Source organism: Clostridium sp. AF21-20LB (genome assembly GCF_003478795.1).
Lineage (GTDB): Bacteria > Bacillota > Clostridia > Lachnospirales > Lachnospiraceae > Otoolea > Otoolea fessa.
Genome location: NZ_QUGD01000008.1, coordinates 1 through 57671 on the forward strand (window position 1 = coordinate 1; position 57671 = coordinate 57671).

Annotated in this window: 45 protein-coding genes, 10 pseudogenes and 2 riboswitches (1 of these 57 running past the window's edge); of the genes and pseudogenes, 35 read left to right on the forward strand and 20 right to left on the reverse strand. The window is 43.1% G+C overall.

Features of this window, described 5'->3' with window-relative positions; translation table 11 throughout:
* Window positions 1–193 precede the first annotated feature (193 nt).
* The 8 genes from DWX76_RS06000 (at window position 194) to DWX76_RS06030 (ending at window position 7294) form a co-directional block, all read left to right on the forward strand.
* Window positions 194–652 carry a hypothetical protein gene (locus DWX76_RS06000; protein ID WP_147353838.1) on the forward strand — a complete coding sequence of 153 codons (459 nt, stop codon included), beginning with the start codon at window positions 194–196 and terminating at the stop codon, window positions 650–652.
* A gap of 575 nt (window positions 653–1227) precedes the next feature.
* The gene (locus DWX76_RS06005; protein WP_118570297.1) at window positions 1228–3351 is read left to right on the forward strand and encodes a penicillin-binding transpeptidase domain-containing protein; all 2124 of its coding nucleotides are present in this window, start codon (window positions 1228–1230) and stop codon (window positions 3349–3351) included.
* 88 nt (window positions 3352–3439) lie between these two features.
* On the forward strand, window positions 3440–3787 hold the full coding sequence (locus DWX76_RS14275) for a DUF6070 family protein (protein ID WP_270234414.1): 348 nt from the start codon (window positions 3440–3442) through the stop codon (window positions 3785–3787).
* 4 nt (window positions 3788–3791) lie between these two features.
* Window positions 3792–3995, forward strand: coding sequence for a hypothetical protein (locus DWX76_RS14935; protein WP_412693994.1), 204 nt, complete (start codon window positions 3792–3794; stop codon window positions 3993–3995).
* A gap of 40 nt (window positions 3996–4035) precedes the next feature.
* A complete protein-coding gene (locus DWX76_RS06015) occupies window positions 4036–5058 on the forward strand; it encodes a DUF6070 family protein (protein WP_412693995.1) in 1023 nt (340 codons plus the stop codon).
* 59 nt (window positions 5059–5117) lie between these two features.
* Window positions 5118–5558: a hypothetical protein gene (locus DWX76_RS06020; RefSeq protein ID WP_118570298.1), complete on the forward strand. Its 441-nt coding sequence runs from the start codon at window positions 5118–5120 to the stop codon at window positions 5556–5558.
* Between the two features lie 16 nt (window positions 5559–5574).
* A complete protein-coding gene (locus DWX76_RS06025) occupies window positions 5575–6801 on the forward strand; it encodes a hypothetical protein (RefSeq protein WP_118570299.1) in 1227 nt (408 codons plus the stop codon).
* 52 nt (window positions 6802–6853) lie between these two features.
* Entirely contained in the window at window positions 6854–7294 is a 441-nt protein-coding gene (locus tag DWX76_RS06030; protein ID WP_107001154.1) for a hypothetical protein, read from the forward strand.
* A 96-nt stretch (window positions 7295–7390) separates the two neighbouring features.
* Here DWX76_RS06030 and DWX76_RS06035 read toward each other — a convergent pair whose 3' ends face one another.
* From DWX76_RS06035 to DWX76_RS06045, 3 genes are all read right to left on the reverse strand, one after another.
* Complete coding sequence (locus DWX76_RS06035) at window positions 7391–9187, reverse strand: BlaR1 family beta-lactam sensor/signal transducer (protein WP_118570300.1); 1797 nt, start codon at window positions 9185–9187, stop codon at window positions 7391–7393.
* 1 nt (window position 9188) lies between these two features.
* The gene (locus DWX76_RS06040) at window positions 9189–9575 is read right to left on the reverse strand and encodes a BlaI/MecI/CopY family transcriptional regulator (protein WP_107001152.1); all 387 of its coding nucleotides are present in this window, start codon (window positions 9573–9575) and stop codon (window positions 9189–9191) included.
* Between the two features lie 191 nt (window positions 9576–9766).
* Complete coding sequence (locus DWX76_RS06045) at window positions 9767–10027, reverse strand: helix-turn-helix transcriptional regulator (RefSeq protein WP_118492192.1); 261 nt, start codon at window positions 10025–10027, stop codon at window positions 9767–9769.
* Window positions 10028–10055: 28 nt separating this feature from the next.
* Between DWX76_RS06045 and DWX76_RS06050 the strand changes: the two are divergent.
* Window positions 10056–10406 (forward strand): annotated as a pseudogene (locus DWX76_RS06050) (terminase TerL endonuclease subunit); the annotation flags it as partial.
* Window position 10407: 1 nt separating this feature from the next.
* Here the strand turns inward: DWX76_RS06050 and DWX76_RS06055 are convergent.
* The gene (locus DWX76_RS06055; protein WP_118570301.1) at window positions 10408–10929 is read right to left on the reverse strand and encodes a type III toxin-antitoxin system ToxN/AbiQ family toxin; all 522 of its coding nucleotides are present in this window, start codon (window positions 10927–10929) and stop codon (window positions 10408–10410) included.
* A 385-nt stretch (window positions 10930–11314) separates the two neighbouring features.
* Between DWX76_RS06055 and DWX76_RS06060 the strand changes: the two are divergent.
* The 8 genes and pseudogenes from DWX76_RS06060 to DWX76_RS06095 all read left to right on the forward strand — a co-directional run.
* A pseudogene (locus tag DWX76_RS06060) lies at window positions 11315–11488 on the forward strand (PcfB family protein); the annotation flags it as partial.
* Window positions 11489–12020: 532 nt separating this feature from the next.
* Window positions 12021–12111, forward strand: a riboswitch (cyclic di-GMP riboswitch).
* Between the two features lie 434 nt (window positions 12112–12545).
* Complete coding sequence (locus tag DWX76_RS06065) at window positions 12546–15551, forward strand: response regulator (RefSeq protein WP_412693996.1); 3006 nt, start codon at window positions 12546–12548, stop codon at window positions 15549–15551.
* 153 nt (window positions 15552–15704) lie between these two features.
* Window positions 15705–16880: an ATP-binding protein gene (locus DWX76_RS06070; RefSeq protein ID WP_118570303.1), complete on the forward strand. Its 1176-nt coding sequence runs from the start codon at window positions 15705–15707 to the stop codon at window positions 16878–16880.
* A 16-nt stretch (window positions 16881–16896) separates the two neighbouring features.
* A pseudogene (locus DWX76_RS14285) lies at window positions 16897–17052 on the forward strand (23S rRNA (uracil(1939)-C(5))-methyltransferase RlmD); the annotation flags it as partial.
* Window positions 17053–17072: 20 nt separating this feature from the next.
* Window positions 17073–17761: pseudogene (locus DWX76_RS06080) on the forward strand (response regulator transcription factor).
* On the forward strand, window positions 17737–19002 hold the full coding sequence (locus DWX76_RS06085) for a sensor histidine kinase (RefSeq protein WP_118570305.1): 1266 nt from the start codon (window positions 17737–17739) through the stop codon (window positions 19000–19002). The pseudogene DWX76_RS06080 and the gene DWX76_RS06085 overlap by 25 nt, the downstream one beginning before the upstream one ends.
* 113 nt (window positions 19003–19115) lie before the next feature.
* Window positions 19116–19790: an ABC transporter ATP-binding protein gene (locus DWX76_RS06090; protein WP_005340169.1), complete on the forward strand. Its 675-nt coding sequence runs from the start codon at window positions 19116–19118 to the stop codon at window positions 19788–19790.
* Window positions 19787–22232 (forward strand): annotated as a pseudogene (locus tag DWX76_RS06095) (ABC transporter permease). Before DWX76_RS06090 ends, DWX76_RS06095 begins: the two are co-directional and overlap by 4 nt.
* A 410-nt stretch (window positions 22233–22642) precedes the next feature.
* Here DWX76_RS06095 and DWX76_RS06100 read toward each other — a convergent pair.
* The 6 genes and pseudogenes from DWX76_RS06100 to DWX76_RS06125 all read right to left on the reverse strand — a co-directional run.
* Window positions 22643–22906 (reverse strand): annotated as a pseudogene (locus DWX76_RS06100) (hypothetical protein); the annotation flags it as partial.
* 133 nt (window positions 22907–23039) lie between these two features.
* Window positions 23040–23555, reverse strand: a complete 516-nt coding sequence (locus tag DWX76_RS06105) for a GNAT family N-acetyltransferase (RefSeq protein ID WP_118570306.1) — start codon at window positions 23553–23555, stop codon at window positions 23040–23042.
* A 53-nt stretch (window positions 23556–23608) separates the two neighbouring features.
* Complete coding sequence (locus DWX76_RS06110; protein WP_107001132.1) at window positions 23609–24052, reverse strand: GNAT family N-acetyltransferase; 444 nt, start codon at window positions 24050–24052, stop codon at window positions 23609–23611.
* Between the two features lie 79 nt (window positions 24053–24131).
* Window positions 24132–24668, reverse strand: a complete 537-nt coding sequence (locus DWX76_RS06115; protein ID WP_118570307.1) for a TIGR00730 family Rossman fold protein — start codon at window positions 24666–24668, stop codon at window positions 24132–24134.
* A gap of 33 nt (window positions 24669–24701) precedes the next feature.
* Window positions 24702–24941 carry a type II toxin-antitoxin system YafQ family toxin gene (locus DWX76_RS06120; protein ID WP_207664893.1) on the reverse strand — a complete coding sequence of 80 codons (240 nt, stop codon included), beginning with the start codon at window positions 24939–24941 and terminating at the stop codon, window positions 24702–24704.
* Between the two features lie 37 nt (window positions 24942–24978).
* Window positions 24979–25251, reverse strand: a complete 273-nt coding sequence (locus DWX76_RS06125) for a type II toxin-antitoxin system RelB/DinJ family antitoxin (protein WP_118570308.1) — start codon at window positions 25249–25251, stop codon at window positions 24979–24981.
* A 304-nt stretch (window positions 25252–25555) separates the two neighbouring features.
* On the opposite strand from DWX76_RS06125, the pseudogene rhuM reads away from it, so the two are divergent.
* Window positions 25556–25765 (forward strand): annotated as a pseudogene (gene rhuM / locus DWX76_RS06130) (RhuM family protein); the annotation flags it as partial.
* A 44-nt stretch (window positions 25766–25809) separates the two neighbouring features.
* Here the strand turns inward: rhuM and DWX76_RS06135 are convergent.
* Both DWX76_RS06135 and DWX76_RS06140 read right to left on the reverse strand, forming a co-directional pair.
* A pseudogene (locus DWX76_RS06135) lies at window positions 25810–26780 on the reverse strand (alpha/beta hydrolase).
* Window positions 26781–26795: 15 nt separating this feature from the next.
* A complete protein-coding gene (locus DWX76_RS06140) occupies window positions 26796–27506 on the reverse strand; it encodes a flavodoxin (RefSeq protein ID WP_117795965.1) in 711 nt (236 codons plus the stop codon).
* A 119-nt stretch (window positions 27507–27625) separates the two neighbouring features.
* Here DWX76_RS06140 and DWX76_RS06145 point away from each other — a divergent pair, with 119 nt between their 5' ends.
* Window positions 27626–28066 carry a MerR family transcriptional regulator gene (locus DWX76_RS06145; RefSeq protein WP_118570309.1) on the forward strand — a complete coding sequence of 147 codons (441 nt, stop codon included), beginning with the start codon at window positions 27626–27628 and terminating at the stop codon, window positions 28064–28066.
* A gap of 373 nt (window positions 28067–28439) precedes the next feature.
* Here the strand turns inward: DWX76_RS06145 and DWX76_RS06150 are convergent, their stop codons facing one another.
* Window positions 28440–30362 carry an ATP-binding protein gene (locus DWX76_RS06150; RefSeq protein WP_118570310.1) on the reverse strand — a complete coding sequence of 641 codons (1923 nt, stop codon included), beginning with the start codon at window positions 30360–30362 and terminating at the stop codon, window positions 28440–28442.
* Window positions 30363–30962: 600 nt separating this feature from the next.
* Between DWX76_RS06150 and DWX76_RS06160 the strand changes: the two genes are divergently transcribed.
* The 5 genes from DWX76_RS06160 to DWX76_RS14940 all read left to right on the forward strand — a co-directional run bounded on the left by DWX76_RS06160 (window position 30963) and on the right by DWX76_RS14940 (window position 39022).
* Window positions 30963–31280, forward strand: coding sequence for a helix-turn-helix domain-containing protein (locus DWX76_RS06160; RefSeq protein WP_118570312.1), 318 nt, complete (start codon window positions 30963–30965; stop codon window positions 31278–31280).
* 134 nt (window positions 31281–31414) lie between these two features.
* A riboswitch (cyclic di-GMP riboswitch) is annotated at window positions 31415–31490 on the forward strand.
* A gap of 94 nt (window positions 31491–31584) precedes the next feature.
* Window positions 31585–33429: an ABC transporter substrate-binding protein gene (locus DWX76_RS06165; protein ID WP_118570313.1), complete on the forward strand. Its 1845-nt coding sequence runs from the start codon at window positions 31585–31587 to the stop codon at window positions 33427–33429.
* Between the two features lie 148 nt (window positions 33430–33577).
* Entirely contained in the window at window positions 33578–35740 is a 2163-nt protein-coding gene (locus tag DWX76_RS06170) for an ATP-binding protein (protein ID WP_243022470.1), read from the forward strand.
* 49 nt (window positions 35741–35789) lie between these two features.
* Window positions 35790–38618: a transporter substrate-binding domain-containing protein gene (locus DWX76_RS06175; RefSeq protein ID WP_118570314.1), complete on the forward strand. Its 2829-nt coding sequence runs from the start codon at window positions 35790–35792 to the stop codon at window positions 38616–38618.
* 188 nt (window positions 38619–38806) lie between these two features.
* Window positions 38807–39022 carry an Hpt domain-containing protein gene (locus DWX76_RS14940; RefSeq protein ID WP_412693997.1) on the forward strand — a complete coding sequence of 72 codons (216 nt, stop codon included), beginning with the start codon at window positions 38807–38809 and terminating at the stop codon, window positions 39020–39022.
* A 50-nt stretch (window positions 39023–39072) separates the two neighbouring features.
* Here the strand turns inward: DWX76_RS14940 and DWX76_RS13920 are convergent, their stop codons facing one another.
* The 7 genes and pseudogenes from DWX76_RS13920 to DWX76_RS06215 form a co-directional block, all read right to left on the reverse strand.
* The gene (locus DWX76_RS13920; RefSeq protein ID WP_182429744.1) at window positions 39073–39357 is read right to left on the reverse strand and encodes a hypothetical protein; all 285 of its coding nucleotides are present in this window, start codon (window positions 39355–39357) and stop codon (window positions 39073–39075) included.
* 205 nt (window positions 39358–39562) lie between these two features.
* Window positions 39563–39637: pseudogene (locus DWX76_RS14945) on the reverse strand (4Fe-4S binding protein); the annotation flags it as partial.
* Between the two features lie 12 nt (window positions 39638–39649).
* On the reverse strand, window positions 39650–39862 hold the full coding sequence (locus DWX76_RS06190; RefSeq protein ID WP_347502066.1) for a ferredoxin-thioredoxin reductase catalytic domain-containing protein: 213 nt from the start codon (window positions 39860–39862) through the stop codon (window positions 39650–39652).
* Window positions 39863–39982: 120 nt separating this feature from the next.
* A complete protein-coding gene (locus DWX76_RS06195; RefSeq protein ID WP_118570315.1) occupies window positions 39983–40357 on the reverse strand; it encodes a desulfoferrodoxin family protein in 375 nt (124 codons plus the stop codon).
* Window positions 40358–40378: 21 nt separating this feature from the next.
* A pseudogene (locus DWX76_RS06200) lies at window positions 40379–40800 on the reverse strand (rubrerythrin family protein); the annotation flags it as partial.
* 182 nt (window positions 40801–40982) lie between these two features.
* Entirely contained in the window at window positions 40983–41762 is a 780-nt protein-coding gene (locus tag DWX76_RS06205; protein ID WP_118570316.1) for a DUF134 domain-containing protein, read from the reverse strand.
* Between the two features lie 241 nt (window positions 41763–42003).
* Entirely contained in the window at window positions 42004–42903 is a 900-nt protein-coding gene (locus tag DWX76_RS06215) for a helix-turn-helix domain-containing protein (protein WP_118570318.1), read from the reverse strand.
* 117 nt (window positions 42904–43020) lie between these two features.
* On the opposite strand from DWX76_RS06215, the gene DWX76_RS06220 reads away from it, so the two are divergent.
* From DWX76_RS06220 to DWX76_RS06265, 11 genes are all read left to right on the forward strand, one after another.
* The gene (locus DWX76_RS06220; RefSeq protein WP_107001116.1) at window positions 43021–44199 is read left to right on the forward strand and encodes an MFS transporter; all 1179 of its coding nucleotides are present in this window, start codon (window positions 43021–43023) and stop codon (window positions 44197–44199) included.
* A 262-nt stretch (window positions 44200–44461) separates the two neighbouring features.
* Window positions 44462–46414: an oleate hydratase gene (locus DWX76_RS06225; RefSeq protein ID WP_118570340.1), complete on the forward strand. Its 1953-nt coding sequence runs from the start codon at window positions 44462–44464 to the stop codon at window positions 46412–46414.
* Window positions 46415–46818: 404 nt separating this feature from the next.
* Window positions 46819–47781, forward strand: coding sequence for a hypothetical protein (locus DWX76_RS14295; RefSeq protein WP_243022471.1), 963 nt, complete (start codon window positions 46819–46821; stop codon window positions 47779–47781).
* A gap of 217 nt (window positions 47782–47998) precedes the next feature.
* Window positions 47999–49936, forward strand: coding sequence for an HAD-IC family P-type ATPase (locus DWX76_RS06235; RefSeq protein WP_243022472.1), 1938 nt, complete (start codon window positions 47999–48001; stop codon window positions 49934–49936).
* Entirely contained in the window at window positions 49891–50613 is a 723-nt protein-coding gene (locus DWX76_RS14300) for a cation transporting ATPase C-terminal domain-containing protein (RefSeq protein ID WP_243022473.1), read from the forward strand. Before DWX76_RS06235 ends, DWX76_RS14300 begins: the two co-directional genes overlap by 46 nt.
* Before the next feature lie 283 nt (window positions 50614–50896).
* Window positions 50897–53473, forward strand: a complete 2577-nt coding sequence (locus tag DWX76_RS06240; protein ID WP_243022474.1) for a transglycosylase domain-containing protein — start codon at window positions 50897–50899, stop codon at window positions 53471–53473.
* Between the two features lie 384 nt (window positions 53474–53857).
* The gene (locus tag DWX76_RS06245) at window positions 53858–54937 is read left to right on the forward strand and encodes a Gfo/Idh/MocA family protein (protein ID WP_107001112.1); all 1080 of its coding nucleotides are present in this window, start codon (window positions 53858–53860) and stop codon (window positions 54935–54937) included.
* A 16-nt stretch (window positions 54938–54953) separates the two neighbouring features.
* Window positions 54954–55670 (forward strand): hypothetical protein, encoded by a 717-nt coding sequence (locus DWX76_RS06250; RefSeq protein WP_107001111.1) that lies wholly within the window; start codon window positions 54954–54956, stop codon window positions 55668–55670.
* Window positions 55671–55738: 68 nt separating this feature from the next.
* The gene (locus DWX76_RS06255; protein ID WP_118467181.1) at window positions 55739–56248 is read left to right on the forward strand and encodes a TRAP transporter small permease; all 510 of its coding nucleotides are present in this window, start codon (window positions 55739–55741) and stop codon (window positions 56246–56248) included.
* Between the two features lie 16 nt (window positions 56249–56264).
* The gene (locus DWX76_RS06260; RefSeq protein ID WP_107001109.1) at window positions 56265–57545 is read left to right on the forward strand and encodes a TRAP transporter large permease; all 1281 of its coding nucleotides are present in this window, start codon (window positions 56265–56267) and stop codon (window positions 57543–57545) included.
* A 30-nt stretch (window positions 57546–57575) separates the two neighbouring features.
* A protein-coding gene (locus DWX76_RS06265; RefSeq protein WP_182429743.1) for a TRAP transporter substrate-binding protein crosses the window boundary here: on the forward strand, window positions 57576–57671 show its start. Its footprint extends 963 nt past the window's final position; 96 of the gene's 1059 nt are visible here — the first part of the coding sequence; it begins with the start codon at window positions 57576–57578; its stop codon lies beyond the right edge, outside the window.

The following is a 57671-nucleotide window of genomic DNA, read 5'->3' on the forward strand; positions in this document are numbered from 1 at the left end:
GATAGAATCAGTATAGGAAAAGATTTTGAAGTTGATGTAGAGTCTTTTTGAAGAATTATTGCCTGGGAAAATTGTCAGCAGTTATGCAACGGGTAATCGTGATATTGAAAATTCTTTCATAATGTTTAGAGTTTGTGACGTAATCAAGGATATCCAATATTTCCCGGTTTTTTCAGAGACAATTGGAAGGAAAATGCTTAAGAGTTGGAATAAACCAGTACCAAAGAAGCGAAGTATCTTCATAGAAGATAACAATGGTGTAGGAAGAGGTAATGGTGGAACTGGAAATGGGAATAAAAACAATGTAGAAAATTCTAAATTAAGAAGTTTGATTTTGTTTGCACGTTCATTAATGATTTTACATATTAATGATCCGCAACCAATGAATGGAATGCTAAAAGAAATATATGAAAAATTAGAATTACATCCATATTGGAATGTGAGAAATTATGAGGTCAAAGCTGTAAATACTGCGATAGGAAGTTTTTTACGGAAAGATATTAATGTTCAAAATGAAAATTTTCAAAACTTGCAGGACTATATACTTTATTTGCAAACAAATGTAACTGGAAGGCGTTTAAGAAATACTAATTTCGATACGTTACGAAATATTATGGGAACAGAATACCCGGCAGAACAAGTATATTTTTGAGTTAAAAAATATGTGAAGAAATATCAAAAAAGTAAAACACTACCCCAATCCTGAATATACATTGCATACTTTCGCTATGCAGTATAAAATCAGAGTTCAGGGGAATATTGAAACCGTCTGTCTGCTTTCAAGGAAACCTTGATTTTCTGCGGTTTGTGGGATATTAAGGAGCGAAAATGGATGTGTGTTTTGTAGCCTTATGAATGAATCATTTGAATATCGTAGCAGAGGGGGGTTTTGAGACTCTGCTGAATAATAGGCTTTTGCTAAAAGGTATCACTTTTGCGAAAATGTATGATATCTCCCGGCAGGAGCCTTTTTGTATAAAGATAACTTGACTTATAAATCTTACTGATGTAATATTTACACAAGTGCAGCAGGATTGCGGACGAAATTTTTTTGTTGCGAAATCTTACGCATGTAATAAAAAGAGAGGAGGAATGCATAGTACGATATACCCAGCAAAGAGAAATTTTTTTATTTTAAAATCTTACGAATGTAATATTTTGAAGATATAACGTACATTGAAAATAGAATATGACCATATCAGCAAAGCAAAATGAATGGAGGTCAATATGAAGAAAGGAAAAAGCAGAAACAAGCGAAAGAAAACAAGAAGCAGGCTCCTATGGATTGCGATTGCTGTTATAGGAATAGCTGCGGTAATTTCTGCAGTATGCGTGGCAGGAATGTTGGCAACAAAGGAAAATGCCTGGAGGACACCGGAAGAACTTCTGGTGGAGTACATGGATCATATTCCAAAACAGGAGTATGAAGAAATGTATGCGATGCTACATATTGAGGCATCGGGGAATGTCAGTCAGGAGGATTTTGTAACTCGAAATTCAGCTATTTATGAAGGTATAGAAGTCCAGAATATGGCTGTTCAGATTATTGCATATGATGAGGAGCAAATGGCGGTAACCTACCAGACTTCTTTTGATACAGTTGCAGGAACTATCAGCTTTGAGAATGAAGCACTCTTCCTAAAGGGCGAAGATGGATATAAGTTGGTTTGGGATGATTCCATGATTTTTCCGAATCTGACTTCTACAGATAAAGTAAGAGTTTCCACTACACAGGCAGTAAGAGGAGAAATTCTGGATAGGAAAGGACGTGTCCTTGCAGGAAAAGGTATAGCTTCTTCGGTTGGAATCGTTCCGGGCAAGGTGGAAAACAGAGAGGAAGCAATTGCACAGATTGCAGAACTGTTGGAAACAACTCCGGAAGCGATAGAAAAGATGCTGTCGGCACAGTGGGTAAAGGATGACTCCTTTGTGCCGATAAAAACCATTCCGAGGGTTGAAGAAATCGAGTTGATGAAGATTGAACCGGACGAAGAGGTGCTGAAAGAAAAGGAAAGACATGAAAAGCTACTGGAAATTCCCGGAGTGATGATATCTGATGTTGAAGTGCGTGAATACCCATTAGGAGAAGCGGCTGCACATTTGGTCGGGTATGTTCAAAGCGTTACTGCGGAAGATTTAGAGGAACATGCAGGAGAAGGCTATACAGCCAATAGTGTAATCGGCAGAAGCGGAATGGAGGGCTTGTTTGAGAGTGAACTGAAAGGCCAGAACGGTTGCAGGATTTACATTGTAAATTCGGAAGGCAAAGAGAAGGAGGAACTGGCTTGTATTCTGGTACAGCATGGGCAGGATATTCAGCTTACGATAGATGCCAATTTGCAGGTTTCCTTGTACGAACAGTTTAAGGAAGATAAAAGCTGCTCAGTGGCCATGAATCCTTATACCGGAGAGGTATTGGCCTTGGTCAGCACACCGTCCTATGACAATAACGATTTTATTATGGGATTGTCCAGTGAACAGTGGACTGCGCTTAATGAGGATGAGAATAAGCCAATGTATAATCGGTTCCGGCAAGTGTGGTGTCCGGGGTCTACATTCAAGCCAATTACCGCTGCAGTCGGCTTGGAATCAGGAGCAATCGATCCGATGGAAGATTACGGGAACGTAGGCTTAAGCTGGCAAAAGGATGCATCGTGGGGTTCTTATCATGTAACAACACTCCATGCATATGAACCAGTCATTTTAGAGAATGCCTTGATTTATTCCGATAATATTTATTTCGCAAAGGCAGCATTAAAGATTGGCTCAGAAGAGATGGAGAGTTCTTTGACCGGACTTGGTTTTAATGAGGAACTGCCATTTGAGATTAAGATGGCAGAGTCGCAGTATTCCAATACAGAGGGAATTGAAACTGAAATACAGTTAGCTGACAGCGGTTACGGACAAGGACAGGTTTTAGTGAATCCGTTACATATGGCTTGTATCTATTCTGCTTTCTGTAATGAGGGAAATGTCATAAAACCGTATTTGGTATATCAGAAAGACGCAGTAGCTGAGTATTGGATTCCAGGAGCCTTTTCTAATGAGACAGCAAGTCGTGTATTGGAAGGAACAAAGAAGGTTGTGAATGATTCTAATGGAACTGGATATGCAGCCCATCGGGATGACATTCTTTTAGCGGGAAAAACAGGTACGGCAGAAATCAAGGCATCGAAGGATGATGCTTCGGGTACGGAATTAGGATGGTTTGCAATTTTTACAGCAGAAGATACGGTAGAACGTCCTATATTGATTATCAGCATGGTAGAAGATGTAAAAGGAAGAGGAGGAAGTGGATATGTTGTTAAGAAAGACCGCCTGGTTCTGGAAGAGTGGTTTAGTAGTAATTAGTTTTTTACTGATGCATAGTGTTTCGGGGTGCAGCGATGCACCCCCGGAAGAAGATACAGTTTCGGAAACAGTAATTGATATTTAGGCTATTCCAGAAGAACCTCAGGAGAATGCAGAAGAAATTATAAACATCTGTATAGATCTTTATAAGAAGGCAGCAGAAGAAAACCAGATAGCTGATTTGGAAACGATTCGCAGTATTGTAAATTGCCTTGGAGAAAATGGATATCCGGCTGTTGACAGCAGAAATCAAGTTAACATGACTGAGGCAGAGCAGGTACTGGAATTTTGCGAAAAGGTGGATGCACAGGAAGAAGCAGAAATAACGATTCTTGAAGTCAGTTATTTTGGCGGATTTGTAAAATACGATTTGCACTCAAAAGACGGAAGTGTGGATGTGGTCAGAAGCTATTACAAGTATGAAAAGAAAGGATGATATTATGGCATTAAAAAGAAAAAGCATTCTACTGATCATGGTATTTCTGATTGGGTGTTTCGTGTGTGCCTGTGGAAAAGAAGATAGTGTTGCGGGAGAATCTCTTGTGGAAGATACGGAAGAAGTATCTTCCACGGAGAAAATAAAAAAATGCCGAGGAAGAGGCTGCAGTACAATGGGAAAAGGGCTACAATCTTCCGGTAGATGAACAGGAAAAGGAAGAAGCTGAGAGTGACTGTAAGAAGCTGATGGAACTTTATCTTGACATTTATGAAACAGCAGATAAAGGGATAGCATCTAATGTTGTTTTGGATGATCAAACGGTTCTTGAAATGCAGAAGAAGGTAAAGGACGCAGGATATCCAATTGCTACGATGGTAACGTATTCTAACATGGGGAATTATGAAAGTGTCGATAGTTTTCTTAAAGAATGTATGGAAGGGCAAAGCGGTTCTGTAGTAATTTATGAAATCCACAACGATGGTGGACTGGGCAGAATGAAATTCATTTTTGATGGAACGGATATGTATGTTGTAAGTGCAAGAGGAATCTGGAATGCTGACAACGAGCCGGGAATTTCGTACATTTCATATACGAGACTCAAGGAATGGAAATACACGGAAAAAGGATGGTTCTGCTATGAGTTGTGTGTGCCGGAGCCACCGGAAGTCAGTGAAATTGTGGATGGAAGCTGCCTGATTAGAATAAAACCTATGACAGAGGAACAGCGTGAAATGTCTGAACGTTGTGTTCGAGGTCTTGGATATCAGGGAAATAACCTTTTGTGTTCAAACTGGAATATAGAAAATCTGAATGAGTTGGATTATAACGGGATGTTTGAATATCTGTATGGAATGAAATATGGAGAAAAATTTAATTCCGAAGATTATCCAAATGGTATCCCAAAAGAAGAATTCGAAAGTCTGATTATGGAATATCTTCCGATAACAGCAGAGCAGATACGGGATTACGCAGTATTTGATGAGGAAAACCAGACCTATTATTGGGTGCGGCTTGGATGCTTTAATTATGCGCCTACCTTCTTTGGGACATCTCTGCCGGAGGTTGTCGACATCAAAGAAAATGAGGATGGGACGGTTACGTTAACGGTGGAGGCAGTTTGCGACATGGTCATTTGCGATGATGCAGTCATTACCCATGAACTTACGGTAAGATTTGCAGAGGATGGCAGTTTTCAGTATTTGGGGAATGAAATCCTAAATGACGGAATTATGCAGATACCCGATTACCAATACCGGATTAAAGAATGATTTGATGATAATGGTGTTCTATGATAATCTTACATGTGTAAGAAAAGAAAGGAGGACACATGAAAAAATTAAAATTAGTTGGAATATTGGTAGCAGTTGTATTGATAGGCGGAGTAATATCCATTTCATTCATAAATAATAACATTGCCTATAAAGTGGAAAAGGAATTATGTGAAACACCACTGCCAGAGAAAACGGAACTGATAGAGTCAATATCACGGGCAGGGAAGCTGACAGGTAACGGAAACGGGATGCAATATTTTGGTGCGATTCTAATTCAGAGCGAGTTGTCCTTGAAAGAACTGGATGATTACTATTCGGATCACAGAAGCAATGAATGGGAGTATCTTGTGGAAATTCAGGAAGGACAGTCTATTGATGTGATTGACAACGAAACTCTGAATTTTGGGAAAGAAATAAATGACGCCGGATATTACATTGTATATTCATGGGAAAGCGAAAATTCTCTATTGAAAGAACTGGATATACGAGGACATTAAAAAGGGGGCTATATCAATGAAAAAATTTATGCTATGTATTATGGGCTCGCTCATTGCACTGTTTGTAGTATTTTGGTGTTGCATTTCGTATACGGTAAATTACAAGAAGATAACTTGCGATACATCCGTTTCACCAGATAAAAAATATGAAGTGATACTTCAAGCTGTTGGAGAACCGGAATGGCCTTTTGGTTCAGCAAGTGGACGGTTAGTCCTTAAAGAAGGCGAAGATAAGATATCGCAAACAGATTTTGAATTGCACAATGACGGTGCAAGCATCAGTAGCAGCTGTTGGAAGGTTACCTGGCATGAGGATTATGTAGAAATAATTCTATCAGGTGAAGAGCAATTTGATGAACAAGTCATTTTATATTTCGATGGTATGAAAGAAATACAGCAATTGACAGATGTAGCAGATATTGAAGTAGAATATCCATCAGGAGAGAGATTAGATGAAAGCCGGGTTATAACTGAACAATCCTTTGATGTAGAATTGAATGATTGGGGTGAAGTACAGTTTGTATCTTATCTGCCGACTTATGAAACGCTCTGGGAAGATGTTTCATTTGTGCTGGCAAAAGACAATCAAATTATATATTATTTTCCGGAGTGTTATGAAAATAATAGTACAGAGAATGATAGTGTAGGAATGTTTGATAGTGTTGAAGCGGTTGGATTTCAGGATATAGATGGAGATGGTGCAAAGGATGTGATTGTCATCATAAACTATGTTACAGGAGCAGGACCGCAGGGAATGATGCCACGAAAGATCATTAGAATATTCAGTTCACAGGATAATGGTTTTGTCATTCAACACGATTTAATGGATGAATTAATGGAAAATATGAAAGAGGATGATATTTCTATTCCTGCGATCTGTGATTATGTGACATTAATGGAAACAAATGAAATATATGATGGATATCGTACTATATATCAACAATACTTCGCAGACGAAGGATGTGATTTTATGATATCATACGGTGCGAATGGAAATTCTAGAGTTATCTTAAATGAGAATGAGGAAATAATAGAATATCTTGTATATGACAGACTTTCGGAGAATGAAAAATGCGAATTATATGTTTTATACAGAAGTAAGAAAAACACAGATGGTTCATGGTATATCTCAGAGGCGGAGATCCTTGATATATTTGCATATAGTATGTCTACAAAAGATGTGGTCAGTAGTGGTAAAACATCATGGTCAGCGACTGGAAGTGAAGAGCATGAAATAAATTAAGATAAGCTTTTGATTTTAATTCGATTATCTACATGTGGTGTGAGGTGTTTTTATGAGAAAGTTTGTTAGAACGTATTCTCCATTTTTAGTATATTTTGTATGTGTGGCTTTGGCTTATTTTCTTTGTTTTTATTTATTTCCCAAATATAATGCGGCCTTAGCCTATTTGGGTTTTTTAATTATATATACATATATTGATATTGGGGTTTTTATTTTAGGTTTTTTTATGGGAAAAATCATTGTCAAACGCAGCATTGACATTAGCTTTTTGCTGTGCCTAATATATGCATTAATTTCTTTCGGGTTGATGCTCTTGATAGGTTCTCTGAAATACGTTTTTTATGATTATATGTATAGTAACTTTACGTTTACATTTTCAATCTTCATTGAATCATTAGGTGATAGAGATAGTTTGTTTGTTTCAATTGGGACATTTATATCTTTTTTTATTGGAGAAATTATAGAATACATCAATGATAAATCTAATTCTTGACGTATAGAACTGGATAATTGAAACGCTTTTATGCATAAAGTGAAAATAAAAAAATCGGGCAAAGGATTATACGACTATGACCTTTACCCGATTTCTTTATTTCCAGATATTCATGTCGGACAAGATAGACATGGTTATTTCAGTTGCGTTGCCTCCGGTAGCATCGCTGTCTGCACCAATGTTGGTAGCGAAAAAGTATGTATTATCTACAGTTTCGATATAGCCGATAAACCATCCGTTCACATCTTGGCCATCCACACGTCCGGTTCCGGTCTTTCCGTAGAATGTTCCGGCATCGGAAGAGGAAAGGCAGATGGCATCTTTTACTGCATTGATATTTTCAGGGGCGAAGCCAAGGCTGTTATTCTGCAGCCTGGTTAGAAGTTCGACCTGCTCTATTGGGGAAATCTTCAAGGAAGATTCCATCCAATAAGTGGAGAAATCACCACTTATATTTTCGTTTCCATACCCAATTTCCTCAATATAGTTGGAAATGTCAGCGGTTCCAAGCTGTTCGTCCACAGATTCAAAATACCAATTCACGGAGGAATTCATTGCAGACTGTAAAGTCTGATCCGCATTCCATGCTTCAAATGGATAGGTTTCGCCATTCCATGCAATGAACGAATTTTCCGGTGTAATGATCTCTTCTTCCAATCCGAACAGGGCATCATATATCTTGTAGGTGGAGTTTGGAGCAACTCGTAAGGTGGCATGCTCCATGTCGTGTATGCTCCATGCATCATTTTCTAAATCATATAAAACAAAGCTACCTTTGTATTCTCCGAAGTATGTGGAGAGGTCTACATAGGTAACATTCTCAGAAGAGGAGTCCCATTGGTAGTAGTTTTCGTCTGCTGCGTATGTAGAAATAAAAGGAGCAAAACCTAACAGGAGGACAGCAGTCAGTACAAATGCCGTCATACCTTTTAGCCTTTTTGTAAATGTTGGCTTCTCATAAGATGCGATATTGATAATTCTCCGCTTCATCTGCTCCATGTTTCCACCAAGGCTGGCAGCAAACGGAAAAGGAGTAAGTGAAACCTTCTCTGCAAAGTTAATCAATGTATTGCCATAATCTTCGTAAGCATCCTCTTCAAGCATCTTTAAAACAGAGGTGTCACAGGCAACCTCTCTGTCATTACGCATTTCTTTCAGAGCGTACCAAACAAGAGGATTGAACCAATATACCACTCCAGCAAGGTTCATCAGATAACTGGCAATAGCATCATGGTGCTTGTAATGCTGCAGTTCATGTAACAGCATATACCGCATATCGGATTCGTTATAATCAGAGATCAGATGAATCGGAAGATAAATACACGGTTTCAAAAGTCCAACAATAATCGGGGATTTCAAAAATGCGGTACTGTAGACAGGAATATCTCTGTGAATCCCTATCTCTTCTAAGCAGTGATGATACAGTCTGCGGACTTCCTTGTTCTGAAGGGGAAGTGCAGATTTCTCCAAGTTGCGTAAACGGAGAGAGGATTTGATTACCAATATAATCATTGCAAAAATGCCTACAATCCATATCCCTAACAATATGTATCCGGAAATGGATGGTGTCTCGCTATTTACAGAAAGTGCGAAGTCATTCATCCAGTCTGTATTTCCTGCTGGATTAATTCCCACAGCTTCTCCTATAGCGGTTGCGGTACCAGAAGCAGGAGAGCTTCTTAAGTTACCGAGCCACGAGAAAATTTGAGGAAATCCGATTAAACGGAACGGTATAAAGGGAAATGTCAGCAACCCAAGAAGCAGGAACCACAGATTATACTGCATACGGCTGGAAAGGTTGTCTTTGAATATCCGCTTGGCTATCAAAAGAATTCCGATGATACCGCTGATAAATACATTGCATATTAAAAAGCGTATCATAAAATCAGCCACGTTAATTGCCTCCTTTTTTTGACCTCTTTGAAAGAAGGGAGCGGAGGGTATCTATTTCTGTTTCAGACAGTCTGTCATTTTCTATATAGGCAGACAGCATGGCAGTGATATCTCCGTCATAGTATCGTTCCAGAAAAGAATTGCTTTCCTGGCCGATGTATTCGCTTTCCTTCACGACTGGGGTGTAAACAAACACTCGGCTCTGTTTTTCATAAGTCAGAGCGCCTTTGGTCACAAGGCGTTTGATTAAAGTCTGTATCGTTTTCGGACTCCAGCTTGTGGTCTGTAATAATTTATCTGTTATTTCATTTGTACTGATCGGCGCATGTTTCCATACGATTTTCATAACTTCAAATTCAGCTTCAGAAATCTGTGGTAAATCGCTCATTTCAAATCCCTTCTTAAATCTTACGGATGTAATAAATATATTATAGACGCTATTTATGTGATTGTCAATTTCAGAAAAAACAGATTGACTTGAAATCTTACTCTTGTAATAATTAAAACATTACAAGAGTAAGATTTAGAGATGACTACAAAAAGAAAAGAACCAGAATCACAACGGATTAGCTGGTTCCTTTACTCGTTTGAATTACCTCTTTTATGTATAAGTGCTAAGAGGTATTCAATTGCTGGAAGAATCTCGGCTGCCTCTTGCTCATCACATTCCTGTAGCATCAATAACAGTTTTTGTTTTTTCAACCCGTCCGTAGCAGTGTCAGGGTGAAAAATATGGTCTGCAGGAATGTGTAAATAAGCGATGATCTGGCACAATACTTCGAACTTGGGATTACCACGGTCGTTTTCAATATTTAGTATTGTACGCTCATCACAACCTATTTGTTCAGCTAATGCTGCTTGAGATAGATTCTATCCCGTGATTTATGGTGTATCCGATGAGGATGATTGGACGAGCGAAGCTACATGGTATAAAGCCAATCCTTTCCTTGGAGAAACTATCGATATTGAAAAGGTTCGAAATGCCTATATCAGTGCAAGGGAAAATGTTGCAGAAGAGAATATCTTCCGGCAGCTTCGATTAAACCAATGGGTAAAACAGTCCACACGTTGGATGCAGATGGATAAATGGGATGCGTGTGCATTTCTCGTAAATGAGGAGGAACTTATCGGAAGAACCTGCTATGGCGGTTTAGACCGTTCAAGTACATCAGATATCACGGCATTTGTACTTGTGTTTCCACTGAGAAATGATGAAGAGTTTATGTATCGGAATAAGAACTGCATTTTTCTTCCAACATTTTGAAGTCACAGCATCTTGCAGCAAGGGAAGAATCGGGCTTGGCAATGCATTTCTGATATAATTTCATGGCTTTATTTTGCAGAGTGTCCTGAACATTGTCGATTAAAGCTTTTTCTTTCTGGAGAAGGTAGACATAGTCTGTTTTTTCTTTTTCGTTACTGAAAGAACGGAAGCTTTCTACCTGATTATATTTTAACTGTGTAAGACAGTTATCAGGAACCGGAATCATATTATTGATATTTAATACCGCATAAAGATATCCGGTGGATTCATCCTGGAGTTTGTGGAAATCCAGACTGTTGGACATCTTCTGATGTTTTGGTTTTGCAGAGGAAATAGGGACATAGTAGTGGAAATCTCCGATAGTAAGAAGAATTCCCACATGGAGTTTCAAACGTTCCCCATATTCCACATATCCGACACGGGAATCAAACTGTGTCAGGTAATGGATGTATTTTTTATCGACAACGTACCAATCCATAAAGCCTCCTGAAAAGTAAAAAAGTGGGTGGATTACTCCACCCACTGCTGTTAACCGATTGTTTTAATTGGACAATCTAACCGCTTTTAAACGAGCATTTTAACTGGACGCTCTAACCGCTACACAGATATTTCTATCTGTGTTTTTATTATATGCAATTTACAGCAAAAAATCAATGCCTGTAATTGCTAAATTTTTATGAACTTTTTTCGATTTCTACAGGATTGATTTTATCACAGACAGGTACAAAAAGAAAGAGAGGGATCACTGATAAATCCACAGAAGTTCAGAATTTGAACTTCAAGAAGTCTAAGAATTTGATTAATTTCTGTTTGTAAATTTGAAATAGAACATAGACATAACAGCGTAAGGGCAGTTATAGACCGCAAGTGTTTTACAGAAGGCAATGAAGATGTATCTGGAGCATCAGAAGCATAAGAAGCCTTCCCATGGGAAAATCCCGGTAAAGAAGCTGGTCGGTCAGGGAGAGGGTGCAAAGTCCATTGAGGTTACGGATAGCAATATAAAATCCTTTGAGCGTGTCGCAAGGAAATACAATGCCAGACTGTGGAGACAGGGACAGAAGGAAACAGTAATGATCTATCATATCATCAACAAAGGAACATAAGAAGCCGGAAGAAGCTGGGAACGGATCAGGAGAAGACTGGAAAATATACGGGTGCTGGCTGTTTTACTATTGTTGCTGAGGCTGATGGTGTTGGAGCATCAATGAGGGGGCTGCTGAAAGCATATGAGAAAGAGCGGAATGAGTGGAGCTCGCTGGATTTTGTGACAAGAATATAATGGGTGAGTGATGAGGCTTTGCATTGCGAGTTGGTTCGTGGTGTGAAGCCTCTTTTGGGATCTAACATTTATTATCGAACAATAGGTTATGTTTAGTTAATGGAGAGAATAGCACTATAAATGATGAATGAGTTTCATATGAAAAAAATGTTAGGTTTTTAGGATTCATCGATTTAGATTTTTTATAAAGAGAAGTTCAAAAACAGAAGTAAAATATGTGTAGATTTTTCAAAAAAAAATTATTGACGTGCGGAAAACCGCGTGGTATGTTTTTTTGAAGAAAGAGATTATTTTAAAGGCAAACCTATTGAAAGGCAGGGTCGCAAAGCCAGAAGGGACTAAAGTCAGAAAGCTTGACCATGTCAGCCGGTTGTCACTGTTTCCATATCATCATAATATATGGAAAAGATGTTTGAACAGAAGAGATTCCGATACCTTTTATACTATATAGATGTGTGATTTAAAAAAAATATAGTAGGGACACTGGCAGATCTTGGCAAGTGTCCTTTTTGTATGCAAAAATGGGTAACAAAACTAGCAGGGACAGGTTTTCTGTATACAGATAAAAGCAGGATGAAGAAGGCATAAGACGGAGAGAGGACTTTTATAAAATGAAAAATTATGAAGACAAAATATATTCCTTAGGTGAGACTGTAACGGGACAGACACAGGCTATGTCACAGGTCATACAGAAAACACTGGAAAATAATGGCGGGGTAGGTATAATGACAGGATCTTATGACCAAAACCTGTCTATTTTGTCTGTGGATAATCTGCTGTTGCATAGTACAGGATATACATTCGATACTTTCATGGAACAGACAAAAGGTTCATTGAGAAACTTCTTTTATGACGCGGAAGATATACTGGAGCGAGACCGCTTTTTGCAGCTTCACGGAACAGGGGAAGCACAAATCATTGCAGCAAACGGTACAGTGAATAATGTACGGCTTTGTAAAGAGGACGCGACAGATGAGGCGGGCAGACAGATCTGGGTAATGTCCGTACAGGTCAACTGGGATCATGTAAATTTGGCACTGCTCAATGAGGCTATCTATTCCGGCTTCTGGTATTTTGACTGTGACGAAAACAGTGAGATTGTGAATGCAAACTGGAGTCATGAATTCCGAAAAATGCTTGGCTATCATGATACTCTGGACTTTCCGAATAAACTGGAATCCTGGTCAGATCTTCTGCACCCACAGGATAAAGAAAGAGTAATGGTGCAGCTTCAGGCGGTAATTAAGGATAAGACGAACCAGATAAAATACCAGGTAGAGTATCGTATGAGAATGAAGGATAATCAATACCAGTGGTTTCGGGCATCGGCGGAAGTAATACGCCGTCTGGATGGTTCTGCCAGCAGGATTGCCGGGATTTTTATTAACATTGATGGGGAGAAAAAAGAAATCATGCAGGCACAAAAATCTGCTGCTTTCCACCGGGCTTTTACGAAAGCAGATTTGTGCGAGTATTATGTGAATCTGGAAGCGAATACTTTTGATACCTTTAAGGTTGAACCGTCCCTGATGACCGTCTTTGAACAGAGTTATACATGGGATGAATTGATTCGGCATTTTGTGGATTCCTATGTTGTGGAGACAGATAAGAAGGCGGTATCCTCTTTTTACGACCGTGGTTATATTGCAGAAAGGCTGAAGGGTCTGGAAACCGAATTGGCTTTAGAGTGCCGTATCAATCTGAATGGAGAAGAACGATGGGTCCGCAATGTGGTCATACGTGGCGAAATAGAGGATTCAGAATATGCCATGATTTTTCTGCGTGATATCACAGAGGCAAAGGTAGAGAGCGCACGGCATCTGCAGATGGCAACGGATAATGCTTCCATGGAGCAGTTGATTCAGAGTATTGTGCGTCTGGTTGACCGCTTTGTTGTCTGTGATCTGGAAAATGACAGATATGAATTCTACAATCTGAATGGACAGATGATATATAAACCTCTGGGATTTTATCATGATTTTCAGATGCAGGTTCTTGAAAAATATAAGACACTGGAACCATTAGAAGCTATAGATATCCTGATAGCCCCGGATAATATTCGGAAGAAACTGAAAAGTGAAAATGATATTTATAAGTTTGAGTATTGCAGCCTGGATGAAAAGACTTATAAAATCGCTTCTTATATTCCCTTGGAATGGAAGAATGGAAAGCTGGAAAAGGTATTGCTGGCATCCATGGATGTGACACAGGAGAAGAAAGCAGAGATTGAATCCCGTCAGGCACTGAAAGAGGCTTACCGGTCCGCAGAAAATGCAAATCGTGCGAAAACAGAATTCCTTTCCAATATGTCCCATGATATCCGGACACCAATGAATGCGATTGTGGGTCTGACGGCAATCGCAGGAGCAAATGTTGAGAGCAAGGACAGAGTCATTGAATGCCTCGGCAAGATCACAGAATCAAGCCGCCATCTGCTGGGGCTGATCAATGAAGTATTGGATATGGCACGTATTGAAAGTGGAAAAATGACACTAGCACAGGAAGATTTCAATCTGTCAGAGCTGGTAGATAATCTTATTACACTTACGAAACCGGTGCTTGATGAACATAAACATAATTTTGATATACACATCAATCATATTGAACATGAGGCTGTCTGTGGTGACAGCTTGAGGATTCAGCAGGTATTTGTGAATCTGATGAGTAATGCGATCAAGTATACACCGGATGGTGGAAATATTACTTTTTCGATAGAGGAAAAACCCAATGGATTTTCAGAACTTGGATGCTATGAATTTACGATTGAGGATAATGGAATCGGTATGTCACCGGAATTCCAGAAAATCATGTTTGATCCGTTCAGCCGTGCAGATGACCACCGGACAACCAGAGTTCAGGGAACCGGTCTTGGAATGGCAATCAGCAGAAATATTGTGAACCTGATGAATGGCACTATTAAAGTGGACAGTACCTTGCACAAGGGAACTAAAATCACAGTAACAATTTATCTGGAGCTTCAGGAAAAAGAAAAAGAACAGGACAAAAATCTGATGAATCTGCCGGTTCTGGTAGTGGATGATGATAAGACATGCTGTGAAAGTACAGTTGCCACACTGAAAGAAATCGGTATTACAGGTGAATGGGTTCTTTCTGGCAAGGAAGCTGTTGAACGTTGTTATGCACGTCATGAGCTAAAAAATGATTATTTTGCTGTTATCCTGGACTGGAAGATGCCGGAGATGGATGGTATAGAAACTGCCAGACAGATCCGGAAACGGATCGGGAAAGAGATTACCATCATTGTACTGACATCCTATGAATTCAGCGAAATTGAAGAAGAGGCAAAGGCGGCAGGTGTAGATGCTTTTATTGCAAAACCGCTGTTCCGTTCCCGACTGACGGCTACACTGCGGCAGTTTACTTCAGGCAGAAAAGAAAATACAGCGAGAAATTATCTGGAGAAACTGTCAGAAGCAGATTATACAGGAAGAAGGATTCTGCTGGTTGAGGATAATGAGTTGAACAGAGAAATCGGTGTTGAAATTTTGCAGATGACAGGGGCAGAAGTGGAAACAGCAGAAAATGGGAAAATCGCAGTTGAAAAAGTGGAAGCTTCTCCGGAAGGATTGTATGATCTTGTTTTTATGGATATCCAAATGCCTGTCATGAATGGTTATGAGGCAACTGCAGCAATCAGGAGTCTTCCGGGTGAAAAGGGAAAACTGCCTATTGTTGCCATGACTGCCAATGCTTTTGCAGAAGATGTACAGCTGGCCAAAAATACAGGCATGAATGGGCATATCGCGAAACCGCTGGATATGAATAAGCTGAATGATGTTCTGGAAAACTGGCTGTAATTGTCTTCCTGGATGTATGGGAAAAGCAGCTAGGAAACATAGAGAGGGTTTTGTTATGACAGAAACTAAATATATATTTTCGAAGCAACCGCAGTCCATGGCAGTTTTGGTTTTTATAACCGTGCTGCAGAAGCAGCAAAGCGGGAAGCCGAAATGAAAACAAGGTTTCTGGCAACTATGAGTCATGATATACGTACACCACTGAACGGTATTATCGGTATGGTAAATATGGAAAATCAGTACGCAGATGATTCACAGATACAGCAGAAGATCAGAGAAAAGGTAATGGAATCCCTGAAATATCTGGTGTCTCTGGTAAATGATGTGCTGGATATAAATAAACTACAGAGCGGAGATTTGAAGGATCAGCAGCTTTTGTTTGATCTGACAATGGTACTACGGGAATTGAACCAGATTTATGATGAGCGGGCTGCCAAGAAAGGCATCCGGTATGAGATTGACTGGAAAAATGGTACATACAGTCACAGCGCTCTGGTTGGAAACCCGGTATATCTTGGAAGAATTCTGTCGAATATTATGGACAATGCCATAAAATTCAGTCAGGCGGGTAGTGTGATTACGGTCTGGGTTGAGGAAGAAACTCTGGATGATGGCAGAGCAATTTTCACTTTCTACTGTAAAGACCAGGGTGTGGGTATGAGTGAAGATTTTATTGCACATGTTTTTGATATGTTCTCTCAGGAAAGCAAGACAAGCAGATCCAGGTATGAAGGCACCGGACTGGGGCTTGCAATTACGAAGCAGCTCGTGGACAGAATGGATGGAAGTATTGAACTGAAGAGCAAAGCAGGTGTCGGGACAACAGTTATTGTAAAAATTCCGTTCAAAATTGGCACACAGGATAAAAACAGTAATTTATCAGATAAGCCAGTAAGCCTTGATGATTATTCGGTAGAAGGCATGCGGGCATTGGTTGTGGAAGACAATGAGTTGAACATGGAAATTTCCAGATGTATACTGGAAGACAGCGGTATGGAAGTTACATGTGCAGTAGACGGGCAGGAAGCAGTTGAAATCTTCGAGAAATCTGCACCGGATTATTTTGGGGTAATTTATATGGATGTTATGATGCCGAGGATGAATGGTCTGGATGCGGCAAGGACCATCAGGAAAATGAAAAGAAGGGATGCCAGGAGGGTTCCGATCATTGCAATGTCCGCAAATGCCTTTGCAGAAGACATTATCAACAGCCGGCTGGCTGGAATGAATGTTTATCTTGCAAAGCCGCTGGATGCGGAAAAAATGATTGTTGCCTTAAAACAATGCATGGCAGATAATAGCGATGTAAAACTGCACGAAGATTTGTAGGAATAAAAAGACAGAGCATCTGTATATTTCACAGGTAAAGAGAAAATGCGGAATTGAGGTTGGAAAGAATTATAATTTATCTAAAAATGAAGATAGTAGGCAGCCACAGTGTCCAGAAGATAAAGAGAGTGCAATTGTGGAGGCATTGAAGCATTTTAAGATGAATAGTTAATAAAGAGAGGTGCATATGCTATGCCAGGTATACTCGTGTTGAAGATGATGAAAATTTAAATCGTGGAATTACATTCTCACTGAAAAAATCCGGATATGAGGTTTTTTCAGCAGAATCAATGAAAAAAGCGAAAAGAATTGCAAGTGATAATAATGTGGATGTTACCATTTGTGATGTGAATCTTCCGGATGGGAATGGACTGGAATTTGTAAGGTGGATGAGATGCAATTATAATACATACATTATTTGTCTTACAGCACTAGATCAGGAGATGGATCAGGTCATGGGATATGAAGCAGGGGCAGATGATTATATTACAAAGCCGTTTAGTCTTTCGGTACTTCTTTTGAAAATAGAAGCACATTTCCGCCGCAGACAGGAGAAAACGGAAGCCGGAAAGATGATTTCGGGAGATATCGTATTTATCGCAGGAGAAATGAAAGTCCTGATAAAGAGTCGTGAAATCAGTCTGACAAAAACGGAGTTGAAAATGCTGACTTTTTTTCTTCAGAATCCGAAACAGATTCTTTCAAAAACACAAATATTGGAAAATGTGTTTGATCTGGAAGGGGATTTTGTGGATGAAAATACAATCGCTGTCAATATCAGAAGACTCCGTGAGAAAATCGAAGACAATCCGGCTGCACCGGTCTATATAAAGAATATCAGAGGTCTTGGGTATATATGGAATCAGGAGGTAAGGCAGTGACAAAGAGATATCGCAAGAAGATTACAGTAGTGCTCTCCTTGGTATTACCTGTCATAGTATTGTTTGCAATATTAAATTGCTTTACCACGTATGTGTTTTATGAAGATTATAAATATAAAATGAATCTTATGACAGAGATTGCTGCAAAGGAAGAATTTTCCGGGCTGGATGCTGTTTCGGAATTGCTTAAGGATAAGGATATTGAAACTAACGAACAGGGAAGGCGATTATTGGAGCAATATGGATACTGGGGGAATAAAGGGAATGCATTTTATTCGCAATTCCGGCATCAGGTTATGGTGACCGATGCTGTAAGCACTGTGATATGCGTGCTTCTTTTGACTTTTTTACTTTATTGGAAGAAAAAAGAAGATGCGTGTCATCAGAAAATTTTAGACCAGTTGGAAGAAATTCTGATCAGATTCCGTGAAAATAAATTTGATGATTTACTGAAAACGGAAAATCATGCAGAACTGGAAAAATTGAATGACCAGCTTGAAGCAATCGGACATCATATTCAGTTGATAAAGGAAGAAGCAAGGGCAGAAAAGGAGAACACGAAAGAAATGGTTTCTGATATTTCTCACCAGTTAAAAACACCGGTTGCAGCTTTGGATACATGTTTTAGTGTGCTGATGCAGAATGACTTAAGTGCCACAGAACAGGAGGAGTTTCGTATCCGTTGTCGGAGTGCTCTGGATGGACTGGAGACATTATTGCAGTCGCTTCTTGAAATATCCAAGATGGAAACTGGACTGATTCAGATTAATAAGAAAAAACTTCCGCTTATGGATACTGTCATATCTGCTGTGAACCGCACTTATCCTAAAGCGGATGAGAAAGAAATTGAATTCGTTTTTGACTATGAAAAAGAGCTGGAAACATGCACGATTATGCAGGATAAAAGGTGGCTTGGTGAAGCTGTGATCAACGTTCTGGATAATGCGGTCAAGTACAGTCCGTGTGGTTCAAAAATATTTATCCAGTTACAAAAAAGAAACGATCTTGTAAGAATGGAAATTGAGGATCAGGGAATTGGTATTCCGCAGAATGAGTATCACAAAATTTTTCAACGATTTTACAGAGGAAGTTCCAAGGAGGTCATGGAAAAGAGTGGTACAGGAATCGGACTTTTTCTATCGAGAGAAATTATCGAAAAACACGCAGGTACGATTACGGTAACCTCCGGCAAAAAGAAAAAAGGAAGCATGTTTGTGATTCAATTACCATATGTTGGTTAAATTTTAAGTGAGCAGAAATCTTACAATTCTGTAAGACTTCTGCTCGTTTTTTGAAAGTGAAATGAAAGATTGCCCTGATACAATTTGGATGTAAGATGAAAAGGAGGCAACACATGAGTGTGATATTAGAAACCAAGCAGCTTTGTAAGTTTTATGGCGCAGGTGAGAATCAGGTCAAAGCGGTCAATCAGGTGGACATTCAGATTGAGCGGGGAGAATTTGTCGCAATTGTTGGAAAGTCAGGTTCCGGTAAAAGTACATTACTTCATATGCTTGGAGGGCTTGATACCCCGACAAAAGGCAGTGTTACTTTAGCAGGGAAAGATTTATACAGGATGAAGGAAGATGCCCTTGCTGTTTTCCGCAGAAGAAAAATCGGATTTGTTTTTCAGGCATTTAATCTGGTTTCATCTGTTAATGTCTGGGAAAATATTGTACTGCCACTGGGGCTGGATGGAAGAAAAGTGGATGAAGCGTATGTAAATGATATTATTGCAACTCTGGGGATTGAAAACCGGATTTATAATCTGCCAAATCAGTTATCCGGAGGACAGCAGCAGAGAGTAGCAATTGCAAGAGCACTGGTGAATCGTCCGGAAATTATATTTGCAGATGAGCCGACAGGCAATCTTGATTCTAAGACCAGCGATGAGGTGATTGCACTGCTTAAAATGACAGCAAAAAAATATGGTCAGACGATTGTAATGATTACCCATGATGACGAAATCGCACAGGTCGCTGATCGCATTCTGGTGATTGAGGATGGACAGGTGGTGGATTTCAGATGAAGACAATAAGCAGGATTGCACATAGCAATGACAAAAAGAACAAGACAAGAAGTATACTGATCATGATGTCCATATGTCTGACTACGATGCTGCTTGTTATCATCAGTACTGTGGGAAATGGGGTAATTCATTTACAGAAAAGTCAGGCGGCAGGCTCATATGGAAGCAATTATGGTCTGTTTGTTTCCGCAGACGGATCGCAGTTAAAAGAAGTAAACCGCCGTGCGGAAATAGATGCTACAGGCACTATGTGCACCGAAGGTATCATAAAAGGCAATGAAAAAGGCGGGTTTGTCTGCATGGATGAGACTGTAAAAAAAAATGCTTCCCTATAATAAAGAATATGAGTTAAAGGAAGGAAAGTATCCGGAAAAAATGCAGGAAATTGCCGCAGGAAGAGCATTTTTCCGTGCAATGGGGTATGGTGATGTAAAAGTCGGGGATACGGTGACATTGGATTACCGCGCAGGGATGCAGTCAGAATATAAGTCGGAAGAATTTGTTGTCAGCGGAATCCTATATGATCGGGATGAGTATACCATCGAGGCATCTTATGTTGCTTTCGGGTCACAGGAGTTTTATGATGAGCACGTCGCAGAGAATGACAGACAGTATAATATTTATTTTACTTTAAATGATTCTGCAAATGTATCTATGAATAATATTGATTCGGTTATAAAGCAGATTGCAGCAGCTTGTGGAATCGAAGAAAAAAACGTTATAGTCAATGATCTCTATTTGCAATGGGTCTTGCAGCCGAGTTATGAAATGATTGTGGTTTGTGGAACCCTGATCCTCGGAATCGTGCTGTTTTCCGTTGTGGTCATTTATAATATCTTCCAGGTCGGGATCGTCCACAAGGTTCAGGAGTACGGAAAAATCAAGGCACTGGGTGCAACCAGAAAGCAGATGAAGCAGTTGATCTTTCGTGAGGGCATTCTTCTGGCGGTTCCTTCGATACCGCTGGGGCTGTTGTTTGGCTTTCTGATTGCAAAATGCGGTTTTAACTGGCTGGTAGAACAGGGGAACCTTGTATCAACCGGAACTGGCTCTATGGGAGTTCAAAATCAGCAGGTGCCTCTGTTTTCCCTGCCTGTTATGTTTCTCTGTATTTTCGTATCATTTCTTACCGTTGCTTTGGCACTGCGTAAACCAATGAAAATTGTTTCACGGATTTCACCTATCGAAGCAACACGGTATTTAGAAAATACAGAAACACAAAAAAAAGGAAAACGAAATGGCAGAAAAAATGTCACCGTGTTTTCTATGGCAATGGCAAATGTAATGGGTAACCAAAAAAGAACCATTGGTACCATCCTCACACTGGGGCTTTCCTGCGCATTGTTTGTGATTATTTCTAATTATGTGGGAAATATTGACACGGAGCATGAAGCACGTCTTTCCGTTAATCATGGACAATTTGAACTGCAGCTTGACTATTCTGCTGAGTATGATGAAAGATATCCGGAGAATAATCTGGATACGATTCTGACGGATAATCCATTGAATGATTCGCTGATTGAAGAAATCAAAAGCATTCCGGGAGTGACAGATGTCATGACGAGAGAGATAGTCTCTGTAAATCTGAACGGAACAAGATTTCCGGCTGATATTGTGAGTAAAAATGATTTTGATTTTATGCGCCAGGACGGGGATATTGGCTCTATGGACTATGATCAGGCGGTAAAGAATGGTGATATTTTCTTTGGCTGGTCAACGTGGATGGAACAAGATGGATATGCTCCGGGTGAATCCATTGCATTTGACTTTGAGAATGGAAGTGAAACCTATACCTATCAGGGAAAGATTGCAGGATCCTTTGTAAGCGCGGACACTTATCTTGTCATTCCAGAAGGTGTATACCGTTCCATGAATCCGAGAGGAACAGCCTATGGCTATCTGTGGGTGGACTGTGACAAAAAAGATGTGGCATCTGTGGAGCAAAATCTGAATACATTGATTTCTAATACTTCGCATATAAAAATGGGTACTTATCATGCGCAGTTACAATCTGCAGAATTCTCAGCTCGCACGATGAAGCTTGGCTGTTATCTGTTTATGGCGGTTGTAGGATTCATCGGTTTTATGAATATGGCAAACACCATGATCATGAATATTACGATAAAAAAGCAGGAATATGGTGTATTACAGGCTGTGGGTATGACAAATAAACAATTAAATTTATGTCTGCAGTTACAGGGACTGATTTTTACGGTTGGCACCATATGTGTAGCACTTGTCGTTGGTCTGCCACTTGGCTACGTGCTCTTTGCCTATGCAAAGCATAATGGGATATTTGGAATGAATGTCTATCATGTTCCAATTACACCAATTCTTGCTATGATTTTGCTGGTCAGCCTTTTGCAGATTGTGCTTTCCTGCGTTTTAAGCAGTAATCTGAAAAAGGAAACGCTGGTAGAAAGAATAAGGTATCAGGGATAGCAAGTAACCAGGCTGTCACTCGGACAATGAGTGACAGCTTGGTTTGCGAGTATACGTCAAAAGATTCTGTGCCCTTGTATTTTCCCTTATCAGAGTTCGTAAACTTATATGGGAATATATAACACAAGGGAAACAATAAGGGAACCGTGCATTTTTCTCGCTGTTCTCGGAGTTTGAAGATCTCGTCGGCAACTTCATCATAGGCTTCTTTGTTATTGGCTTTTTTAAGAAGCTTTTTCTGAAGCTCCTGCAGTTTTTCGTCAATGCCATCAGCGGTATTTTGCTGAGCGCTTCGGATCACCTTTGCGATGTTCTACTGGAGCTGCGTCTGGTAGGTGGACTTATCACCAAGGAGCGTGTTGATTGCCTGAACTACCACATTCTCCAATACCGTCTCATTGATGGTTCTTCGCAAGTGCCTGATTTGCCTGCTCTGCAGCAGTCTTGAGAGTAGCGAGCTTTTCCTTCGTTTCACTGACAGCGCTGGAGAGGAGCTTCTGCTTCTGTGTAAGCAGCTTGATGTTGTCTGGATCCGGTTTTAAGAGCTTTTCGACATCCTTGAGCTGACTCTGCGTATTCTTGATTTCTGCATTGACACCCTTTAAGGCTGTCTGTAGTTTGGTGGTATCGCCGCCGATCTCGACCGTGATACCCTTGATTCTGCTTGCCGCCATAGCGCACCTCCTCTCTGCAAAATGGGCATAAAAATTGCCCGGCATTGTTGCCGAGCATAAAGAAAGCACCGATCAGATTTCTCCGACCGATGCTAATAAACTGCTATTCTACTGAGATTTACAAACTGGAATTTCATAGACGCATTTGCTTTTTAAACGCAAACATTCCCTCGTTTCCATCACCGACAAAATCGTCCGGTGTATCCGGCATAGGATGTTTTTCATTAAAAAATTCCGTAATATGAAAGCAGCAGACATTCACATAAAAATGAATGTTGCGCTTATCAAAGTACGGCGTACAGGTTTCCCATACTTTCGTGTTCGGATATATTCGTTCCAATTCAAACCATATCTTCTTACCGATACCATTGCTCTGAACTCCGTTCTTTACAAAAAGCAGGTCAAGATGGTTATGCTGTGTACTCTCATTGATAACAACAACAGCACCACCCACCATTTCTCCATCGACAACGGCTTTATAGACAACAGAACCCTCCGCATTCAGCGACTGGTCAATGTCCTTTTCAGGTAGAATAACAGCATCTGTTTTCCCGAAAGCATCTTCAAAACCTTTTTGAAATGCTTCCTGCATATCCGACTTGTATTGCGTTAATTCTTTTGGTTCTATACAAACTAATTGGAAGGTCATTTTATATCTATCTCCTCAAAAATACCGATTTTCTTAATTCTACATACTGGAAGTTATAAACATCTTTGCAAATATATCATATCTATCAACTGTACACCGCCCTCATAAATTGGGTGGTCATAATTGTCAGTAAAGAAATTGGGAATCTTGTGAGAACGAACAAACCCACATTTTTCATAAAATGGTATCGTCAATGGACTGTCACCTGTTCCAACTTGCAAAACAGAATATTCATCTGCATATTTACTGGCAAGAAAATCAATTAGTGCTTTGCCATAGCCCTTTCCCTGATTTTCCGGATCGACTGCGATATTCTTGATTTCAAGTATTCCATTACCTTCATCGGTAACAACACATTCTGCTTTTTCATCATTGTCTTCAAGCACATACATAGTACCTTTTTCAAGATAGCGCTCAACCATGCTCTCCTGTTCATCAGCTAATAACAATAATGATATAAATTGCTTTTTATTTTCGTTCACTTCTCGGATTTTCATATCCATTACTCCGTCAAATTGGAATTGAACGTGCTCTGTCTTTCGCTAATGCAACTCCATTTTACTGTGCAAACATAAGTTATGCCCGTCTCAAGATTCGCTTTATATCATCCAGATTTTCAACAAAAAAGATTCCCTCCTGTCGCTCGTTAGAAGATAATCCTTTTTCAATCATATGATTTAGAAGTGCTTTCAAATCATCGTAGTAACCGTTCAGGTTGTAGAGAATGCAGGGTGCCTCCAGATGTTTCAAAGACACCTTCGACATTACCTCTGCAATTTCCTCCAATGTTCCCGTGCCGCCCGGGAAGGCAATAAAGGCTTCTCCTAACTCAATCATTTTGTTTTTTCTCTCAGACATATCCTTAGTCACAATCAGTTTTGTCAGTCCATCATGTTGAAACTCATTTTCAATAAAAAAATTCGGCTCAACACCCGTAACATCACCGCCTGCCTTCAATATACTGTCTGCCAATGCACCCATTAAACCACCTTTAGAACCACCGTAAACAAGTGCATTTCCACTGTTTCCAATCCATGCCCCCAATTCCTCAACTGCTTTTCGTAAGCATGGGTCATTTCCTTCATTTGCCCCAAGATAAACTGTTATATTCATTAAAAATTTCCTCCTACAACTTCTGATTTGTACTTATTTCTTAAACAGCTCAGAATGTGAACCAAGGCGATAAAGCATCAAAAGAAGAACTTCTCCACGAATCTCATAAATAAGCAGCCAGTCTGGTTCGATGTGATATTCACGCGTGCCTTTATAGTTGCCTGTAAGATCATGATCTCTGTATTTTGCTTCCAGCGTACCGCCATTCGCCAGAATATCGATTACCTCAAACAGCTTATCAAGATTTTTATTTTGCTTTTTGGCAAGCTTCAAATCTTTTTAAATTGATTTGTAAACTGAATGTCGTATTTCATACATCGAGAGTTGCCTTAAGCGCATCCATACTGGAATAACGCGGAGCAGAAGGATCCTTCATCATTTTTCTGCCTTCCTCAATGGCAGCGGCTGTGGTATCATTCGGTACTTCCAGTTTTAATTCAAAAGGAATACCATGCTCACGGATAGCGGTTCTCAGGAATATATTTACAGCAGTTGTCATATTCAGACCAAGCTCATTGAAGATTTCCTCCGCCTGATCCTTGATTGCCTTGTCTGTACGAATATTTAAATTAGTTGTTGCCATACAGAACACCTCCATTCAAGTATAGTATATGTAGAAATTCGGTTGATGTCAACACAATGTCATTATACAAGCTGTGAATTTTCTGTTAAAATGCATCGAAGTCCTTCTGCGTAGCATCTGCGAATAGGCTTTGTACTCATCATTGCTGCTTTCCGCGTACATGTCGTTCACCATTCCGATTGTGAGTAAGTCAAGATCCCGGATGGAGATGCCGAGCTGTACGCAGCGAAGCAGAAACAATGGTGTGGTCATCGGGCGCTCAGTTGCGTGAAGTTTTTTTAGACTCCATATCCGTCTGGACATTCAGGTCACACGCGATACCAAACACTATAACCTTCAAATGATCATTGCCGTAGGCTTCAAGGTCAATTCCGAGCGTGCCGTACAGTTTTGTAAATGGGTAAACCAGATCGCCAAGGACTACACCATAAAAGGCTGGGTGATGGATGATGAACGGCTGAAACGAGGAACGTATCTGACAGAGAAGTATTTCGACGAGCAGTTAGAGCGTATTCCATGTTCCTTTTCTCCTTATTCTATACAATGATTTTGCTGTTCTTATTTAAGATGCATATTAAAAAAGCTGTTCAGCTTTTCAAAAGGAATGACATCTAAATTGTCATAAAGATCAACATGGCTCGCTCCCGGAATGATAAGCAGCTCTTTATTATCTCCGGTCATTTTTTCATAAGCTCCCTCACTGAAGTAACGGGAATGCGCTTTTTCTCCATGTACCAGTAGAACCGCAGACCGAATTTCAGCGGCATACTGCAAAATTGGCATATTCATAAAGGACAGAGGAGAGGTCACATTCCATCCGTTGTTGGAATTAAGAGAACGAGGATGATAACCACGCTCGGTTTTATAGTAAGCATAATAATCTTTTACAAACTGTGGGGCATTATCCGGCAAAGGATCGATGACACCGCCTGCAAGGGCATAACTGCCATTTTTATAATCCTCAGTACGCTGGCTATTCATTGCCAGTTTTTTGACGAAACGAGCCTCGGGTGTGTTTCATTGTCAAAATAACCGTTGGCAGTCACACGGGTCATGTCGTACATGGTCATAGTCGCAGTCGCCTTGATGCGGGTGTCGATGGCAGCAGCGTTGATTGCCATACCGCCCCAGCCGCAGATACCGATGATACCAATTCTGTCTGTGTCAACATTCTCCTGTACGGACAAAAAATCCACAGCCGCACAGAAATCTTCCGTATTGATGTCCGGAGAAGCCACATAACGAGGACTACCACCGCTTTCGCCTGTAAAGGACGGATCGAAAGCAATCGTTAGAAAACCAAGCTCTGCCATTTTCAGCGCATACAGACCGGAGGATTGCTCCTTGACCGCACCGAACGGACCGCTGACGGCAATAGCGGGAAGCTTGCCCACCACACTTTTTGGCGTGTACATATCCGCCGCCAGTGTGATGCCGTAGCGGTTATGGAAAGTCACTTTTTTGTGATCCACCTTGTCGCTTTTCGGGAACACCTTGTCCCATTCTTGTGTTAAATTTAATTTTTCCATGATGGTAATATCTCCTTAGTTCTCGTCTAAAATTTCAATTTTATCAAGCCAGTCTGTAACTGCTGTTAATGCTTCATCCTGCGAATTTTGTGCCACAGAACCTCTTATTTCTAATCCATCCAAAACATCTGCACCTGTGCAGATTTCAGCAATGCTGCTGTCGGTGGAAGATAGGCCGCTTCCTTCGTGGGTACAGAACGGAATGATTGTCTTTCCCGAAAAATCATAACTCTCAAGGAATGTGTAGACTGCCATCGGCATGTCGCTCCACCAAATCGGGTAACCGAGAAAGACAACATCATAATCTTCCATGTTTTCCACGGTAGCTGACAGTTCAGGACGGGCATCTTCTTCCTGCTCCTGCTTTTCGGTTTCTGTACAAGCTTCGTATTCATCGGGATATGGCACAACGGTGCTGATTTCGAATAGGTCAGCATCGACCTGTTCTGCAATCATATCTGCTATTATGTGAGTGTTTCCTTTTTCAATATGCCCGACACCATAATTTTCACCAGTGCGGGAAAAGTATGCTACTAGAACTTTCATAGTTTCTGTATCTCCATTCTCATCTTGTTGTGTGCTGCTACTTTCTTCTTCTGCGGCATTACTTTCTTCTGAAACGGTATACCCGGTAGTTTCTGTTGTTTCGGCATTCTGACTGCTATTGCAGGCAGATAACGCAAAACACATGAAAAGTATGAGTAACAACGATATAACTTTTTTCATAATCCATGTTAGCCATTGCAATCTTTCTGTATAACTGATATACTAATGATAAAACCTAAACCTAACTTTAGGTCAATGGGTTTGTAAAATAAATTTGTTAACTTTTTGTGGAGGCATACATGTATACGATTGGACAGGTTTCGGAAATGTTTGGACTTCCGATTTCAACTTTGCGCTATTATGACAAGCAGGGGCTTTTTCCGGGAATGGAAAGAATTTCCGGCATCCGTAAATTCAGTGAGAAAGAGATTGAAACATTACGTGTAATTGAGTGCCTGAAACGCTCCGGTCTGGAAATCAAGGATATTAAACAGTTTATGGACTGGTGTGTGGAGGGAGCAGCTACTTATCCTCAACGAAAAGAACTGTTTGAGAAGCAAAAGAAAACAGTGGAAGCTGAAATTGAACATTTAAGTCGTGTGTTGGATATGATTAAATTCAAGCGCTGGTATTATGAACAAGCCATGCAGGATGGCAACGAAGAGCGGGTACATAGTATGATACCGGATAAGTTGCCGGAGGATATTCAAAAGATGTACGATCACGCACATAAAGAATAAAGAAATGCTGCATATTTGCCCTTTAGAGACAAATATACGGCATTATTAGTATTCAAATGGAATGAAGTTTTAGTTTGTGGATATAGAAAATGCCCTCCCGGCCATCATGGTCGAGAGGGTTTCGTGCATTTACGGGATTACTCTCCAATATCAATTTTCAGTCCGGACTTAAGCTCCACAGTGAAGTGGTCCTCCCAGACAATGATCCGCTCAAGCCAGCGCTTTACCAGGGCTTCGTCGAAAGCTTCCAGGTGTGCGGGCTGCTGCTTTATGAAATAGCGCACCACCTCTCTGCAAAATGGGTATAGAAAAAGCACCGTCCAAATAAACCTTGAACGATGCTCTGATAGTTAGCGGATTGTTGCTCAATCTTCTATCTCTTTATATTTTGTTTTATTGCAGTGGTCACTGCATCTATATTGAATGGCTTTGAAATGTGTCCGTTCATTCCAGAATCCAAGGATGCCTGTACATCTTCCTTGAAAGCATTTGCAGATTGTGCGATGATTGGAATTTTCGCAGCGTCTGGGCGCTCCTTGCTCATTGCACGAATTGCCCTTGCCGCCTGATGCCCATTCATTTTAGGCATCAGGACATCCATTAGAATCACATCATATGTGTCTGCTGGATTGTTGGCAAAACAAGCAACTGCGTCCTGTCCGTCTACTGCACGAGTTACATGCATACCTGCTTCTTCGAGCAGCGTGATTGCCAATTCCGCATTCAGCTCATTATCTTCTGCGAGAAGAACCTTTACTCCATTAAGGCTGACATCCTGTATCAGATTCAGCTCAGGTATCTGTTTTGGGTCTGCAAGTTCCATAGGAATTTCTACTGTAAAAGACGAACCACATCCTTTCTTGCTGTGAACCGTAATTGTACCGCCCATCAGTTCTACATATTGCTTGGAAATTGCCATTCCAAGCCCCGTTCCGGCATAATGTGTTCGTGCGCCGTTATCCTCCTGTGAAAAGGGTTCAAACAGCCTTTTCTGAAATTCTTCACTCATACCAATGCCATTGTCTTTTACCGCATAACTGCTTACAATATGCCGTTTGTCTATGCCCGGTTTGATACTAATTTCAAAAGTAATCGTTCCGCCATCTTTTGTAAACTTGACCGAATTGCTCAGAAGATTCGTCAATATCTCACGAATTTTTGTTGCATCCGTCAGAACATAAAGTTCTTTGGGGATGTTGCGATGTATCTCAAATGTTAAATCCCGATTCAGTAGGAGTCCATCCACGATAGCAATCACATTATCTATTAGGACAGGCAAATTCTCCGGCTCAGGTGAGAAGCTTACCTTTCCGTTCTCGATACGGCTAAGATCCAGTACATTATTCAATAACAACAGCAGATGCTCTGAACTTATTTTTACCTTTTGCAGACTATCGTGAATTTCAGATACATTTGTCTGGTTCAGTGCAATGTCCGTAAATCCGATAATAGCATTCATAGGTGATCGAATATCATGTGACATGTTAAGTAAGAAGGATGATTTTGCTCTGTTTGCGGTCTCTGCTTTTTCCGCAGCCTCGCGCAACAAAATCGTCTGTTCAATTTCATCTTCTCTTTTTCTTTTGTAGCCGATAAAGCAGACAGCACAAAGCAAAAACAGCACACATCCTGCCATAGCTCCAACATAAACGGATGCTCTTCTTGTTCGCTCTACAAGCCCATTCACAGACTGCATATCCATTTCAATGCATAAAGCACCAACTATTTCATCCGAATCGCCCGTTATAGGATAACAGGCTGTGAAAATAGGACCCCATGTCGTATCAACAATGTTCTGCGAATACACCGTTTCTCCTGAAAGAGCCTTGTTAATATACGGAATCATTTCATCCTCAATATAGTCTCCCGGATGTCTGACATCTCCTGCGTTGGGATCCAGACCGTCCACCACATAGATCAGCCTGTTTTCTTCATTTCGGGTGGCGGTGTATAAATATCTGGTTGAATTCAGCGTTCGAATTTCATTTAGAAACGAGGAAACCTTGTGATACATTTCTGTATTTTCATCAGATTGATGGCGGAGCGTGGCAAATTCTTCTCTTCCGATTTTTCTATTTGCCAATTTATGGATTGCATCTGCATTTTCCATATCACGTTTGAGTTCCGTTTCAAGGGCGATATCTGTATACGATTTTTGCAGAATATATGTATATGCTGATGCCAACAATGTGATTGAAAGCGTCAAAATTGCAAATAAACCTATGGAAAACTTAGTAAATCGCTGCTTTAACTCCTGAATGTCTTTGACTGACTTCTTGTCTGTTTGTGTTTTCATTCAATTTGACTCCACTTTTTATTTCATAGAAATATGTGGAAGGGGCTGATGTAAATACCGAATCTGCAGAGCGTGCATTTTTCCATCAGCTGATTCGCTTTTCAGATTTATCCTTTAATTGTTTCCTTATCCGTTCGGATGTTCAGATTTGTTGCTGACATACGCACAACCTTCACATGGCTTACAGTATACTCACATACTCGTGTCACGTCAATATAGTGTTATTATATGAGCTGTGAACTTTCTGTTAAAAGGCATCCATGTCAGATTGTGTAGCCATCTGCGAATAGCCTTTATATTCATCAGAAGGGTGCTCCCTCTGGGATGGGGATTTATCCGTGGATATGCGGCTCCGCGGTATGAGAAGGTTTATTTTTTTGTTTGGGGTTTCAAACTTTTATGTGACAAACATAACTGTCTGTGTTATTATAAAAATGATATAAGCGAAAATGACTTTTGCGGAAACGAAAGTATCTTTATATTTTTTTATCCGTATACTTCCCATGATGGGGATAAATACTTGCAAAGTTGATTACTAATATTTTTTCATTATTACAGGTACAATAAGAACATGTAATAGCGGAAATGAGGTATAGTTACTTGCAGGTAGAGAAGTATATTGCGGATAAAATAACATCTTTATGTGAAAAGCGTGATATCAGTAAATACAGATTATCGCAGCTGTCGGGAATTTCCCAGTCGTCACTGGGAAGGATCATGGCGCAGGAAAACCTGCCGTCGCTGATCACACTTGAAAAAATATGTGCAGCTTTGGGCGTGACATTATCGCAGTTTTTTCAGGAAGGTAATTCAGAGAATCTGACAGAAAAACAGAAAGAAGTTCTAGGGATATGGAACAATCTGAATGCAAATGAGCAGGAAACAGTAATGTCAATGCTTCGTGGACTTCGGAAGTAGAAGAACAGTTCGAGTATATATATCGGCTGTTCTTTTTTTGTTTTCAGGTGTTAAAACGGTAATGTTTTTCTTGTGTACAGTAGAGCGCTATAGTATAATAAAACCAGTTTTTTGCATAAGTTTAAAAGCTATAATAAGGAAATCGGCAAACCAGATGAAAGTCTGGGACGCAAAGCTACAGGGCCTGTAAAATGGCAGCCAGTTGCATAAAATGAGGTGCACTGTCTGTCTGACAGTGCTTTTTTGTGGTGTTATTTCATAGGCGTAACTATAATGACTTTATCAGGAAAGAAAGAGGTAAAGTATGAAAAAGGCAAAACATTGTCTGATAGCAGTGGTGTCAGGTGTACTTGTAGCAACTGCTGTCTTGTCTGGATGTGGACAGTCAAAGAAAGAAGTATCTAAAAATGATGATCATCTTACCGTTTATCTGTGGGAAAATCGTTTGATGAAAAATATTGCACCCTATATCCATGAACAGTTTCCTGATCAGGATATTGAATTTATTATTGGGAACAATGATACCGATTTATACAGTTATTTTAAAGAACATGATGAATTACCGGATATCATAACAGTACGTCGATTTTCCGGAACAGATGCACAGGACTTACAGCCTTATCTTATGGATTTTGCTTCTTATGATGTTGTTTCTAAGTATTATTCCTATGCGGTGCAATATTATAAGAATGCGGAGGATGAAATCCAGTGGCTGCCAATCTGTGGTATTCCTCAGACGATCATTGCCAACAAAACACTGTTTGATCAGTATGGCGTAAAGATTCCAGAAAATTATGAGGAATATGTACAGGCCTGTCAGCAGTTTTATGATAAGGGCATAAAACCGTATTCCATGGATCTTGGGGAAGACTGGTCTAATAATGAAATCATCCAGGCGGCGGCAATCGGTGAGTTTACAAGCCTGGATGGTATTGAATGGCGAAACGGTGCAGAGACTGCAGCGGATGAAGTGAAGTTTGATGATATATTATGGAAACGTATTTTTTCAGAAACCAGTCAGTTTCTTAAGGACTCGCATTTTGGCAAAGAAGATATCAATATTGACATCAATACAGGAACCCAGATGTTTGTCGAGGGAAAATCAGCAATGTTTCATGGACATCCGACGGTTATGCAGCAGCTGCAGAAACAGATGGATGCGGAGCTGCTCCGTATTCCTTACTTTTCACAGACATCGGATGAATCCTATGTGTACATGACTCCGTCATTAAACATTGCATTTAACAAAAACCTGGAAAAAGACCGGGAGAAACTGGATACTGCACTGGATGTGCTGGATTGTATGATTTCAGAAGAGGGGCAAAAGCTGATTGCGGATGGAAGCGGTGTTATTTCATTGAATACAGACGTTCCAACCATGATGCAGGATGTACCTGGACTGGAAGAGGAAATTAAAAATAATGCTGTTTATATCCGATATTCCGCTCAAAAATCATTTGATGCAAGTCTTGAGGCTGTTCACGGATTACTGTCAGGGGAAATGGATGAAACGCAGGCTTATGATACTTTGCGCAGTGTAATGAATCGTAAAGCTCCAGAAGAAAAAGCAACGGTGAATTTTGAAAATGAATATTCCATTTCACTGAACGATAGAAATGGCCGTGATGCAGCATCTTCCATTTTAACTACGATCAGAGAAGAAAATGATGCACAGCTGGCTCTGGCACCATATTATTATTTCACTTCTTCTATATATAAAGGAGAATGCACCAATAGCCGGGTTGGCATGATGACAGCAAAGAGTTCAGATACAGCATTATATTTTACAAAAATTAGTGGTAAACAGGTTTGTGAACTCGTGGAAAATTATTTCACCGATGCGGATGAGAATTTTTATGTAACCAATAAATACGAATTACCAATTGCATCCGGTATGAAAATGATCGTCAATCAAGAGGAAAGTGGATTTTCATTAAAGGACTTGACAGTTAATGATAAGAAAATAGACAAAGAAAAGGAATACTCGATTCTTCTTACAGACACCACAATGTCTGTTTTGAAAAAAATAAATCCGAAATGTGAGATTGAGCAGCTTAAAGATACAACATTATCAAGTGCATGGATCGAAGCAATGTCAAAAGGACAGCAGCCGTCAGCACCGGAAGATTATATAGAGGTTGAACAGTAAAAGTGGAGATAGAACAAACGGTAAATAAAAAGAAAAAAAAATAACAAGGCTGTTGCTTATACTACTTATTATTCTTTTAAGCGTAGTTTGTATAAAGTATCTTATAAGTAAGTCTAGCAAGTATATCAGTGAAAATGGAAAAAGCAGTATGGGAGCTGTTGTTGAACAGATGCAGCAGACCTATGATCTTCAAGTGAGTGGGTACTACAGCCAGCTGCAGTTGGTTGAGGAATTTTTACTTCATGAGAGGGAGCTGTCTCTTGAAACGGATGTGAACAAAAGTTTCTTTGAAGCATGGGAAAAAGAATTGAAAAGTACACTTATATTCCTTCAGGAAAATGGTCAGGCAATATCAGCAGGTGGAACAAAAATGCGGATTGATATGCCAAGTAAACTTCTGCTGGATTTAAAGAACGGATACAATATTGGAAAACTGGTGCGTCTTGATTATGCTCAGAAGAAAAAAGACGGTTATCTGGTTGCGATTCCATGTCAGGAATATACCATCAATGGGGAAACTTATACGGCAATTGGAGCTGTGTTTGATCATTCGAAACTGGATTCCATGTTAAAACTGAAAGGTTATGACGGGAAAGCATATTTGTTCATGCTGGATAATGACGGAAATATTACATATACGAACCAGAGTGGTGATAAATACCTGCGTAATTATTCTCTGTTAAAACATTTAAAAGGAGAACAGGCTATTACAGAAGAAGAGGCTGATTTGTTCAAAAAGAAGTTTGATAACAGAGAATCCGGAGTTGCACTTTTGGGAAAACAGAACCCCTATTATCTGGGGTATTGCCCGATAGAAAGCAACAACACCATTTTGGTATGTATTGTGGAAAGGGGAGTTGTTGACAATGTGCTGAGGGATTACCAGAAAACGGTGTTGTTTACAACAATACTCATGGCAGGTTATATATTTTTACTTTTTGCCGGATTATTCTACAGTATTTCCAGACTTAGTCTTGCAGATCAAAAAGCAGAATATGAAAAAAGAAATAATGAACTTCATTTACAAACAATGAAGGAAATGGAAGTAGTCAATCAAAAACTGAAAAAGGCAAAGAACGTTGCAACAGAGGCTTTGCAGACAGCTGAAAATGCAAATAAGGCGAAAACGGATTTCCTGTCTAATATGTCACATGATATTCGTACACCTATGAATGCAATCATTGGTATCACATCTTTGATCAGACATGATGCAGGTAATAAAGCAAAAGTTATAGAGTATGCAGAAAAAATAGACATTTCATCACAGCACCTGTTAGGAATTATCAATGATGTTCTGGATATGAGCAAGATTGAGGCAGGAAAAACAGTCTTCAAGTATTCTGACTTTTCTATTCTGGATCTTGTACAGGAACTTGACACTATATTTCATACTCAAATATATGAAAAGCAGCAGACCCTTACAATCATAAAAGAAAATATTCAGCATGAGTGGGTGAATGCGGATCAGGTTCACCTGATGCAGATTTTCAGCAACCTGCTTTCCAATGCAGTGAAGTATACCCAGGAAGGTGGGGAAATTCAGTTCTTTGTAGAAGAATGTGAGACAAAGTCATCTGTCTATGCAAAGTACCGTTTCTTAGTTAGCGATAATGGTATGGGAATGTCGGCAGATTTCAAGGATACAATTTTTGATGCGTTTACCCGTGCGGAAAGTTCCCTTACAAATAAAATACAGGGAACCGGACTTGGAATGGCGATTACTAAGAATCTGGTTGAGGCAATGGGAGGTACCATTGATGTGGAGAGTGAATTGGGACAGGGAAGCTGTTTTGAGGTTCTCTTGGATCTGAAAATTGCAGAGGATAGAACAGTTGCTCTGGCGGCACAAGAAGAAACAGATGAGCAGGATGGAAATATTCTGCAGGGAATGAAATTCCTGTGTGCAGAGGATAATGAGTTGAACGCGGAGATCCTGATAGAACTGTTAAAAATTGAAGGTGCGGAATGTACCATTTGTGAAAATGGCGAAGAGATTTTGGAAGCATTTGAACAGTCTGCTCCAGGTGATTATGACATGATTCTGATGGATGTGCAGATGCCTGTTATGAATGGTTATGATGCAACGAAGGCAATCCGCAGAAGCTCCCATGAAGCGGCAAAGAAGATTCCAATCATTGCAATGTCTGCCAATGCATTCTCGGAGGACATTCAGAATTCTTTGGCAGCCGGTATGAATGCACATATTTCAAAACCGGTTGAGATGAAGGTGCTGGAAAAGACGATCAGAAGCATAAAATCTGGTGGGGGGGTACCGAACCGCAGGTCACTGAACAGTGACAAATGGATTTGATGCGACAGTGCAATTTTATTAAACCAGGAGGTTGACCAGGAGATTTAATATGATTTCGAGAGCTAAGAAATATGTGGCAGTGTTACTGACTTTTGTATGCGTGTGTATGATATTTTCTCCCCAGACTGCATATGCAGCCGAGGACAGTTCGCAGCATGAAACTGTCAAAGTCGGTTTCTTTGCCATGGATGGTTATCATGTGATGGATGAAGAAGGCAACCGCAGTGGGTATGGCTATGATTTTCTTCGGCTGATGGCCCGTTATTGGGATGTAGATTACGAATATGTCGGATATGATAAGAGCTGGGATGATATGCAGCAGATGCTTGAAGATGGCGAGATCGACATGGTAACATCTGCCCGCAAAACACCGGACAGAGAAGAAAAGTTTGATTTTTCACGTCCCATCGGAACCAATTATGGGATGCTGACCGTCCTCAGTGACAACAGCACGATTGTGGACGGCAATTACAGCACTTACAACGGTATGCGTGTGGCGCTTTTGAACGGAAACACCCGGAATGAAGAGTTTGCGGATTTTGCAGACAACAAAGGATTTACATATGTTCCATCTTATTTTGATACGACCGCAGAAATGAAGGAAGCCCTTCAGAGCGAAAAAGTTGATGCGATTGTTACCAGTTCTCTGAGAAAAACAAACAATGAGCGAATCGTGGATAAATTTGGCAGCAGCGATTTCTATGTCATTGTTAAAAAAGGTAATACAGAATTGCTGAATGAGATCAATTATGCAATCGACCAGATGAATGCAGTTGAGGGTGACTGGAAAACGACACTTTATAATAAAAATTATGAAAGCATCGAAACTAAGAATCTGGAATATACGGAGAAAGAAAAAAGTATTATTTCACAGTATACCAAGGACAACCCGCTTCATGTTCTGTGTGATCCGACCCGTTATCCATATTCTTATAATGAAAATGGTGAGATGAAGGGTATTATCCCGGATTACTTCCGGAAAATTGCAGACTATGCCGGGATTTCCTATGAGTTTCTTACACCTGCCACCAGAGATGAGTATATTGCTTATCAGAAAAATACGGAAACCACAGATATGAGCATCGATGCACGCCTGGAAACAGATAACTATGCTGAAACGAAAAAATGGGGGATTACTGCACCTTTCATTACGATGCAGCTGGCAAGGGTGACACGGCGTGACTTTGATGGAAAAATTAATGTTGTTGCTACTGTTGACCAGACAGCATCAAAGTCAATTGAAGATGCAATGGCACCCGGTGCAGAAAAGCTGATGTGCAGTACCCGACAGGAAATGATGGAAGCTGTCCGTAAGGGTAAAGCAGATGCTACCTTCGTCTACTATTACATGGCACAGGCGTTTGTGAACAGTGACACTACGGGCACCATGACATATACTCTGCTGGAGCAGCCTACATTCACCTACCGCATGGTAATTTCATCAACTGAGAACCATGCGCTGGCTGGTATTCTGACGAAAGCAATGTATGCCATGCCACAATATCTTATTGAAGATCTTGCAGCACAGTATACTACACACAAAGCAACAGAGCTGACATTTGTTGACTGGATCCGTCTGCATCCTGCTGTTACTGTTTGGGTTCTTCTTATTTTTGGATGGCTGCTGACTGCTATGGCTGTGATAATGGTGCGTCTCAGTGCAAGAAAAAAAGCGCAGAAGGCGGCCCAGGAGAAAGCTGAGGAAATGGCGGAATTGGCAGAGCATGCACAGGCTGCAACCAAGGCAAAAACAGCATTTCTGTCACATATGTCCCATGATATGAGGACACCGATGAATGCAATCATAGGATTTACTGGTATTGCAATGAAAAACAATCCGTCAGACGAGGTGAAAAATTGTCTGGAAAAGATTGACGAAAGCTCAGAGCATTTACTGTCGCTGCTCAATGATGTATTAGATCTGACCCGCATCGAAAGTGGAAAAGTGAAATACAATCCGGTACCGGCGGATGTGAAAAGCATTACAGATTCTGCATTGGATATTACAAAAGGCTTTCTTACGAACAGGGATATCAACTTTAAGATTCAGCGTGAAGAAGCAAAGATTCCAAATGTACTTGCGGATCCTGCACGCCTGCGTGATGTGCTGGTCAATATTCTGAGCAATGCCGTAAAATACACTCCGGATGGAGGGACGATTACATTTGAAGCCCGGTGTCTGGAAAAGGGCGGGGATGGATATATAAATATGCGTTACCGCATTTCGGATACTGGTATTGGCATGAGTGAGGAATTTACAAAAGAAGTTTTTGAGGAATTTGCACAGGAAGATTCCGATGTGAGAACGCAGTACCATGGAGTTGGACTGGGGATGGCTATCGTAAAGAAGTATGTAGATATGATGGGTGGAACCATTTCCGTGCAGAGTAAAAAGCATGAGGGAACCACATTTACTGTGGATATTCCTTTGGAAATTACAGATAAGGAATGTAATAAGTCAGACACAGGTATTTCTGAAAAGGTGAATCTTACAGGTGTGAATGTCCTTCTTGCAGAGGATAATGAACTGAATGCAGAGATTGCTGCCGTGCAGTTGGAAGAGTTCGGGATGAATGTAGAAAGAGTTGTGGATGGAAAGAATGCTGTTGAGATTTTCAGAAATCATCCGGAAGGCACATTTGATGTAATCCTGATGGATATCATGATGCCTGAAATGAATGGTTATGAAGCAGCAAAAGCAATCAGGGCAATGAATGACAGACCGGATGGAAAAAACATTCCTATTATAGCAATGACAGCTAATTCATTTGCAGAAGATGTTCAGGCATCACTGGATGCAGGAATGAACGCACATTTGTCAAAGCCGATTGTGATTGATGAAGTTATAAAAACGATTTTAAGGTATGTATATAATTGATTAGCAGAGGTTCATGAATTAGTGGAATACAATTGACAGGAGGACTAAAATATGACAATGCAAGAGTGTTACGAAGCTATTGGAGGAAACTATGAAGCTGTCTTGGGACGCCTTCACAGCGAAGCACTGATTCGGAGATTTGCATTAAAGTTCCTTGAAGATCAGAGTTATATACAGTAAAACAGGCATTGGAAATAAAAATTAATGAAGATGCTTTTCGCGGTGCACACACACTGAAAGGGGTGTGTCAGAATCTTTCTTTTGACCGTCTGTATGAGGTTAGTCATGAGTTGACAGAACTTTTGAGAGATAGAACCGGAGAGCAGCCGGGGATACCGGAAGCAATGGAAAAAGTAACAGAAGTATATGAGATGACAATTGAAGAAATAAAGAAGGGGCTGTAGTATTAAGTGATGCGACATGACTTTCTGCCTTGAATCAAGTGCTTGGAACATCATAAAAATGAGTGGATAAAGGAAACAAAATGTCGATTCACCAATAATTGGCCAAAGCGAACGTGGGAAAACTCCACCGCTCCCAGCGCATGGCCGATTCGCTTCGGTGCTTCCGGCTCTGCTTCCATCTCCGGCTCATCCAGCAGCTCATATACCCGCTCCATGGAGGCCAGCGCCGATTGCAGAGGGTTTGTCATATAAGAAAGCTCTGTGATCGGTTCGCTGGACATGTTCATGTACTGGAAAAAGGCCTGGAACGTGCCGGGGGTCAGGCTGCCTTTCATAAGCATCCCACCGCCGAGGATCGCAATCCATGTGTCTGCCCTCCACGGCAATGTTGATCATGTCGGCGGTGATGGTAGAGATCAGCAAAGCGCCTGCCGCATTCGCCAGCGTGACAAGTAGGACGAATACACACTTGCCGCAGCCTACGCATCGTTCCGCCTCTACGGCGGCGTAGCAGCCGCGGCGCACCCTGACAGCTCTCAGTGGACAGGTATTTTCACACACACCGCAGGCGATGCACCGCGTCTTATCTACGGCAGTCAGTTTCTTTGACAGCATAGCGTTCCTCCCTTAATCCTGCAAGGATTTGTAATAGAGCATACAGTGGCAAAATCCCTCGAAGCCGGGATCTGCAATTTGCTCCTTAAACTCCTGGCACATACACTTGGTTGCCTCTGTGCGTTCCCTGCGGCAGGGACAGTATCCGCCGGTGCGCTTGAGTCCTTCTTTGATGGTATTGACAATCTCCGGATCGGGATTGAGCTTGATTTTCATGTTCACCACCTCTTTCTTGTTTCATGATTGTGGCTTTATCATACCGCAGGGCAAAGCATTTTTCTGTGACGAAGTCACATTGATAAAAAAATCCGGTGCTCAAAAAGCACCGGGTTTTTGAAAGATGAATCACGCTTTCCACAGACTATGGAGGTTACAATAGGCGTAGACCGCTTCGACTTCATCGCCCTCGCAGAGAGCGAAGCAGACCTCCGGCTTTTCGCCGGGATGCAGTTCCTTGCGCTGATTGCCCTGCTTGGTCTGGAGAGATACCCACTCGATGTAGTGCTCCGGCAGCATAGGATGCTCCACGGAGCCGATCTTGACATGGACGATGCCGTTTTCCACCGTCCAGACGGGAACATGCTTCTCCACGGCGGCGTCGGTGGTGCCGGGAACGATCTCACTCATCGGCTCGCCGCAGCAGATGACAGGGACACCTGCGTCCTTAACTTTGGCAATGATGTTGCCGCAATGCTTGCAAATGTAAAACTTCTGCTCCATGATGATTCTCCTTTTCTTTCTTTAATAATTCTCCGCGTGAATTTCAAAGTAGCTCTGGGGATGATTGCAGGCAGGGCAGATCTCGGGCGCCTTCTCACCGATCACGATATGACCGCAGTTGCGGCACTCCCACACCTTGACTTCGCTCCTAGCAAAGACCTCTGCCATCTCCAGATTGTGCAGCAGGGCGCGGTAGCGCTCCTCGTGGTGCTTTTCAATGGCGGCGACCAGACGGAACCGCTGCGCCAGTTCATGAAAGCCTTCTTCATCGGCGGTTTTGGCAAAGCGTCGTACATATCCGTCCACTCGTAGTTCTCGCCCTCAGCGGCAGAGAGAAGATTTTCAGAGGTATCGCCAATGCCGTTCAGTTCTTTGAACCACAGCTTAGCATGTTCCTTTTCGTTGTCAGCGGTTTTAAGGAACAACGCCGCGATCTGCTCATGGGTCATGCGTATCGTGTCGGAGTCAGTACGCTCCGCTTCGGCAAGGAGAAACTCTGCCAGCCGCCGATCCAATCCCTTGAACATGATCTGCTGCATCACCCACATCACATCAGAAAAGCGTTTCCATTTCGTGTTCGGTCAAGGATGACCAGAACGGAAGCTGTGTCAGTGTTCGTTCCATATCAATGGCAGCTATGCTTGCCGCAGCCGTGGTTACCGCAGGTGTGACCTTTCTCGCCGTGCTCATGGTCATGGTGATCACAATGAACATTGGGGTCATAGCCCAGATTTCCGCTGAGCAATGCGCTCACCGCTGCATCAGCGTCCCCACTGACACCGCCGTAGAGCTTGATGCCCGCTTCGGCCAGAGCTGCCTGGGCACCGCCGCCGATGCCCCCGCAAATCAAAGTGTCCACGCCGTTCTGCATCAGGAAGCCTGCCAGTGCGCCGTGACCGCTGCCGTTGGTATCAACGACTTCCGCATGAGTGATTTTGCCGTCTGCAGCTTCATAAAGCTTGAACTGTTCGGTATGGCCGAAATGCTGAAAAATTTGACCGTTTTCATAGGTAACTGCAATTTTCATAATGGAATCTCCTTTGCATTTTTTGTTGGATTTTTCTGTGTTGGCTCTCTGCATCCGGCACCAACGGCCGCAGTGGGCTGCCTCCTGTCCTCCGCAGATGCGGTAGTTTCCCCCGGTGATGTGCAGCGGTTTCCCGTGGACAAGACACGCTGCGATCTTGCGCCGTGCGACTTCGTAAATCTCCTGCACGGTAGAGCGTGAAATGTCCATTTGCGCGGCACACTGTTCGTGGGTTTGCTGCTCCAAGTCAACCAGACGAATGACCTCGTATTCGTCCAGCGTCAGCAGGATCGGCTCGGTATCCTCACACCCGTTGGGGCAGAAGGTATCAACTTGTGGTGCGCCACAAATCCGACGGCACCGTGACGGTCTTGGCATGGACGCGTTCCTCCTTTTATTTTCGGTATATACCGATTATAACATCTCACGCAGAAAAATCAATACAGATTTTTTAAAAGCCGCTGTAATGCTTATCAGAATCTCAAATATAAATATGGAAATCGACATTTTTGGTGCAGAGGATATTCAAATCTCCAAGCTGTGTGTCGGATGCATGAGTTTCGGCAAGGCATTGACCAGAATCCCGCGGATGGCAGCCGGAAATGCAGCGCCGTCCCAATCAGCGGCTTTTCTGTTTCCGGTATTCCGTTGGGGTTAATTGGTAGCGTTTTTTGAATAATCTGCAAAAATAGTCAACGTTATGAAATCCTGTCTCAGAAGAAATGAGACTGACTTTTTTCTCGGTTTTTGAAAGCAACTGACCGGCCTGTTTTAAACGGTAGTTAATGAGATAGTTAACCGGCGTTATATGTAAATATTTCCGAAACAGATTCAAAGCGGTACTTTTACTGACCATTGCCTGTTCTGCAATGTCATCCAATGAGATACTCCGTGAGTAATTTAGATGGATAAATTGCAGCATGAGCTGTAACCGGGCTTGAGAAGCGGTTGAATGATCCTTGTGTTCTTCCTGGTATGAAATGTCTGTGTTTTCAAATATTTCCAGCCAGAGATTCTGAAGGAGAGAACTGGTAAGGAGTTCTTTGGATAAAACGGAATCCTGTGCAGAAATAATTTGCCGTATGATAGATAAAACCTTTGCTTGCCAGCATACTTTTTTATGAAATACGAGAAATGGCAATGAGGAAGAAATGATCGGCAGAATATATTTCTGATAAATCAGGCTGTCGCAAGGGGCAATAAAAGAAGGCATAAATACAAAATTGGGAATGAGGGCTTTTGAGGGAGAATAAAGGCGATGGAGTACCTTTGTATTAATGAATATGCCATTTCCTTCGGTTAAATGAAATTGGTCTTCTCCAATCCACAAAGTAACGGTTCCGGATTCAATATAAATAAACTCCAATTCAGTATGCCAGTGCCATTCGATACAGTTGAAATCAAAAACGGACAGATCTTCATAGTAAAACTGGAAAGGATAGAGAGTGCTTCCGTGCTGAGCTGTCTCCATCAAATCTTCACCTGTAATGATTTTGGTATAGGTTGTATTTATATTCATAGAAACCCCACTCTTTGAAACATACTTTACGATATTATACAATAAATTTCGGAAATAAATCAATGAAAATAAAGATATTATGTTATATAATTCAATAAAAAACGAGGAGTGATGACCATGCCAAATTACCGGAAAACAAAAATAGCCTGTTATATGGGATTTATTACACAGGCAATTGCAGCTAATTTTGCCCCATTGTTATTTTTGAAATTTCATAATGATTATCAAATTGCACTTGGAAAAATCGCATTGATTTCTACCTGCTTTTTCCTTACACAGTTGTTGGTAGACCTGTTTTGTGCAAAGTTTGTGGACAAAATAGGGTATCGCATCTGTATTGTTACTTCTGAGGTATGTTCCGCAGCAGGATTGGTTGGTCTGGCTTTTTTGCCGGAGCTTTTGCCGGAACCGCTTGTTGGAATTATCCTGAGTGTGATTGTATATGCAGTCGGAAGTGGTCTGATTGAAGTGCTTTGCAGCCCGATCGTGGAGGCGTGTCCATTTGATAACAAAGAGGCAACGATGAGTCTGCTTCACTCTTTTTATTGTTGGGGAGCAGTGGGAACGATTGTGATCTCTACACTGTTTTTTGCGGTGTTTGGCATGGACAGCTGGAAATGGCTGGCTGTCTTATGGGCGCTTGTTCCGGCCATAAATATCTATAATTTTGCAACCTGTCCGATCGAGCATTTGGTAGATGAGGGGGAAGGAATGGGAATAAAAGAACTGTTTCGAAAACCTCTTTTCTGGCTTTCCATATGCTTGATGATTTGCTCCGGTGCATCAGAACTGGCTATGGCACAATGGGCATCTGCTTATGCGGAAGCTGCTCTGGGGCTGTCAAAGACAGTTGGTGACCTGGCCGGTCCCTGCATGTTTGCTGTTACAATGGGGATCAGTCGTATAATTTTCGGAAAATATGGTGATAAAATGGATCTGATGAAATTTATGATCGGATCTGGAATTTTATGTGTGATATGCTACCTGCTTGTTTCTGTATCGTTGAATCCGATATCAGGTTTGATTGGATGTATTATCTGTGGCTTTTCTGTTGGGATTATGTGGCCCGGCACAATCAGTATTTCATCAGAAAGATTTCCGGCAGGTGGAACGGCTATGTTTGCTTTGCTTGCTATGGCGGGGGACCTGGGTGGAAGCATAGGTCCGGGGATTGTTGGACGTGTTACACAAAGTGCAGGAGACAATATTCGTGCAGGTATGGGAGTTGGGCTATTGTTCCCGGTTATTTTATTAATCGTGCTTTTTATTTTTGCAAGGCAAAAAAATAATAAATGAAAGCTTTTTTACAATCAATTCAAAGCCAAGAAGTATAAAGCCAAAGCTCATGAAAAGTCAGTACAAAAGGTAGTAAGAAAATGGAATGACCAAAGGCAAAGGGGAAGTGACAGAAGATGATGAGAGAGAAGCGGATGCCCTTGACTTTTCTTCAAAAAAGTTTTACTATCAAATCATTATTAGATAGTATTAAAACCAGATATCGGGGTAATGTAAAAAAGAAGTGGTTTGAAAGTTGAAGAAAGGCAGGGGCGATCAGGACATGAATAAGAAAGCATGGAAAGCGGGTGCGGTATCGGCACTGGCAGTTGGAGCGGGGCTGGCGGCAGCGGCGTCGAAGCGGAAAAAGGCAGGAAAAGTGGTTAAGTCGGCTTCGGATTACCGGAATACGGAACGCGGCAGCCAGGAGAAAAACAGCAAGGGAATTTATTATTCAAAGGGAAATTATGAGGCATTTGCACGTCCGGAGAAACCGGCGGGAATCGAGGGCAAATCGGCTTATATCGTCGGAAGTGGCTTGGCTTCTCTGGCGGCGGCGTGTTTTCTTGTGAGAGACGCACAGATGCCGGGAGAAAATATCCATATTCTGGAGGCGATGGAGGTAGCAGGCGGTGCATGCGACGGTATTCAGGATCCGACCCGTGGATATGTGATGCGCGGCGGCCGCGAGATGGAGGATCATTTTGAGTGCCTGTGGGATCTGTTCCGCAGCATCCCGTCCATGGAGGTGCCGGGGGCATCGGTTCTCGATGAATATTACTGGCTGAATAAACACGATCCGAACTACTCGCTCTGCCGTGCGACGGTCAACCGAGGCGAGGATGCACACACGGACGGTAAATTCCGCTTGAGCCAGAAAGGCAGCATGGAGATCATGAAGCTGTTCTTCACGAAGGATGAGGATCTGTATGACAAATCCATTGAGGATGTGTTTGATAATGAGGTGTTTGATTCGGATTTCTGGCTGTACTGGAGAACAATGTTTGCGTTTGAAAATTGGCACAGTGCATTAGAGATGAAACGCTATTTTCAGCGTTTTATCCACCACATCGGCGGACTTCCGGATTTCTCGGCACTCAAATTTACGCGTTACAACCAGTATGAGTCGCTGATTCTGCCGATGCAGAAATATCTGGAGGCGGCAGGCGTCCAGATCCAGTTTGGCACCGAGGTTACGAATGTGCGGTTTGACATTCAGGGTGAGAAAAAGGTTGCGAAGGCGATCGAGTACGTGAAGGGCGGCGAGAAGAAGGAAATCGCGTTGACTGAGGATGATTTTGTCTTTATTACGAACGGAAGCTGTACTGAGGGAACGATCTACGGCGACCAGAATCAGGCACCGGTAGAAGGTGCGGAAGTGCGTACCAGCGGCTGCTGGAGTCTGTGGCGTCAGATTGCTGCGCAGGATCCGGCATTTGGACATCCGGAGAAATTCTGCTCGGATATCCAGAAGACGAACTGGGAGTCTGCGACGGTCACGACTTCGGATGAGACAATCATTTCCCAGATCCGCAAGATTTGCCGCAGGGATCCGAGAAGTGGACGCGTCGTAACAGGCGGTATCGTGAGCTGCCGTGATTCAAGCTGGCTGCTCAGCTGGACGATCAACCGTCAGGGACAGTTCAAAGCGCAGAATAAGGACGAGATCTGCGTCTGGGTATACAGTTTATTTACGGATGTACCGGGCGATTATGTGAAGAAGCCGATGCGCGCCTGCACGGGCAAGGAGATCACCGAAGAATGGCTGTACCATCTCGGAATCCCGGAGGATCAGATCGAGGAACTGGCTGAGAACCATGCGAACTGTACGCCGACGATGATGCCGTATATTACAGCATTCTTTATGCCGCGGCGTGCCGGAGACCGCCCGGACGTTATCCCGGATGGATGTGTCAATGCGGCATTTCTGGGGCAGTTTGCGGAGACCCCGCGTGATACTATTTTCACGACCGAGTATTCCGTCCGCACCGCGATGGAGGCGGTGTACGGCTTGTGCGGCGTAGACCGCGGCGTACCGGAGGTATGGGGAAGTGTCTACGATATCCGCGAGCTTCTGGACAGCACGGTCAAGCTGATGGACGGCAAATCGCCGCTGGAAATGAAGCTGCCGATGCCGCTTGAAGCACTCAAAAAGCCGATTCTCCGGAAGATTGACAAGACGGTGGTTGGAAAGCTGCTGCGCGATCACGGCGTGCTGAAAGACTGGATGGTGTAAGAGACTGAGGAACGCAGGTGTTACTGTTCACGGGTAGGCACTTTTGGAACCGAAAGTGCCGTAAGAAAACGTGGTGGCAGCAGGAATTTGCCGTATTTAAATGCGAAGCCACGGTAAATTCCGTTACTGGACACGTATGCGTGAACAGTAACACGCAGGTAAATAGGGCTGCGTTAGATAAAGGAAAACAGGCTGTCACAAACAGAAGGCCCCGGACGGAAAACGTTCGTTTGGCATTCGTGTGGCAGCCTTTTTTTGTGTAATAGGAAATTGTCGTGAGGCACATTCTTTTTCACTTGCCCGTTTTTCTCTGACATGATACAATAAAGATTGGCGTAAATGTAGAAAATTTGAGAAGAAAACGATTTTGAAAAGGATCGTTTGATAGATGTGAGGGAAAATAGATGGATTATTTACTTTGTATCCCGGCGCGGGAGACAAATACGAGAGAGAATTGTGAGAAAATACATAATGTTCTGGCGCGCATGTCCGATACCTACAAACTGCGGATTGTACCGGAACCGGTTAAGAATAAGCAGTTTCCATGTCCGCCGTATTACAAGAAATACCGGATCTACAAGCCGGTAAAGGAACGCGATACGAACGGAGAGGCATATCTGGAAAAAGAAGAGGAAGAGATGCTCTTGAGTTCCTGCAAGACGGAGGAAGAGCAGGAACTGATGAAAAGCTGTATCTATGCGTACCAGTATTCGGCGGCGATCGTACTTAAAAGCTTCCGGGAGAAGGAAAAGAAAAATAAGATGCAGGTTCGACCTCTTTCGGAGCGGACACAGGCGCCAAGAGGCGTAAGTGGTCCGAATAGGGGAGCACGTCTGGAAACACCGGAAAAAGCCGAAAAGCCGGAACAGGAGCGCAGCGCACAAGAACGTCCGTCTGGCAGCGACAGACCGGAACGATCGGAGAGAAGCTATCGGAACCGTACAGCGGATCGTGCTGCTGAGGGGAATACTGAGCGCACGCAGGGCAGAGAAAGAGCTTGCTCAGAGAGAGAGAGGGCAGCGCGTGTTTCGGGAGCCGAGAGAGCAGCGGACAGACGTAGCGGAAACCGCGCGGTGCCGGAAAATGAGAAAAGGGAAGACCGCCCGGCTTCTGGAAGGCGGGAGCGGTTTGAGCGCCGCCCACCGCGCAGAGGAGAACGGCCAGAAGTGGAGAAAAATGAGGCCGTGAAAGACCCAGTGCAGGGCGAACTTCCGTTCCGCGCTTACATGGAGACAGGAAGCCTCCCGGCGTTCCGGGATACGGCAGCAACGGTGACTGTACAGCCGATACAGCGGAAGAAAGAAGGTTATATGCCGATGGAGCGCAAACCGGCCGCGCAGACGCAGGAGCCGGAACCACAGGTGTAAGGTATGTGACAGAAACAGAACGATAAAATTAAATCATAGAATTTATAGAATGGCATCGAAACAATAAGAGTTCCGATGCCATTTGAGCATCAAACAGGACTATGCTTTCCATTTCTTTATTCCAACCATTCAGTTCTAATCCCCCCTATTTTCCGCATATGAATAAATGCAGTCTGTGAAAAGTACAGAACAGGGACAGAAAAAGGGGGAAATGCGCATGTATGAGAACCGGACGGTGGAAGAGGTGTGCAGGGAGTTTTCGGTCGATTTGCGGACAGGCTTATCGGCAGCGGAAGTGGAGGTGCGGCAGCGCCATTATGGGGAAAATGAGCTGCGGGAAGCACCACCGCGGAGTCTGATTGTGCGCATCGGGGCACAGCTTTGCGACTCCCTGATTTTTGTGTTGTTTGCGGCAGCCGGGATCTCCCTGCTTTTGGGCGAGTACGGCGATGCGGGGGTAATTCTGGCGGTTGTCGTATTAAATGCCACGGTGGGCGTGATTCAGGAGGGGAAGGCGGAGAAAGCGCTCGAATCCTTAAAACGGATGACGCAGCTGGAGGCGGTTGTGATCCGGGAAGGAAAAGAGCGGGAGATTGCCGCGCGGGAGCTGGTGCCGGGGGATCTGGTCGTGCTCGATGCCGGGCGGCAGGTTCCAGCCGACCTGCGTCTTACCGAGACAGCTGAAATGCGGGCAGAAGAATCAGCGCTGACCGGCGAATCGCGGGCGGTTGAGAAAAACAGCCATTTTTTAGCCGCCGGTGCGCTTCCGGTGGCAGAGCGTAAAAATGAGACATTTATGACTTCTTACGTGACGGCAGGGCGGGGAAAGGGAATTGTCATCGCCACCGGCATGAATACGGAGGTAGGGAGGATTGCCTCTCTGATCCGCGAGGCGCCGGAGGAGGAGACACCGTTGCAAAAAAGGCTGTCGGATCTGGGGAAACTATTGAGTATTCTTACGATCGGGCTGTGCGTTTTATTATTTACCCTCGCCGTCTGGCAGAAGCGCGACGTGATGGAAATGCTGCTCACCGCGATTTCCCTGGCGGTAGCTGCCGTGCCGGAGGGGCTTCCGACGACGGTGACGATTGTGCTGGCGCTGGGAGTGACGAAAATGGCGCGGGCTGGCACGATCGTGCGCCGTCTTCCGTCCGTGGAAACACTGGGGGCAGTCAGCGTGGTCTGCTCAGATAAAACGGGGACGCTGACGAAAAATGAGATGACGGTGACGACATGTTATGTAAATCGACAGGAGTATACGGAACAGGAATTGGCGCGCTCTAAGGAAGGAGAAGTGGGAAAACGGCTTCTGGAGGTATTTGCGCTGTGCAGCGATGCCGGGGAGACGGTGGGGGATGCCACCGAGCGGGCGCTGTACGGATTTTGTGAAAACTGTGGTGTTTCTCCGGAGCATCTGCGTCGGAGATATCCGCGGAAAGGGGAGATTCCCTTTGATTCGGATCGGAAGAGAATGACGACGGTGCATGAGCAGGGAGAAAACTGGATTTCTTGTGTAAAAGGGGCACCGGATGTGATTCTTAAAAGGTGTCGTTATGAGATGGAAGAGGACAAAATTGTGCCGCTGACCAGGGAGAGGCGGACAGAGATTGAGGCGGAGATCACGCGTATGTCCGCGCGTGCCCTGCGAGTACTCGCGGGGGCGTATAGGGAGCTTCAAACAGGAAAAATGCCGGAGGAAAAGCGGGAGAAACAGGTGGGACAGCTGGAGCAGAACCTGATATTTCTGGGTCTGGCAGGCATGATGGATCCGCCGAGGGAGGCAGCAGCCGGGGCAGTTGAGGCATTTCGCAGGGCATCTGTGCGGACGGTCATGATCACTGGAGATCATGCAGACACGGCGCTTGCGATCGCCAGGCAGCTGGGGATTGCCAAACGGCGGGAAGAATGCATGACGGGGGCGCAGCTGGAAACGCTGGATGAGGGAGCTCTGGAGGAACGAATCGGTTCTGTATCAGTCTTTGCACGGGTGTCGCCGGAACATAAAGTCCGGATTGTGCGGGCTTTAAAACGCGCCGGGTGCGTGACGGCGATGACCGGGGATGGCGTAAATGATGCGCCGGCGCTTAAATCAGCGATATCGGGATCGCGATGGGAAAAGGCGGCACCGATGTGGCGCGGCAGGCGGCGGATATGATTTTGACGGATGATAATTTTGCGACGATCGAGAGGGCAATTGAGGAAGGGCGCGGCATCTATGAAAATATACGAAAATCTATACTGTTTCTGCTTTCCTCCAATCTGGGGGAGATTTTAACCATGTTTGCCGCCGTTGCTATCGGAATACCGGCGCCGCTGGGAGCCGGGCACATACTTTGGATCAATCTGATTACGGATTCGCTTCCGGCGCTGGCACTCGGCATGGATGGAAACGACCGGGAGAACTTGATGCGTCAGCCGCCGCGCCGGACGGGCGAGTCGCTGTTTGCCGGAGGCGGGTGGTTCTGCATGGTATTTTACGGGTCTCTGATTGCAGCAGTCACGCTGGGGGCATTTTTCAGCAGACAGGAGCTTTTGCGGGCGCAGACGTATGCATTTACCGTTCTGGGACTGTCGGAGCTCTTTCACGCGGTCGGCATGCGCTCGCTCACGGGCTCGGCATTTTCGCGCAGTCTTGGGAAAAATCCGCTGATGCTTGCGGCATTCCTTGTGGGGATTCTGATGCAGGTTGCGGTGACGGAGATTCCTTTTTTGATGAAACTCCTTCACACGGTGCGGCTGCACCCGGCAGAGTGGCTGGCGCTTCTCCTGTTATCCGCCACGCCGTTGTTAGTGCATGAACTTCTAGCATTTCTTTTTCGGAAACGGCGTTGATACAGCGAAAATGCAGTTTACAGATAGGTATTTTTGAAGCCGCGGCAAATTCCGTTACTGAGCACGTATGCGCGAACAGTAACATGCGGCAGGAGATTGAGCAGATTTCGAAAACAGGCTTGTTCTTTTGGACAAAAAAACTTATAATAAAAGGGAGTCCAAGCTGATTTTGTCAGAAAAGTATAAAAAGTTGCTGTCCGCAGACAGGCATTTTTGAAGTCTAAGGTGCCGCATGAAAATAGAATGGAAGCAACCATAGATACATAGGAAGATGAGGGAAGAGATGAGGGAGAAACAGACGAGAGAGGACGCCTCCGGCGTTCGAAAGAAGCCGGTAGCTTCATCCGCACGATCTTCGGGCAGGCGGGGCACCGCAAAGAAAAGCGGGAAAATCGATGTCGGCAAGCAAAAGAAAGCGGGCAAAAATAACAGCCGGAGCGGTGGACAGATCGTGTTCCATGCGATGGCAAGGATCTTTGGAACCATGTTCAAGACGCTTCTGGTGTGTCTGGTACTGCTGGTGATTGGCGGTGCCGGATTTGGCGCATATAAGCTGATTCCACTCTATGAGGACTATAAAAGCCAGATAGAGGGAGTGGTGGAAAACAGTACGCCGGATACGTTCCGTTTGCAGGAGGCAAGTTATATTTATGATTCCAACGGTAATGTGCTGGCGAAGCTGACGGGAGACGAGGATTCCAGTTATTTGAAGTATGACCAGATACCGCAGAATGCAGTCAACGCATTTGTGGCGATCGAGGATCGGACGTTCTGGGAAAATCCAGGCATTGATATAAAAGGTATTTTCCGTGTCGCAGTCAATTACTTTTTGACTGAGGGAGCAGAAAAGCACGGCGCGAGTACGATCACCCAGCAGTTAGCGAGGAACCGTTTTCTGACCCGCGAGGTGTCAATGGAGCGGAAGATCAAGGAGATGCTGATTTCCTTAGATCTGACGAAGAAATACACCAAAGAGCAGATTATGGAGTTCTATATCAATGATATCAGCTTCGCGAATACGTACTACGGGCTTCAGGCGGCTGCAAGAGGTTATTTTGGCAAGGATGCGGATGAATTGTCCTTGAGCCAGACGGCATATTTGTGTGCGATTCCGAACTCGCCGACGTATTACAACCCGTACCGTCATCCGGAAAATGCGCTGACACGCCGCGATAAGATTCTGGAAGATATGCTGAGTATGGGATTTATTACGGAGAAAGCGTGCAAAGAGGCAAAGGCGGAGGAGATCACGGTCAACCGTCAGAGAGTGCCGCTGCACAACTATGAGACGACGTATGCGATCGACTGTGCGATTCGCTATCTGATGCGCCGTGACGGTTTTGAATTCCAGTATGGATTCCGCAGCGACGAGGCTTACAAAGAGTACAATGCCAATTACAACGAGGTGTACAACCAGGAGCGCGATGCGCTCTATACGGGCGGCTATAACCTTTATACCTCGTTGGATCCGGACAAGCAGACGATCCTGCAGGATGCATTAGATGGAGTTCTGTCCTTTGATGGCAATACATCCGAAAACGGCGTTTACAAGCTGCAAGGCGCGTCCACCGTTATTGACAACAAGACGAACCGCGTCGTGGCGATTGTGGGTGGACGCAGTCAGGAGACGGATACCTACACATTAAACCGTGCGTTCCAGAGCCCGAGACAGCCGGGAAGTTCTATCAAACCGTTGATTGTGTATACACCGGCACTGGAAAATGGTTACACATCGGAAACAAGGATTCCGAATATCGATATTGACGCGGCGAAGCAGAAGGGCGTGGATGTGAAGTCCCTTTCCGGCGAGAGGCTGGAGCTTCGAAATGCGGTCGAGCGAAGTAAAAATGGTGTGGCATGGTATATCTATGATGATATCACACCGGATGTCGGCATGGCATATTTAACCCAGATGCGCTTCGCGAGCGTGCAGGCGGCGGACTATTATCCGGCGACCTCCCTGGGCGGCTTTACTACCGGTATGACGACCGAGGAGATGGCGGGCGCTTATGCGGCGCTGTCAGACCGGGGACAGTACCGCGAACCGACCTGTATTATCAAGATGATCAATAACCAGGGCGAAGATATTTTTGAAGATTATGAATCGGTTCAGGTTTACCAGGAGAGCAGCGCCGTGCTGATGACCGATATTTTAAAGGGAGTTGTCACAAAAGGTACGGCGGCGTCGATGGGTTGGAGCGGCAATATAGAGGCGGCCGGAAAGACCGGTACGACCAACGGCAGCCGTGACGGCTGGTTCTGCGGCATGACGCCATATTATACGATGACGGTCTGGGTTGGCTACGACCAGCAGAAGACACTTTCCAGCCTGTACGGCGGCACGTATCCGGCGAAGATCTGGAAAAATGCGATGGAAAAGATGGTAGAGGGGCTTCCGGCGGCGTCCTTTGATACCCCGGAGACGGACAATGGACGCGGAGAAGGAACCTATCTGGCAGGTCATCCGGATGCATTTGAAATCACAACCAGCGGATATACCGCGGCGAATTTCAGAAGGGATCATTTGCTCTCGGATGAGGTGGCGAAGCTTCTGGAGTCTGCAAAGAGCGGCGATTCCGGTCGCAGCAGCAAGGAGTTAAAAGAAGACGCCAGCGCCAAGATCGAGCAGATCAAGAGCGAATCCATCAAAGAGCGGATGCAGCGGATCTACAAGACGGGTACGGCAGGAAAACGGTATTCAGCCCCGGCGGTGGTGCCGGAAACAACTGCCGAGACAGTTGAAGATCCGGCAGAATCTAGCACGACGATCGTGCCGGCAGGACCGGGCAGCGACATCGGACCAGGACACGGTCCGGCGCAGGAACCGGCAGTGGGTCCGGCGGCGGAGATTGGGCAGTAAAGAATTGAAAATGAGAAGAGTCATTTGATGCAGAGACATTAAATGGCTCTTCTTTGTTTTGTAGAAAAGAATTGTTCTATGAAATCTGTTTAAGATTTATGTGGAATCAATGGCGGAAGAATATTTGAATGAGAATAAAATTGACCGATTGTTTATGCAATAAGGGAAATATGGGGGAAAATGGAATGGAAATGTACAATACAATGAAATAAAACATGATAAAAGATCAATACGATTTAAAGTTCGTCAAATAAAATCAGAAAACGACTTGAAAATAAAAAAATAAAGTGCTAATATATCAGTAAGATATCTGAGATATATTAAAGAAATAACAAAGTGCATGTACTAATAAAAGATTAAAAAAGAAAGGAAGGAAAAAAGAGTATGGGCGACAAAATCAGATTTGGTATTATCGGCGGCGGTATGGCAGGTCCGTTAAATGCAGGAGCACTTCGGGATATCCCGGAAGCAGAGGTTGTTGCATTCTGTGACGTGAAAGAGGATGTGGCAAAGGAATTCAGCAAAGAGTACAATATTCCGTCTTATTACACGGATTATAAAGAGATGCTGAAACGAGATGATATCGATGCTGTCTGTGTAGTAACACCTCCATTCCTGCATGAGCAGATGGTTGTGGACTGCGCGAAGGCTGGCAAACACGTAATGTGTGAGAAACCAATTTCTGTCGATTGTAATGCAGCTGACAGGATGATTGCAGCATGTAAAGAAGCGGGCGTTAAATTTGGTGTTATCTTTATGTACCGTTTCATGGATCAGGCTCAGCTGATCAAGAAAGCGCTGGATGAAGGCAAGCTTGGTAAACTTCTTTCGGTTGATTGTTCTGGAAAATGCTTCCGAAGCGATGAATACTATGCTTCCGGTGCATGGAGAGGTACATGGAAAGGTGAGGGCGGCGGTTCCCTGATTAGCCAGACCGTTCATTTTATTGACTTAATGCTTTATTTAGTCGGCGATGTAGAGAGACTGACTGGTAATTATATGACAACCCTGCATCCGGATATTGAAGTAGATGACGTAGCCAACGCAATATTCAAATTTAAGAATGGGGCGTTGGGAAGCCTGGTAAGTAGTAGTGCAGTCCGTCCTGGTTATCCGCGTCACATCGAAATCCATGGTGAAAAAGGTACGATCAAGATTGTGGAAGAAGAGATCGTAGAATGGAAAGTAGAAGGCATGAACGAGGATGATTACCTGACCAAGGTAAAAGTTGACTCTGGTGATACAGCAACGGGTGCTGGCTATGTGGCAACCGAAAATCACAGAAGACAGCTTACTGATTTCATCCATGCGATCAAAGAAGATCGTGAACCGATGGTAGACGGCGTAGAGGGAAGAAGAACACTTGAATTTATCCGTGCGATTTATCAGTCGAGCGACCTTGGTAAAGAAGTGCATTTCCCGATCCAGGAAGATGAAAAATACGGAAAGAAGACAGCTTGGTAATAAGGAGGTATAGATTATGGAAAAGAAGATGTATACAGAGACGTTGGAAAAGGTTCGCAATGATTATGCGGTTCGCAATATTGATAAATTAGAGGCAGCGATCAAAGCCGGTGATATGGAAAAAGCGTTGGAGCTGCACAAATTAAATGTAGAGAAAAAGACAGGATTTCACCATTTCGCAGTTCGCTGGGTAAATCAGACATTACGCAATTTCAAGAAATGGGCACCGGATGAGGCGATCTTTGAATGTATGGAAGACTATGCATTATGGTGCTATCCGCCATGTCTGCAGGACTGGATGGAGAAATATAAAGCGGGTCAGGCTACATATAAAGATTTCCCAATGGAAGATTTCCTGGAGAACCGTGCAGTATTATGGTCTGCTCTTCATGATAACGGCGATCAGATTTGGGAAGAGGATGAGGAGAAGATTACCTTTACACTTCCGCGTTGTAACAGCGGCGGCTGGCTGGTAACCGAATGTCAAGACAAGGTACAGACTTTAGATAAACCGGATCCAAGAGCTTATAATAAGGAAGGATTCCAGTGCTACTGCCTGAACTGTACAACCATGTGGGAGTTTGGTTGGTACAAATGGTTTGGATGGCCATTATTCATTATGGATGTGCCGACTATCGGCAGTGACGGTAAGTGCGTGATGGTTATGTACAAAGATCCGAAAGATATCCCGGATTCTTACTATGAGAAACGCGGCTTGGAGAGAAAGATCTAATGAAAAACCGGCGGCAGTTTCACAGGCTGCCGCCTTTGTAAAAACTATCCAGGAAAGGGGGATACGTTATGAAAGAAAAGGGGAACCCACTTCTCCAGATAATTCGAAATGTAAATGATGCGGTAGTAGTTGTTCTTTTTCTTGCGATGACAATTACGGTTATTATTCAGGTTTTTTTCCGTTTTGTAATACAGAGTCCTCTTAGATGGACCGAAGAATTAGCGAGATATCTGATGATATGGCTGGTATTGATGGCATCGGCGATTGCGATGAGAAATCGTTCTCACCTTCAGGTAGATGTTCTGACATCTGCACTTCCGCAAAAGCCGAAACGCATTTTGACCGCGATTGTAGATCTTTTAACGATTGTTTTCTTATGTATTATGACATATTTCGGGTTCAAAGTAGTACAGTCTACGACGGCTCAGACGTCTCCGGCGATGCAGATTCCGATGGCTTTGATTTACGCGGCATTCCCAACCGGTGGAGCTTTGATGATTATGGAACAGCTCCTTACCTTTATCGAACGCTTAAAAAACAAGAATGCACCGGAAGAACCGAGAGAATTTATAGATTAGTAAAGGAGGCTGCGATATGTTAGGATTTTTATTTATCTGTATTTTGTGTCTGTTTCTAATCGGAGCCCCTATTTTTGTTGCACTCGGAATGGGAACGACACTTTCGATTATGCTTGAGGGAAATTTCCCATTGGTTCTGGTACCGCAGAGAATGTTTGCGGGTCTTGACAGCTGGCCGATCATGGCGATTCCGATGTTCATGCTGGCAGGAAATCTGATGGATCAGGGCGGTATGTCCAAACGGATTGTAGATTTTGCAAGTGCGTCGATCGGCTTTGTAAAAGGAAGTCTGGCGATGGTAGCCGTACTGGCATCCATGATTTTCGCGGCAATTTCCGGTTCAGCAACGGCTGGAACAGCAGCAATCGGTTCGATCATGACGCCTGCATTTAAAGAAAAAGGCTATAACATGAGTTTCGTAACGGTTCTGCTCTCAGCAGCAGGAAGTATCGGACCGATTATTCCGCCAAGTATCTTAATGGTTCTGATTGGATATTCCACAGGTGCATCTGTTGGTCAGTTATTCCTCGGAGGCGCTATTCCTGGAGTTATGATTGGTGTGGCACTGATGGTCTACTCCTATATTCACGCTTCCAGGGGCGGAGATGCATATATCCAGACAACCAAGTTTGATCCGAAAGAAGTACGGAGAACGATGTTTTCTGCACTTCCTGGTTTAGGACTTCCGATTATCATTATCGGTGGTATCATCAGCGGTATCTTTTCTGCAACTGAAGCAGCGGCTGTGGCGGTTGTCTATGGCTTCCTGGTAGGTATGTTTATTTACAAAGAAATTACATTGAAAGATTTACCTGGTATTTTTGTTAAGTCCGCGCAGACAGCGGCTGGCATCATGATTATCACAGGCTGCGCTTATATCTTTGCATGGTTTATCACAGCAAAACAGCTGCCGCAGCTCTTAATCCAGGTTATGAATACATTCATCACAAGTAAGACTGCATTCCTTATTTTCTTAAATATTGCGCTGTTCTTAGTTGGAATGTTTATGGAAAGTTTCTCTGCAATTATCGTTTTAATGCCGATCTTATTCCCGGTAGCAACCGCTTATGGAATCGACCCGATTCACTTTGGTGTTATTGTCTGCATCAACCTGGCGATTGGATACGTAACACCGCCTTATGGAGCAACTTTATTCGTTGCCTGTGGATTGACCGGCAAGAGTGTAAGAGAGGTATTCCCGTTTGTAATTCCTACGATTCTTGCAATGTTAGTTGTACTGATTATTGTTACATATCTCCCGCAGACCTATTTATGGCTGCCGCAGTTAATGGGATAAAAAGATGAAATGAAAGGAGGATTTATTGTTATGAAGAAAAATGTGAAACGGTTTGTAAGCATGACGATGGCGATGCTGGTGGCAGCTGGTTCTCTGGCAGGATGTGGAGGAGGCGGCAGCGCTTCC

Excerpts from the sequence above, each read along its gene's own strand:
- DWX76_RS06220 (WP_107001116.1), top strand. The coding sequence starts at position 43,021 with ATGCCAAATTACCGGAAAACAAAAATAGCCTGTTATATGGGATTTATT.
- DWX76_RS06225 (WP_118570340.1), top strand. The coding sequence starts at position 44,462 with ATGAATAAGAAAGCATGGAAAGCGGGTGCGGTATCGGCACTGGCAGTT.
- DWX76_RS06240 (WP_243022474.1), top strand. The coding sequence starts at position 50,897 with ATGAGGGAGAAACAGACGAGAGAGGACGCCTCCGGCGTTCGAAAGAAG.
- DWX76_RS06195 (WP_118570315.1), bottom strand. The coding sequence starts at position 40,357 with ATGGAGCAGAAGTTTTACATTTGCAAGCATTGCGGCAACATCATTGCC.
- DWX76_RS06170 (WP_243022470.1), top strand. The coding sequence starts at position 33,578 with ATGGGAGCTGTTGTTGAACAGATGCAGCAGACCTATGATCTTCAAGTG.
- DWX76_RS06150 (WP_118570310.1), bottom strand. The coding sequence starts at position 30,362 with ATGAAAACACAAACAGACAAGAAGTCAGTCAAAGACATTCAGGAGTTA.
- DWX76_RS14935 (WP_412693994.1), top strand. The coding sequence starts at position 3,792 with ATGGCATTAAAAAGAAAAAGCATTCTACTGATCATGGTATTTCTGATT.
- DWX76_RS06235 (WP_243022472.1), top strand. The coding sequence starts at position 47,999 with ATGTATGAGAACCGGACGGTGGAAGAGGTGTGCAGGGAGTTTTCGGTC.
- DWX76_RS06175 (WP_118570314.1), top strand. The coding sequence starts at position 35,790 with ATGATTTCGAGAGCTAAGAAATATGTGGCAGTGTTACTGACTTTTGTA.
- DWX76_RS06025 (WP_118570299.1), top strand. The coding sequence starts at position 5,575 with ATGAAAAAATTTATGCTATGTATTATGGGCTCGCTCATTGCACTGTTT.
- DWX76_RS06015 (WP_412693995.1), top strand. The coding sequence starts at position 4,036 with ATGGAACTTTATCTTGACATTTATGAAACAGCAGATAAAGGGATAGCA.
- DWX76_RS06145 (WP_118570309.1), top strand. The coding sequence starts at position 27,626 with ATGTATACGATTGGACAGGTTTCGGAAATGTTTGGACTTCCGATTTCA.
- DWX76_RS06000 (WP_147353838.1), top strand. The coding sequence starts at position 194 with ATGCTTAAGAGTTGGAATAAACCAGTACCAAAGAAGCGAAGTATCTTC.
- DWX76_RS06020 (WP_118570298.1), top strand. The coding sequence starts at position 5,118 with ATGAAAAAATTAAAATTAGTTGGAATATTGGTAGCAGTTGTATTGATA.
- DWX76_RS06110 (WP_107001132.1), bottom strand. The coding sequence starts at position 24,052 with ATGAAAATCCGAGAAGTGAACGAAAATAAAAAGCAATTTATATCATTA.
- DWX76_RS06260 (WP_107001109.1), top strand. The coding sequence starts at position 56,265 with ATGTTAGGATTTTTATTTATCTGTATTTTGTGTCTGTTTCTAATCGGA.
- DWX76_RS06125 (WP_118570308.1), bottom strand. The coding sequence starts at position 25,251 with ATGGCAACAACTAATTTAAATATTCGTACAGACAAGGCAATCAAGGAT.
- DWX76_RS06245 (WP_107001112.1), top strand. The coding sequence starts at position 53,858 with ATGGGCGACAAAATCAGATTTGGTATTATCGGCGGCGGTATGGCAGGT.
- DWX76_RS06105 (WP_118570306.1), bottom strand. The coding sequence starts at position 23,555 with ATGACCTTCCAATTAGTTTGTATAGAACCAAAAGAATTAACGCAATAC.
- DWX76_RS14295 (WP_243022471.1), top strand. The coding sequence starts at position 46,819 with ATGGATTATTTACTTTGTATCCCGGCGCGGGAGACAAATACGAGAGAG.
- DWX76_RS06070 (WP_118570303.1), top strand. The coding sequence starts at position 15,705 with ATGAAAACAAGGTTTCTGGCAACTATGAGTCATGATATACGTACACCA.
- DWX76_RS06250 (WP_107001111.1), top strand. The coding sequence starts at position 54,954 with ATGGAAAAGAAGATGTATACAGAGACGTTGGAAAAGGTTCGCAATGAT.
- DWX76_RS06030 (WP_107001154.1), top strand. The coding sequence starts at position 6,854 with ATGAGAAAGTTTGTTAGAACGTATTCTCCATTTTTAGTATATTTTGTA.
- DWX76_RS06215 (WP_118570318.1), bottom strand. The coding sequence starts at position 42,903 with ATGAATATAAATACAACCTATACCAAAATCATTACAGGTGAAGATTTG.
- DWX76_RS06065 (WP_412693996.1), top strand. The coding sequence starts at position 12,546 with ATGGAACAGACAAAAGGTTCATTGAGAAACTTCTTTTATGACGCGGAA.
- DWX76_RS06255 (WP_118467181.1), top strand. The coding sequence starts at position 55,739 with ATGAAAGAAAAGGGGAACCCACTTCTCCAGATAATTCGAAATGTAAAT.
- DWX76_RS06090 (WP_005340169.1), top strand. The coding sequence starts at position 19,116 with ATGAGTGTGATATTAGAAACCAAGCAGCTTTGTAAGTTTTATGGCGCA.
- DWX76_RS06115 (WP_118570307.1), bottom strand. The coding sequence starts at position 24,668 with ATGAATATAACAGTTTATCTTGGGGCAAATGAAGGAAATGACCCATGC.
- DWX76_RS06205 (WP_118570316.1), bottom strand. The coding sequence starts at position 41,762 with ATGCCAAGACCGTCACGGTGCCGTCGGATTTGTGGCGCACCACAAGTT.
- DWX76_RS06085 (WP_118570305.1), top strand. The coding sequence starts at position 17,737 with ATGGAATCAGGAGGTAAGGCAGTGACAAAGAGATATCGCAAGAAGATT.
- DWX76_RS06165 (WP_118570313.1), top strand. The coding sequence starts at position 31,585 with ATGAAAAAGGCAAAACATTGTCTGATAGCAGTGGTGTCAGGTGTACTT.
- DWX76_RS06040 (WP_107001152.1), bottom strand. The coding sequence starts at position 9,575 with ATGAGCGATTTACCACAGATTTCTGAAGCTGAATTTGAAGTTATGAAA.
- DWX76_RS06005 (WP_118570297.1), top strand. The coding sequence starts at position 1,228 with ATGAAGAAAGGAAAAAGCAGAAACAAGCGAAAGAAAACAAGAAGCAGG.
- DWX76_RS14300 (WP_243022473.1), top strand. The coding sequence starts at position 49,891 with ATGGGAAAAGGCGGCACCGATGTGGCGCGGCAGGCGGCGGATATGATT.
- DWX76_RS06055 (WP_118570301.1), bottom strand. The coding sequence starts at position 10,929 with ATGGATTGGTACGTTGTCGATAAAAAATACATCCATTACCTGACACAG.
- DWX76_RS06140 (WP_117795965.1), bottom strand. The coding sequence starts at position 27,506 with ATGAAAAAAGTTATATCGTTGTTACTCATACTTTTCATGTGTTTTGCG.
- DWX76_RS13920 (WP_182429744.1), bottom strand. The coding sequence starts at position 39,357 with ATGAAAGGCAGCCTGACCCCCGGCACGTTCCAGGCCTTTTTCCAGTAC.